General features: G+C 70.0%; 60 protein-coding genes and 1 tRNA gene (2 of these 61 running past the window's edge). 24 read left to right on the forward strand and 37 right to left on the reverse strand.

Annotated elements, in window-relative coordinates; genetic code table 11:
- Positions 1-74, forward strand: the 3' end of a protein-coding gene (locus FBY40_RS12325; RefSeq protein WP_235014853.1) for a hypothetical protein. It extends 289 nt beyond the left edge of the window; only the last 74 of its 363 coding nucleotides appear in the window; its start codon lies off the left edge, out of view; the stop codon is at positions 72-74.
- Here FBY40_RS12325 and FBY40_RS12330 read toward each other — a convergent pair.
- Both FBY40_RS12330 and FBY40_RS12335 read right to left on the reverse strand, forming a co-directional pair.
- Entirely contained in the window at positions 71-400 is a 330-nt protein-coding gene (locus tag FBY40_RS12330) for a hypothetical protein (protein ID WP_141939080.1), read from the reverse strand. The genes FBY40_RS12325 and FBY40_RS12330 overlap by 4 nt on opposite strands.
- 92 nt (positions 401-492) lie before the next feature.
- Positions 493-720 carry a hypothetical protein gene (locus FBY40_RS12335; protein ID WP_141939082.1) on the reverse strand — a complete coding sequence of 76 codons (228 nt, stop codon included), beginning with the start codon at positions 718-720 and terminating at the stop codon, positions 493-495.
- Positions 721-818: 98 nt separating this feature from the next.
- On the opposite strand from FBY40_RS12335, the gene FBY40_RS12340 reads away from it, so the two are divergent.
- Positions 819-1,211 carry a PPOX class F420-dependent oxidoreductase gene (locus tag FBY40_RS12340; protein ID WP_141939084.1) on the forward strand — a complete coding sequence of 131 codons (393 nt, stop codon included), beginning with the start codon at positions 819-821 and terminating at the stop codon, positions 1,209-1,211.
- An 11-nt stretch (positions 1,212-1,222) separates the two neighbouring features.
- Here FBY40_RS12340 and FBY40_RS12345 read toward each other — a convergent pair whose 3' ends face one another.
- From FBY40_RS12345 to FBY40_RS12355, 3 genes are all read right to left on the reverse strand, one after another.
- A complete protein-coding gene (locus tag FBY40_RS12345) occupies positions 1,223-1,786 on the reverse strand; it encodes an alpha/beta fold hydrolase (protein WP_141939086.1) in 564 nt (187 codons plus the stop codon).
- 73 nt (positions 1,787-1,859) lie between these two features.
- On the reverse strand, positions 1,860-2,570 hold the full coding sequence (locus FBY40_RS12350) for a hypothetical protein (protein WP_141939088.1): 711 nt from the start codon (positions 2,568-2,570) through the stop codon (positions 1,860-1,862).
- A complete protein-coding gene (locus FBY40_RS12355) occupies positions 2,570-3,082 on the reverse strand; it encodes a sigma-70 family RNA polymerase sigma factor (protein WP_141939090.1) in 513 nt (170 codons plus the stop codon). The genes FBY40_RS12350 and FBY40_RS12355 overlap by 1 nt, the downstream gene beginning before the upstream one ends.
- 225 nt (positions 3,083-3,307) lie before the next feature.
- On the opposite strand from FBY40_RS12355, the gene FBY40_RS12360 reads away from it, so the two are divergent.
- Genes FBY40_RS12360 through FBY40_RS12375 form a run of 4 tightly spaced genes read left to right on the forward strand, consistent with a single transcriptional unit; the run spans position 3,308 to position 5,630 of the window.
- Positions 3,308-4,021 carry a CHRD domain-containing protein gene (locus FBY40_RS12360; RefSeq protein ID WP_141939092.1) on the forward strand — a complete coding sequence of 238 codons (714 nt, stop codon included), beginning with the start codon at positions 3,308-3,310 and terminating at the stop codon, positions 4,019-4,021.
- The gene (locus FBY40_RS12365; protein ID WP_235014854.1) at positions 4,018-4,662 is read left to right on the forward strand and encodes a class F sortase; all 645 of its coding nucleotides are present in this window, start codon (positions 4,018-4,020) and stop codon (positions 4,660-4,662) included. Before FBY40_RS12360 ends, FBY40_RS12365 begins: the two co-directional genes overlap by 4 nt.
- A gap of 48 nt (positions 4,663-4,710) precedes the next feature.
- Positions 4,711-5,301 (forward strand): dienelactone hydrolase family protein, encoded by a 591-nt coding sequence (locus FBY40_RS12370; protein WP_141939093.1) that lies wholly within the window; start codon positions 4,711-4,713, stop codon positions 5,299-5,301.
- Between the two features lie 44 nt (positions 5,302-5,345).
- The gene (locus FBY40_RS12375; protein WP_160141395.1) at positions 5,346-5,630 is read left to right on the forward strand and encodes a hypothetical protein; all 285 of its coding nucleotides are present in this window, start codon (positions 5,346-5,348) and stop codon (positions 5,628-5,630) included.
- Between the two features lie 14 nt (positions 5,631-5,644).
- Here the strand turns inward: FBY40_RS12375 and ychF are convergent, their stop codons facing one another.
- Together ychF and FBY40_RS12385 are read right to left on the reverse strand one after the other, a co-directional pair.
- Complete coding sequence (gene ychF, locus FBY40_RS12380; protein WP_141939096.1) at positions 5,645-6,718, reverse strand: redox-regulated ATPase YchF; 1,074 nt, start codon at positions 6,716-6,718, stop codon at positions 5,645-5,647.
- Positions 6,719-6,760: 42 nt separating this feature from the next.
- The gene (locus tag FBY40_RS12385) at positions 6,761-7,507 is read right to left on the reverse strand and encodes a methyltransferase domain-containing protein (protein ID WP_141939097.1); all 747 of its coding nucleotides are present in this window, start codon (positions 7,505-7,507) and stop codon (positions 6,761-6,763) included.
- Between the two features lie 82 nt (positions 7,508-7,589).
- Here FBY40_RS12385 and FBY40_RS12390 point away from each other — a divergent pair, with 82 nt between their 5' ends.
- Both FBY40_RS12390 and FBY40_RS12395 read left to right on the forward strand, forming a co-directional pair.
- Entirely contained in the window at positions 7,590-8,207 is a 618-nt protein-coding gene (locus tag FBY40_RS12390; RefSeq protein ID WP_141939099.1) for an exonuclease domain-containing protein, read from the forward strand.
- Positions 8,208-8,251: 44 nt separating this feature from the next.
- A complete protein-coding gene (locus tag FBY40_RS12395) occupies positions 8,252-9,556 on the forward strand; it encodes a DNA recombination protein RmuC (RefSeq protein ID WP_141939100.1) in 1,305 nt (434 codons plus the stop codon).
- A gap of 10 nt (positions 9,557-9,566) precedes the next feature.
- Here the strand turns inward: FBY40_RS12395 and FBY40_RS12400 are convergent, their stop codons facing one another.
- A complete protein-coding gene (locus FBY40_RS12400; protein ID WP_124293593.1) occupies positions 9,567-9,770 on the reverse strand; it encodes a UDP-N-acetylmuramyl pentapeptide phosphotransferase in 204 nt (67 codons plus the stop codon).
- A 156-nt stretch (positions 9,771-9,926) separates the two neighbouring features.
- Complete coding sequence (gene glpX / locus FBY40_RS12405) at positions 9,927-10,916, reverse strand: class II fructose-bisphosphatase (protein ID WP_141939101.1); 990 nt, start codon at positions 10,914-10,916, stop codon at positions 9,927-9,929.
- Between the two features lie 235 nt (positions 10,917-11,151).
- Between glpX and fbaA the strand changes: the two genes are divergently transcribed.
- Complete coding sequence (fbaA, locus tag FBY40_RS12410) at positions 11,152-12,183, forward strand: class II fructose-bisphosphate aldolase (RefSeq protein ID WP_141939103.1); 1,032 nt, start codon at positions 11,152-11,154, stop codon at positions 12,181-12,183.
- A 21-nt stretch (positions 12,184-12,204) separates the two neighbouring features.
- On the opposite strand, the gene FBY40_RS12415 is transcribed toward fbaA, so the two are convergent.
- Genes FBY40_RS12415 through FBY40_RS12430 form a run of 4 tightly spaced genes read right to left on the reverse strand, consistent with a single transcriptional unit; the run spans position 12,205 to position 15,149 of the window.
- A complete protein-coding gene (locus FBY40_RS12415) occupies positions 12,205-12,753 on the reverse strand; it encodes an MOSC domain-containing protein (protein ID WP_141939104.1) in 549 nt (182 codons plus the stop codon).
- A 28-nt stretch (positions 12,754-12,781) separates the two neighbouring features.
- Complete coding sequence (locus tag FBY40_RS12420) at positions 12,782-13,522, reverse strand: formylglycine-generating enzyme family protein (RefSeq protein WP_141939106.1); 741 nt, start codon at positions 13,520-13,522, stop codon at positions 12,782-12,784.
- Positions 13,519-14,091: a DUF6264 family protein gene (locus FBY40_RS12425; RefSeq protein WP_141939107.1), complete on the reverse strand. Its 573-nt coding sequence runs from the start codon at positions 14,089-14,091 to the stop codon at positions 13,519-13,521. The genes FBY40_RS12420 and FBY40_RS12425 overlap by 4 nt, the downstream gene beginning before the upstream one ends.
- Complete coding sequence (locus tag FBY40_RS12430) at positions 14,088-15,149, reverse strand: 4-hydroxy-3-methylbut-2-enyl diphosphate reductase (RefSeq protein ID WP_200829985.1); 1,062 nt, start codon at positions 15,147-15,149, stop codon at positions 14,088-14,090. The genes FBY40_RS12425 and FBY40_RS12430 overlap by 4 nt, the downstream gene beginning before the upstream one ends.
- Positions 15,150-15,207: 58 nt before the next feature.
- On the opposite strand from FBY40_RS12430, the gene xseA reads away from it, so the two are divergent.
- The 7 genes from xseA to FBY40_RS12465 all read left to right on the forward strand — a co-directional run bounded on the left by xseA (position 15,208) and on the right by FBY40_RS12465 (position 21,726).
- Positions 15,208-16,530, forward strand: coding sequence for an exodeoxyribonuclease VII large subunit (gene xseA / locus FBY40_RS12435; RefSeq protein ID WP_141939109.1), 1,323 nt, complete (start codon positions 15,208-15,210; stop codon positions 16,528-16,530).
- Positions 16,527-16,772 carry an exodeoxyribonuclease VII small subunit gene (locus FBY40_RS12440; RefSeq protein ID WP_442922866.1) on the forward strand — a complete coding sequence of 82 codons (246 nt, stop codon included), beginning with the start codon at positions 16,527-16,529 and terminating at the stop codon, positions 16,770-16,772. The genes xseA and FBY40_RS12440 overlap by 4 nt, the downstream gene beginning before the upstream one ends.
- On the forward strand, positions 16,772-17,416 hold the full coding sequence (locus FBY40_RS12445) for a DUF4245 family protein (RefSeq protein ID WP_141939112.1): 645 nt from the start codon (positions 16,772-16,774) through the stop codon (positions 17,414-17,416). Before FBY40_RS12440 ends, FBY40_RS12445 begins: the two co-directional genes overlap by 1 nt.
- Positions 17,417-17,448: 32 nt before the next feature.
- Complete coding sequence (locus FBY40_RS12450; protein ID WP_124294504.1) at positions 17,449-18,066, forward strand: carbonic anhydrase; 618 nt, start codon at positions 17,449-17,451, stop codon at positions 18,064-18,066.
- 74 nt (positions 18,067-18,140) lie between these two features.
- On the forward strand, positions 18,141-19,535 hold the full coding sequence (locus tag FBY40_RS12455) for a class II fumarate hydratase (RefSeq protein ID WP_141939113.1): 1,395 nt from the start codon (positions 18,141-18,143) through the stop codon (positions 19,533-19,535).
- A 65-nt stretch (positions 19,536-19,600) separates the two neighbouring features.
- Entirely contained in the window at positions 19,601-21,073 is a 1,473-nt protein-coding gene (locus tag FBY40_RS12460) for a sensor histidine kinase (RefSeq protein ID WP_200829986.1), read from the forward strand.
- On the forward strand, positions 21,070-21,726 hold the full coding sequence (locus FBY40_RS12465; RefSeq protein WP_124293603.1) for a response regulator transcription factor: 657 nt from the start codon (positions 21,070-21,072) through the stop codon (positions 21,724-21,726). Before FBY40_RS12460 ends, FBY40_RS12465 begins: the two co-directional genes overlap by 4 nt.
- A 180-nt stretch (positions 21,727-21,906) precedes the next feature.
- Here FBY40_RS12465 and FBY40_RS12470 read toward each other — a convergent pair whose 3' ends face one another.
- Both FBY40_RS12470 and FBY40_RS12475 read right to left on the reverse strand, forming a co-directional pair.
- On the reverse strand, positions 21,907-23,262 hold the full coding sequence (locus FBY40_RS12470; protein ID WP_141939115.1) for a PhoH family protein: 1,356 nt from the start codon (positions 23,260-23,262) through the stop codon (positions 21,907-21,909).
- 213 nt (positions 23,263-23,475) lie between these two features.
- Complete coding sequence (locus FBY40_RS12475) at positions 23,476-24,255, reverse strand: isoprenyl transferase (protein WP_141939116.1); 780 nt, start codon at positions 24,253-24,255, stop codon at positions 23,476-23,478.
- Positions 24,256-24,391: 136 nt separating this feature from the next.
- Here FBY40_RS12475 and trhA point away from each other — a divergent pair, with 136 nt between their 5' ends.
- Positions 24,392-25,081 carry a PAQR family membrane homeostasis protein TrhA gene (gene trhA / locus FBY40_RS12480; RefSeq protein ID WP_141940179.1) on the forward strand — a complete coding sequence of 230 codons (690 nt, stop codon included), beginning with the start codon at positions 24,392-24,394 and terminating at the stop codon, positions 25,079-25,081.
- Positions 25,082-25,086: 5 nt separating this feature from the next.
- Here the strand turns inward: trhA and FBY40_RS12485 are convergent, their stop codons facing one another.
- A complete protein-coding gene (locus FBY40_RS12485; protein WP_124293606.1) occupies positions 25,087-25,326 on the reverse strand; it encodes a hypothetical protein in 240 nt (79 codons plus the stop codon).
- A gap of 66 nt (positions 25,327-25,392) precedes the next feature.
- Here FBY40_RS12485 and FBY40_RS12490 point away from each other — a divergent pair, with 66 nt between their 5' ends.
- Both FBY40_RS12490 and greA read left to right on the forward strand, forming a co-directional pair.
- Positions 25,393-25,785 carry a DUF4307 domain-containing protein gene (locus FBY40_RS12490; RefSeq protein ID WP_141939118.1) on the forward strand — a complete coding sequence of 131 codons (393 nt, stop codon included), beginning with the start codon at positions 25,393-25,395 and terminating at the stop codon, positions 25,783-25,785.
- A gap of 81 nt (positions 25,786-25,866) precedes the next feature.
- Complete coding sequence (gene greA, locus FBY40_RS12495; RefSeq protein WP_141939119.1) at positions 25,867-26,358, forward strand: transcription elongation factor GreA; 492 nt, start codon at positions 25,867-25,869, stop codon at positions 26,356-26,358.
- 19 nt (positions 26,359-26,377) lie between these two features.
- On the opposite strand, the gene ilvA is transcribed toward greA, so the two are convergent.
- Both ilvA and FBY40_RS12505 read right to left on the reverse strand, forming a co-directional pair.
- Positions 26,378-27,628: a threonine ammonia-lyase gene (gene ilvA, locus FBY40_RS12500; protein ID WP_235014857.1), complete on the reverse strand. Its 1,251-nt coding sequence runs from the start codon at positions 27,626-27,628 to the stop codon at positions 26,378-26,380.
- Positions 27,625-28,812 carry an AI-2E family transporter gene (locus FBY40_RS12505; RefSeq protein WP_141939121.1) on the reverse strand — a complete coding sequence of 396 codons (1,188 nt, stop codon included), beginning with the start codon at positions 28,810-28,812 and terminating at the stop codon, positions 27,625-27,627. The genes ilvA and FBY40_RS12505 overlap by 4 nt, the downstream gene beginning before the upstream one ends.
- Positions 28,813-28,873: 61 nt before the next feature.
- On the opposite strand from FBY40_RS12505, the gene FBY40_RS12510 reads away from it, so the two are divergent.
- Positions 28,874-30,127: a winged helix-turn-helix domain-containing protein gene (locus FBY40_RS12510; RefSeq protein WP_235014859.1), complete on the forward strand. Its 1,254-nt coding sequence runs from the start codon at positions 28,874-28,876 to the stop codon at positions 30,125-30,127.
- A gap of 14 nt (positions 30,128-30,141) precedes the next feature.
- Positions 30,142-31,047, forward strand: coding sequence for a hypothetical protein (locus FBY40_RS12515; protein WP_141939125.1), 906 nt, complete (start codon positions 30,142-30,144; stop codon positions 31,045-31,047).
- On the opposite strand, the gene FBY40_RS12520 is transcribed toward FBY40_RS12515, so the two are convergent.
- The 13 genes from FBY40_RS12520 to FBY40_RS12580 form a co-directional block, all read right to left on the reverse strand.
- Positions 31,044-32,132: a DNA glycosylase AlkZ-like family protein gene (locus FBY40_RS12520; RefSeq protein ID WP_141939127.1), complete on the reverse strand. Its 1,089-nt coding sequence runs from the start codon at positions 32,130-32,132 to the stop codon at positions 31,044-31,046. The two genes, FBY40_RS12515 and FBY40_RS12520, sit on opposite strands and share 4 nt — an antisense overlap.
- The gene (locus tag FBY40_RS12525) at positions 32,129-32,698 is read right to left on the reverse strand and encodes a LemA family protein (RefSeq protein WP_124293613.1); all 570 of its coding nucleotides are present in this window, start codon (positions 32,696-32,698) and stop codon (positions 32,129-32,131) included. Before FBY40_RS12525 ends, FBY40_RS12520 begins: the two co-directional genes overlap by 4 nt.
- Positions 32,699-32,782: 84 nt before the next feature.
- Positions 32,783-33,751: an IS481 family transposase gene (locus FBY40_RS12530; RefSeq protein ID WP_141937126.1), complete on the reverse strand. Its 969-nt coding sequence runs from the start codon at positions 33,749-33,751 to the stop codon at positions 32,783-32,785.
- A gap of 94 nt (positions 33,752-33,845) precedes the next feature.
- Positions 33,846-35,153, reverse strand: a complete 1,308-nt coding sequence (locus tag FBY40_RS12535; protein WP_141939129.1) for a D-arabinono-1,4-lactone oxidase — start codon at positions 35,151-35,153, stop codon at positions 33,846-33,848.
- On the reverse strand, positions 35,150-36,391 hold the full coding sequence (locus FBY40_RS12540) for an alanine racemase (protein WP_235014861.1): 1,242 nt from the start codon (positions 36,389-36,391) through the stop codon (positions 35,150-35,152). The genes FBY40_RS12535 and FBY40_RS12540 overlap by 4 nt, the downstream gene beginning before the upstream one ends.
- 23 nt (positions 36,392-36,414) lie before the next feature.
- Positions 36,415-36,487: transfer RNA gene (locus tag FBY40_RS12545), tRNA-Leu, on the reverse strand.
- Between the two features lie 29 nt (positions 36,488-36,516).
- Complete coding sequence (locus FBY40_RS12550; RefSeq protein ID WP_141939131.1) at positions 36,517-37,941, reverse strand: NAD(P)/FAD-dependent oxidoreductase; 1,425 nt, start codon at positions 37,939-37,941, stop codon at positions 36,517-36,519.
- Positions 37,942-37,962: 21 nt separating this feature from the next.
- Entirely contained in the window at positions 37,963-39,246 is a 1,284-nt protein-coding gene (locus FBY40_RS12555) for a S8 family serine peptidase (RefSeq protein ID WP_141939132.1), read from the reverse strand.
- Positions 39,243-39,758, reverse strand: a complete 516-nt coding sequence (locus FBY40_RS12560) for a DUF501 domain-containing protein (protein WP_141939134.1) — start codon at positions 39,756-39,758, stop codon at positions 39,243-39,245. The genes FBY40_RS12555 and FBY40_RS12560 overlap by 4 nt, the downstream gene beginning before the upstream one ends.
- Positions 39,759-39,767: 9 nt before the next feature.
- On the reverse strand, positions 39,768-40,277 hold the full coding sequence (locus FBY40_RS12565; protein ID WP_235014865.1) for a septum formation initiator family protein: 510 nt from the start codon (positions 40,275-40,277) through the stop codon (positions 39,768-39,770).
- Between the two features lie 31 nt (positions 40,278-40,308).
- On the reverse strand, positions 40,309-41,589 hold the full coding sequence (gene eno / locus FBY40_RS12570; RefSeq protein ID WP_141939136.1) for a phosphopyruvate hydratase: 1,281 nt from the start codon (positions 41,587-41,589) through the stop codon (positions 40,309-40,311).
- Between the two features lie 88 nt (positions 41,590-41,677).
- Positions 41,678-42,346, reverse strand: a complete 669-nt coding sequence (locus tag FBY40_RS12575) for an O-methyltransferase (protein WP_141939138.1) — start codon at positions 42,344-42,346, stop codon at positions 41,678-41,680.
- Positions 42,347-42,378: 32 nt separating this feature from the next.
- Positions 42,379-43,197 (reverse strand): SGNH/GDSL hydrolase family protein, encoded by an 819-nt coding sequence (locus tag FBY40_RS12580; RefSeq protein WP_141939140.1) that lies wholly within the window; start codon positions 43,195-43,197, stop codon positions 42,379-42,381.
- 75 nt (positions 43,198-43,272) lie between these two features.
- On the opposite strand from FBY40_RS12580, the gene FBY40_RS12585 reads away from it, so the two are divergent.
- Entirely contained in the window at positions 43,273-44,535 is a 1,263-nt protein-coding gene (locus tag FBY40_RS12585) for an APC family permease (RefSeq protein WP_141939142.1), read from the forward strand.
- Here FBY40_RS12585 and hisS read toward each other — a convergent pair whose 3' ends face one another.
- The 3 genes from hisS to nhaA are packed head-to-tail and all read right to left on the reverse strand — an operon-like array spanning position 44,536 to position 47,746.
- The gene (gene hisS, locus FBY40_RS12590) at positions 44,536-45,816 is read right to left on the reverse strand and encodes a histidine--tRNA ligase (RefSeq protein ID WP_235015106.1); all 1,281 of its coding nucleotides are present in this window, start codon (positions 45,814-45,816) and stop codon (positions 44,536-44,538) included.
- A 51-nt stretch (positions 45,817-45,867) separates the two neighbouring features.
- Positions 45,868-46,533: a MazG family protein gene (locus tag FBY40_RS12595; protein ID WP_141939146.1), complete on the reverse strand. Its 666-nt coding sequence runs from the start codon at positions 46,531-46,533 to the stop codon at positions 45,868-45,870.
- Positions 46,534-46,549: 16 nt separating this feature from the next.
- Positions 46,550-47,746, reverse strand: a complete 1,197-nt coding sequence (gene nhaA / locus FBY40_RS12600; protein WP_141939148.1) for a Na+/H+ antiporter NhaA — start codon at positions 47,744-47,746, stop codon at positions 46,550-46,552.
- Positions 47,747-47,877: 131 nt separating this feature from the next.
- Between nhaA and FBY40_RS12605 the strand changes: the two genes are divergently transcribed.
- A complete protein-coding gene (locus FBY40_RS12605; protein WP_141939150.1) occupies positions 47,878-50,547 on the forward strand; it encodes a phosphoenolpyruvate carboxylase in 2,670 nt (889 codons plus the stop codon).
- Here the strand turns inward: FBY40_RS12605 and mfd are convergent.
- Positions 50,532-54,161 carry a transcription-repair coupling factor gene (gene mfd, locus FBY40_RS12610; protein WP_200829987.1) on the reverse strand — a complete coding sequence of 1,210 codons (3,630 nt, stop codon included), beginning with the start codon at positions 54,159-54,161 and terminating at the stop codon, positions 50,532-50,534. The genes FBY40_RS12605 and mfd overlap by 16 nt on opposite strands.
- Before the next feature lie 48 nt (positions 54,162-54,209).
- Here mfd and FBY40_RS12615 point away from each other — a divergent pair, with 48 nt between their 5' ends.
- Complete coding sequence (locus FBY40_RS12615; protein WP_141939152.1) at positions 54,210-54,713, forward strand: hypothetical protein; 504 nt, start codon at positions 54,210-54,212, stop codon at positions 54,711-54,713.
- Between the two features lie 10 nt (positions 54,714-54,723).
- Here the strand turns inward: FBY40_RS12615 and pth are convergent, their stop codons facing one another.
- Together pth and FBY40_RS12625 are read right to left on the reverse strand one after the other, a co-directional pair.
- Positions 54,724-55,308, reverse strand: coding sequence for an aminoacyl-tRNA hydrolase (gene pth / locus FBY40_RS12620; protein WP_141939154.1), 585 nt, complete (start codon positions 55,306-55,308; stop codon positions 54,724-54,726).
- A gap of 9 nt (positions 55,309-55,317) precedes the next feature.
- Positions 55,318-55,818, reverse strand: the 3' portion of a protein-coding gene (locus FBY40_RS12625; RefSeq protein ID WP_141939155.1) for a 50S ribosomal protein L25/general stress protein Ctc. 165 nt of this gene lie beyond the right edge of the window; the window shows 501 of its 666 coding nt (coding positions 166-666); the start codon falls outside the window, past its right edge — the gene reads right to left on this strand; the stop codon is at positions 55,318-55,320.

Here is a 55,818-nt window from a genome sequence, read left to right on the forward strand (position 1 = left end):
GGGAAGCCGCGGACCGCGCCGCGTGGTTCAACACGTACGGCTGGTTCGACGGCGCTGCGGCACCGTCGCCCTAGAACTCCTCGCCCCAGTTCAGCCCCTCACCCGAATCGGGGGCGACCCGCATCACGGGTCGCTGCTCCCTCGTCAGAGAGTGCAGCTGCGCCACCACGTCGGGAGCCGAGAGCTCGGCGCCCGACAGCGGGGCGTCCTTCACCACGATCTGGCTTGCCGGCCCCACCAGGAACGTCGCCCCGACCGTGGAGCCGTCGGGCTCACGGACCGGGATCTCGACGATGTGCGCGGCGTGGGCGGCGCCCAGGGATTCGCTGTATTCGAGGAGAGCCGTCGCGAGGTCATCCCCCGTCAGGAACTCACTCCCGGCGTAGACGATGACTTTCATGCCTCATGTCTACTCCGGCGACACGACCGAAGGGGGCCCCCTTGCCAACCCGGCGCCGGCGCGGTAGACGTGCCGGTCCAGGGTCCCGAGGCTCAGACGCCGGGGTCGATGTCCTGCTCGGGATCGACGCTCTGACCGGTCGGCGTGCGGAAGTGCGTGGGCAGCAGCGGCGGCTCTCCGCTCTCGGACGCACTGCCGTCGTCCGGCTCGATGAAGACATCCGGTTCCGACTCATCGCCGCGCGAGTGGTTCTCGCGCTGGAACGGACGATCATCGTCACGGCGCGGAGGGAGGGGCAGGAACGGATCAGCCATGGACATGAGCCGAGTGTGCCAGCCGGGCGTCGTCGCCGGGTGGGATCCCGCTGGGAATCGCTGATCCCGCCCTGACCCCCTGCGCAGGAGGTAGCGTGCCGAGAATGGCCTCCGATGAACTGATCGCCCTCGCGGCCGAGGAATTCGTCTCGCTCACGACCTTCCGACGCAACGGCGTCGGAGTGCCGACGACCGTCTGGGTCGCCCGCGACGGGGACCGGCTCGTGGTCACCACGGGAGCAGACAGCGGAAAAGTGAAGCGGATCCGCAACAACCCCGCCGTGACGCTGCGCCCGAGCGATCGCGCCGGCAGAGTCGCCGCCGGCGCGGCTGTCGTCTCCGCGACCGCGACGATCCAGCACGATCTGGAGGAGATCGAACGATGCACCGCGCTCTTCCACGCGAAGTACGGTCTTCAGGCGCGCATGATCCTCGGGCTCGGGCGGGTGCTCAGTCGTGATCGGACGAGACGCGTCATGCTGCACCTCGACGGCTGAATCACCGCGGATCAGTCCCAGTCGAGGTACTCCTCGATGAACAGCGCCGTCTCGATCGGATGCGACATCGGGAAGAGGTGATCGCCCGAGACCGTGCGCACGGTCGCGCGGTCGGCAGCCGACGCCTGGAGACGCTCCCCGTTCGTCGGCGGGGTCACCGCGTCATCCGTCCCCTGGATGATCAGGATCGGGATGCCCGGCGCGAGCGGAAGATCGGTGTCCTCCGCGCCGAGGAGCAGCAGACCGTCGACCCGCGTCGTGTGCTCGGCCGCGACCGCCCGCGCGACCGTGCCACCCGGGCCGTGTCCACCGACCCAGGTGTCGTCGAGGCCGACGTGGTCGAGGACGGCCATGACATCCGCGACACGCTCGGCGACGGTGGCATCGCTCCCGGCGGGCTCGTCGATGCGGATGACGCGGAACCCGGCCTCTTCGGCGAGATAGTGCGCGATGGCGCCCAGCGCGTCGCCTTCGAGGCTGTGCTCGGGGATGAGGACGAGCGAGACCGGTCCTTCGCCCTCGTCGATGAACGGGATGACGCGGGCGTCGCGCGTGACGTTCTGCAGGTCGGGCATCGGGATCCTCTCGAGTCGGTGCGGCGGGCGCTCGGCGCCGGGCAATGCCTCGAGGAGCCTACCCGGTGGCGCTTCAGGCCTCGGGCAGGTCCGCCTGCGCGAGGATCGATCGATCCTCCGAGCGGACCTCGAGACGCACCGCCTCGGTGCGCATCACCGCGGCGTTCAAGCGACACTCGATCGGCACCTCCGAGCCCAGCATCGCTCCCGCGGAGTACTCCACGCCGGACTCGTCGATCAGGACGACCTCGTAGGTCGCGCCGACGTCGAGCCCCGTGGCTTCGACGACCGTCTCGGTGCCCCACGTGTGGGCCACGAGGTCAGCCTCGATCCCGACACCGTCGGGCACACCGTTCAGATCGACCGGTTCGATCGCCCCGAGCGTGCCGGGCGGCCCCGAGGGCGTCGTGACGGCCGGGTCGGGCCAGGACACGCCGATGGCCACGCCGGCGGCCAGGCACGCAGCGGCCACGAGCGGAGCGATCCACCGGCGCGGACCACGTGCGGGCGTCGCTGGGGCCGTCCCCACCGTGGCGCGGGACACCGCCTCCGCGTCGACGGCCCGGAGGATGCGGTCGCCGAGCGCATCGGCATCGCGGGGCGGGATCCAGGTGACATCGCCCTCGCGGAGCCGACCGGACAGCGCCGCCAGCTCGCGGAACTCGTCCTCGACGTCGGGGCGGCGTCGACGCAGCGCCTCCCACTCCGCGGCTTCGCTCGCCGTCAGCTCGCCGGCCAGCGCTGCGGCCATCAGTTCGGCGATGCGGTCATCGGGGGTGCGCATCATTCCTCCTCCGTTCCCTGGAGATGTTTCCGCAGGGCCCTGAGCCCATGGAAGGCCCGCGTCCGCCACGTGGCGACGGGGATGCCGGTGGCGTCTGCGAGTTCCTGATAGCTGCGCCCCTCGACATGCACCGCGACGACGACCGTACGGTGGGCCTCACTGAGCGCCGCGAGGCCCTCGATGATACGGAGACGTTCCAGCGGGTCGATCGCGTCCACCATCCGTGTCTCCAGTTCGGCGTCATCGCCGATGCGCGGAAGCCGGGCGCGAGCACGGAGCGCATCCACGATGACGTTGCGCGCGATGGCGAACAGCCAGGTGCGTTCCGTCGCCCTGGCCGCGTCGAAACGGTCGCGGGAACGCCACGCGCGCAGGAAGGTCTCCTGCACGCAGTCCTCGGCGAGCGGACGGTCGCGAAGGGCGTTGACGGCGTACCCCAGGAGAGCGCTGCCGTTCTCTGCGAAGGCCCGTCGGACGTCGAAGTCCTCCGCTGGGCGCGGGTCCGAGGTCATCCTCTCCCCCTCGTCCCGTCGTGCGCTGATTCCCACCCCGTCTCCTCACAGGCTAGTGATCGCCGGGCGCCGGGACGGCCTCGCGATCACCAGGTGATACCGCCGGCAGCGTTCATCCGTTCATCGCACGAGGAATTTCCCTCGTCGATGAACGCACGAGCCTTCCGTCTCGTAGACCCCGACAACGGATGCGACCGGCGCGTCCAGATCGGAAGGTTCGAGGAAATGACGAAGAAGACATCCGCCCGCCTGGTGACGATCGGTGCCCTGGCCGGAGTGGCCGCCCTCACCGTCGCGATGCCCGCGCACGCCGAGACCGAGGTCGCGGAGCCGGACACATTCACCAGCGCATTCACGGTCATGGCGACCCCCGATCAGGTCATCAACAACGACGGCGTCGCCGCCCCTGGGCAGGAGGGCGCGACCGGGACGTTCACGTTCCGCATCAATTCCGAGCTGGAGATCATCTGCTACGACATCCGCCTGGAGGGTGTGAGCGGCGACTACCAGAGCCCGGCGAAGACGGCCACGCACATCCACGAGGCAGCGGCGGGTCAGCCCGGGCCGCCGCGGATCGCGTTCCCCAACCCCGAGCCGGTGGGTGACGGACCGCGCACGTCGTCCGGATGCCTGCAGGGACCCTTCACGACGGGCGTCGAGGCCGATGGCGCCGACACCGGCGACGGCTTCTCCCTTGCGGAGATCGAAGCGAACCCCGCCGGATTCACCGGCGACTCGCACACCGTCGATTACGCGGCGGGCGTCGTACGCGGGCAGCTCTCGGCCATCCCCGTCGGCGGAGTGGACACCGGCGCCGGCGGAACCGCCGACACCGGCATCTCACCCCTCGGCATCGGCGGGGCCGCGCTGGCCGTCGCCGGTCTCGGGGTCGGCGCTGCGGTCGTCGTGAACCGCCGCCGGCAGGCCGCCACTCGGTGATCCGACCGCGGTCGGCCGCGCAGCGTCCATTCTGGGGGGAATGGGCGCTGCGCGGCGCGCTCGCGGCCGTGCTTGTGCTGGCGATCGGCAGCGCCGCCGCGTGCGCGACGCAGCGTTCGGCGGACTCACCGCCGCCCGCCTCGCCGGCGGTGAGCCAGGCCGCGCCGACGCCTTCGTCCGAGCCGGAGGCGCAAGCCCTTCCCCCTGCGCGGGTCTCCGTGCCGTCGATCAGTCTCGACGAGCCGCTCATCGACCTCGGCCTGAATACCGACGGCTCGATGCAGGTACCGACCGACTTCGACGAGGTCGGATGGTTCACCGGTGGCGGTCGCCCGGGAGGAACCGGTCCGGTGGTGATCGCCGGGCACGTCGATTCGCCGACCGGGCCCGCCGTGTTCGTGCGTCTTCGCGATGTGCAGGTCGGTGATCTCGTGGAGGTTGTGGACACGGCCGGCACGGCGCACGCGTACGTGGTGACGGAGACGATGGACTATCCGAAGTCCGCTTTCCCGACCGCGGCGGTGTTCGGAGCCGTCGTCACCGACGAACTCCGCCTCATCACATGCGGCGGGGTGTTCGACCAGAACGCCGGATCGTACGTGGACAACAGGGTCGTGTACGCCCGGCGCGTGGTTCCCTGATCATCATCACGCCTTGATTGCGTCCGAGCAGGGTGCGAGTCTGAGGCGATGACCGACGTCGTCCTCTTCCCTTCCGTCCTCGGTGTGCGACCGGGGGTAAGCGATGCAGCCGATCTTCTCCGCGACGCCGGGCACGACGTCGTCATCGTGGACGTGTACGACGGTCGCGTGTTCGATGACTACGACGACGCCGGCAGATACGAGCAGTCGATCGGGTACCCCGCGCTGATGCGCCGAGCGTTGGATGCGACACGCGAGACACCGGACGGCTTCTTCGCCGCGGGGTTCTCGAACGGTGCCGCGTTAGCGGAGTATGTCGCGACCCAGCGTGCGGTGTCGGGCGTGTTGATGCTCTCCGGAGCCATCGATGTGTCGATGCTCGGCGCCGACTCGTGGCCGGTAGGGGTCAACGCGCAGATACATTCCGCGCGGGACGATCCCTTCCGGGATCAAGCGGGCATAGACACGGTCGTCGAACAGATACGCGCAGCGGGCGGCGAAGCCGAGATCTTCGACTACGAAGGCACAGGGCATTTGTTCACCGACGCTTCGCTTCCCCGAGAATACGACGGCCATGCGGCCGAGCTCTTGTGGTCGCGAGCGCTCGCATTCCTCACGTCAAGTACGCACGACCGGTGAGCTCGTCGCGGTCTTGCGCGCGGCTGATGTGCCTACCGTTGAGCATGGGAGATCTCGATGACACGCCCGACTGGATCATTGACCTGAGCCAGCCCCGACGCGAGCCACAGGCGGATCCGCGACTGCCGCTCGTCGCCGAGGTTGTTCGAGGAGCGCAGGCGCAGCTGTCGGCCATTGGGGCGGTCATGGGCTCCGTCGAGGAGGTCATACGAGAGTGCGCCGCTCAGGGCATGACTCGAGATGAGATCGCCGAGCAGTGCGGCCTCAGCGCCGTCACGGTGGACCGAGTGCTCGCGGGGGGAACACTTTTCGTCTTTCCGAAGTCGTGACCTCATTCGACCAATCAGTTGTTGAAGCGGAACTCCACCACGTCGCCGTCCTGCATGACGTAGTCCTTGCCCTCGAGACGCGCCTTGCCCTTTGCGCGGGCTTCGGCGACGGAGCCGAGGGCGACGAGGTCGTCGAAGGAGATCACTTCGGCCTTGATGAAGCCCTTCTCGAAGTCGGTGTGGATGACACCGGCCGCCTGCGGCGCCTTCCAGCCCTTGCCGATCGTCCAGGCACGAGCCTCTTTCGGCCCCGCGGTCAGGTAGGTCTGAAGGCCCAGGGTGGCGAAGCCGATGCGGGCGAGCTGGTCGAGGCCCGACTCGGTCTGACCCGTGGAAACCAGCAGTTCCGCGGCATCCTCGGGGTCGAGATCGATCAGCTCCGACTCGATCTTCGCGTCGAGGAACACCGCCTGCGCAGGAGCCACGAGGGCGGCGAGCTCGGCCTTACGCGCATCGTCGGTGAGGACGGCCTCGTCGACGTTGAAGACGAAGATGAAGGGCTTCGCCGTGAGGAGGCCCAGCTCCCGGATCGGCGACAGGTCGAGGCCCGCGGCCGACAGCAGCACACCCTTCTGCAGGGCGTCCTGAGCGGCGAGGGCGGTCTCGAGCACGACGGGGTCGAGCTTCTTGCCCTTGACCTCCTTCTCGTACCGGCCGATCGCCTTCTCCAGCGTCTGGAGGTCGGCCAGCTGGAGCTCGGCGTTGATCGTCTCCATGTCGCCGGCGGGGTTCACCGCTCCATCGACGTGGACCACGTCGTTGTCGGCGAAACCGCGCACCACCTGCGCGATGGCGTCGGCCTCGCGGATGTTGGCGAGGAACTGGTTGCCCAGCCCCTCCCCCTCGCTCGCGCCGCGGACGATGCCGGCGATGTCGACGAACGACACCGTCGCGGGCACCACGCGCTCACTATGGAAGACCTCGGCGAGGGCGTCAAGACGCGGATCGGGCAGATTCACCACGCCGACGTTCGGCTCGATCGTCGCGAATGGGTAGTTCGCCGCGAGCACCTGATTCTTGGTGAGGGCGTTGAAGAGCGTCGACTTGCCGACGTTGGGAAGACCGACGATTCCGATGGTGAGAGCCACGGGCATCCAGCCTACCGGCGGTGCGCCGCCTTCCCGACGCCGTCACCGATGCACGGCCGCGCGGAAGGCCTCGGTGCGGTAGGGAAGCTCGATGACGCCGTCGTCGGCGAGGTCGTCGAACAGCGCTCCGACCTCGTCGAGGATGCTCCGGCGGGCGGTCTCCTCGGCGGTGATGACGTAGCTGCGCGAGGCGGCCATGTCGAGGAACGCCTCTCGGGTGAGGGGTCGATGCCACTCCCAGACGCGCGTGTCGAAGCGCTCGAAGGGCGGATGCGGCTGGGGACCGCCCTCGGAGATGAGCTGTTCCGCCGAGGACCCGTGCATGATCCCGGTGAGGCGACGCACCCAGGCGACACGCTCGTCGCGGACGTTCCAGACGAGGCCCAGGACGCCGCGCTCCCGCAGAACCCGACCTGCTTCGGCAGCGCCTGCGACGGGATCGACCCAGTGCCATGCCTGACCGGCGACGACGGCGTCGACCGATGCGTCCGGGAGAGGCATCCGCTCGGCTGTTCCGACGAAGGCGGGGGTTCCGGGAACGCGTCGGCGCAGCTCCGCCAGCATGTCGGCATCGGGATCGACCGCGACGACCTCCGCTTCGAGCTCTCGGAAGACCCTCGTGAGCTTGCCCGTTCCCGCGCCCACGTCGGCGACGCGGGGTCGCCGACCGGCGACGACGATCGGCTCGAGGAGCCACGCGACCGCCTCGGCGGGATAGTCGGGGCGTCCGCTTTCGTAGCGGGCGGCCTCGCGCCCGAACGATGTCGACATCTCCTCACGGCGGGCCATGCCCTCAGCCTACGGCGGGGCGATCTTCAGAACCCCGGCGCGCCTCGGACACGGGTTGCCGGACGGCGGCGAGGGTGAAGACGTGCCACTGGACTTCACCGCGATCGACTTCGAAACGGCGAACTCCAGCAGTGCCTCGGCGTGTGCGGTCGGCTTGGCGCGGGTCCGCGGCGGGGAGGTCGTCGCCACAGCCGGTTGGCTCATCCGCCCGCCTGCCGGCCACGACCATTTCTTCGACATCAACATGCGCATCCACGGCATCCGCCCGGAGGACGTCGCCCACGCCCCCAGCTGGTCGCAGCAGCTCGGTGATCTCGCCGGATTCGCCGGCGGCGACGTGCTGGTCGCACACAACGCCGGCTTCGACATGGCCGTGCTGATACGCGCGTGCGAGGCGACCGGCGACGACTGCCCGCCCTACCGGTACGCCTGCAGCCTGCAGGTCGCCCGCAAGGTGTACCAGCTGCCGTCCTACCGACTGCCCTCTGTCGCCGCTGAGGCGGGATTCGCCGATTTCGCCCATCACAACGCCGTGGCCGACGCCCTCGCGTGCGCGCACGTCATGATCGACGCGGCGCGACGCGTCGCCGCCGACGACATCCACGACCTGGCCGCGTGGACCGGTGTCCGGATTTCGCAGATCGCCGTCGGCGACGCACCGGCGGCGCGGCGCCCGGTGGCGTTCGAGGCCGTCGCGTAGCGCGTCGCGCTCGCGATGTCCGACCCCTGCGGCAGGGTGTGGTCATGGACGCCCTCCTTCTCCCCCTGCTCGTGACGGCGAGCCTTCTCGCCGGACTCCTCGCCGGCTGGGCGCTTGCGGCGGTGCGTGCGCAGGCGCGGGCGGTCACCGTGCGTGAGCGATTGGCGGCGGCCGAGGCCTCCGAGGCGGCGTTGAGCGCACAGCTCGCCGAGCAGATGCGGCTGTATCGCGACTTCGTGGCGCAGTCCCGTGCCGAGCAGGCGACGCGCGAGGAACGGGAGCGCCGCGAACAGGCGGTGCTGCGTGCCCTTGCTCCGGTCGCCGAGACGCTGCAGACGATGCAGCATCGCGTCGGCGAGATCGAACGCGAGCGGCAGGAGCAGTTCGGCAGTCTCGCCGAGCAGCTCCGTCGCGCGCAGCAGTCCGACGAGGCGCTGCGCGCCACGACCGAATCGCTCGCGTCAGCCCTTCGGTCGGGCACCACGCGCGGCGTGTGGGGCGAAACCCAGCTGCGTCGGGTCGTCGAAGCGGCGGGGCTCACACGGCACGTCGACTTCGATCTGCAGAGCGCCGTGCGATCGGATGCCGGGGGCGGGCGTCCGGACATGGTGATCCGGCTGCCCGGCGACAAGGCGATCCCGGTGGACGCGAAGGTGCCGCTCGACGCCTACCTCGAGGCGTCCGCCATTCCCGACGGCGCCTCCGGAGAACCGGCGGTGCGCCGCCGCGCGCTGCGCGAGAAGCACGTCAAGGCCGTCCGCGCCCACGTGGATGCGCTGTCGAAGAAGGCCTACTGGGCGGGGCTCGGCTCGAGCCCCGAGTTCGTCATCTGCTTCATGCCGAGCGAATCGCTCCTCGCCGCGGCGCTGGAGGACGATCCTTCCCTCCTCGACTACGCCTTCGGCCGCCGCGTCGCGATCGCGTCGCCGGTCAACCTCTGGGCGGTGTTGAAGACGGTGGCCTACACGTGGACGCAGCAGGATGTGTCGGCCGATGCACGCGTGCTGTTCGACCTGGGAACCCAGCTCTACGACCGTCTCGGCACGCTGGCCGGCCACGCCGACGATCTCCGTCGGGCTCTCGAGCGCACCCTCGACGCCTACAACGGTCTTGTCGGGTCGCTTGAATCCCGCGTCCTCGTGACCGCGCGGAAATTCCCCGGCATCGACGAGACCAAGATCGATGCGCTCCGCGCACCCGCGGCGATCGATTCCGGCCCTCGCAGGTTCACCGCGCCCGAACTGCTGGACGGGCTCGACGCGTCGCCGGTGGCATCAGATGATCGGGCACCCGGCGTGACGGCCGATATCGGCGTGCTCCGGGACCGGCTCGGTCCGGAGCACCGCTGACGAAGTGCGCTCAGGCCCCGCCGGGGACGAAGCTCAGCAGGGTGATGACGGCCACGGAGACTCCGGCGAAGGCGCCGATCATCCACCACGGAGAAAGCTGATGGTCTTCATCCCGGCGCACCCGGAACAACACATCGGGGCGGCGGGCGGGGTCGACGGCGTCAGCGATGACCGCCTGTGCTCCCGTCTGCGGACCCACGGACTGTACCGACATGGAGTAACCCCCTGCTGTGGACGAACGACACGTGACTCCGTTGGCACTGCGATCAATTGTGCCAGAACCGTCCACAGATCCCCGTCACGACTGCGTCACGATCGGCGATTTGCTACAGTTCGCCTTCCGTCGCCTGCCGGTCCGCCCTCGTCGCGTTCACAGCCACTTCGACGTCAGGTGCTCCGATGTGATCCGGCGAAGCGTCCCCGAGGCACCGCGGAGCACGACGCTCTCCGTGTACACGTGGTCCCCTTCGCGGCGCACGCCGTCGACCAGCTGACCGTCGGTGACACCGGTGGCGACGAAGATGGTGTTGCTGCCCTTCACGAGGTCGTCCGCCTCGTAGACGTGGTCGTCCAGAAGCAGTCCGGCGTCGATGCCCTTCTGCTTCTCGTCGTCGTCACGCGGCCACAGCACGCCCTGGATGTGACCGCCGAGGGCCTTGATCGCGCATGCGGTCACGATGCCTTCGGGACTGCCCCCGATCCCCACGCACATGTCCGTGCGGGCGTTGTGACGCGCCGCATTTATCCCGCCGGCGACATCCCCGTCGCTCATCAGACGGGTGCCTGCCCCGGCCTCGCGGATGTCGGCGATCAGCTGCTCATGCCGGGGGCGATTCAGCACCGAAACGACGACCTCGTCGACGGGTTTGCCGAGCGCCTTGGCCAGTCGGCGGATGTTCTCACCGATGGGCAGACGGATGTCGACCACGCCGACGCCGGCGGGGCCGGTGACGAGCTTGTCCATGTAGAACACCGCCGAGGCGTCGAGCATCGATCCGCGGTCGGACACCGCGATCACCGAGAGGGCGTTGTTGCGGCCTGCGGCGGTGAGCGACGTGCCGTCGATCGGATCGACGGCGATGTCGCACTGGGGGCCGCGGCCGTTGCCCACGCGCTCGCCGTTGAACAGCATCGGAGCGTCATCCTTCTCGCCCTCGCCGATCACGATCGTGCCGTCGAAGTTCACGGTGGTCAGGAAGGCGCGCATGGCATCGACGGCGGCACCGTCGGCGGCTTCCTTCATCCCGCGGCCGATGAAGGGCACGGCGCGGATGGCGGCTGCCTCGGTCGCTCTCACCAACTCCAGAGCGAGGTTGCGGTCGGGGTGCAGGGGGCTCATATCGCCGGTGATGCTCACCATGGCCCCAGCCTAGCCAGCGCGCATGGCGCCCGACCGACCTTCGGCCCGACCACGGGCGAAGGAACCCCCGTTCTTTCTCCCTGGGTAAGTCCGCGCCGATGGCCGTTCGCTGCGGCGACGGGCACACGGGCGAGGCCTTCGCTAGAGTTTCGATCGACCCGCGTTGCGCGGAGCCCGCACGACCGTTCCCTCACAGGCCACTCGACGACAGGCCGCTCGACGACAAGGAGTCCTCATGCCCGTTGCCACCCCGGATCAGTACGCCGACATGCTCGACCGCGCGAAGGCCGGCGGGTTCGCGTACCCGGCGATCAACGTGTCGAGCTCGCAGACGATCAACGCCGTGCTCCAGGGACTGACCGAGGCCGGTTCCGACGGGATCATCCAGGTCACCACCGGCGGTGCGGACTACTTCGCCGGTCACACCGTCAAGGCTCGCGCGGCCGGCGCCCTCGCCTTCGCCAAGTTCGCCACCGAGGTCGCCAAGAACTACCCCATCACCGTCGCCCTGCACACCGACCACTGCCCCAAGGAGGCGCTGCCGAACTTCGTGCTGCCGCTCATCGAGGCATCGGAGGAAGAGGTCAGGGCGGGACGGAACCCCATCTTCCAGTCGCACATGTGGGACGGCTCGGCCGTGCCCCTGGATGAGAACATCGACATCGCGAAGGACCTTCTGCCGCGACTGAAGAACATCAACGCGATCCTCGAGATCGAAGTCGGCGTGGTCGGCGGCGAGGAGGACGGTGTCGCGCACGAGGGATCCAACGACGCGCTGTACACGACCGTCGGCGATGTGACCAGGGCCGTCGAGGCACTGGGGCTCGGTGAGAACGGCCGGTACATCTCCGCGCTCACCTTCGGCAACGTCCACGGTGTGTACAAGCCGGGCAATGTCAAGCTGCGCCCCGAGCTTCTCGGTGAGATCCAGGAGGGCATCGCCTCGCGCTTCGGCACCGGCCCGAAGCCTCTCGACCTGGTCTTCCACGGCGGCAGCGGGTCCAGCGACGAGGAGATCGCCCTGGCTGTGGCCAACGGCGTGGTGAAGATGAACATCGACACCGACACGCAGTACGCGTTCACCCGTTCGGTCGCGGGCTACATGCTCTCCAACTACGACGGCGTCCTCAAGGTCGACGGCGAAGTCGGCAACAAGAAGCAGTACGACCCGCGCGCCTGGGGCAAGATCGCCGAGTCGGCGATGGCCGCGCGTGTCGTCGAGGCGACGCACCAGCTGGGCTCGGCCGGGAAGTCGCTCGGCGTCTGAGGGCGCCTCTCGCCCGACTTCTCAGACGGCGCGGTAGATCTCGAGCACGGTGGGCGCCCCCTCGGGGCGTTCCACCACCTCGACGAGGTCTCCCGCGCTGACCGAGCCGGTCTTGCGAACGCGCAGGTAAGCACCCAGCCGGCCCTCGTCGGAGAAGCGCTTGACCCAGCCTCGCGCCTGGCTGCCCCCGACCCAGCGAGCGAAGGTGGCGCACGGCGTGCGGGGCATCGTCACCTCGAGCTCCAGCCGATCCCCGAGGCGCCAGACCTCACCCACGCGAGCGGCGTTGACGTCGATTCCGTCCACCCGGAGGTTCTCGCCGAACCATCCCGGCGGAAGATCGCGTCCGAGCTGGCGCGCCCAGAAGTCGGCGTCCTCCTGCGCGTACGCGTAGAGCGCCTTGTCCAGTCCGCCGTGGTGCCTGCGATTGGCCTGGACATCGCCGCGCACGCCGTAGCGGCCGACGGCCGCCGCGCCCTCGACCGGGCGTTTGTCGATGGCGGTCACGCCGTTGCTTCCGGCGTCGGGACGAAGCTGGTGGACCGCGCAGACGGCGAGGAGGCGAGGCATCCGATCAGCCTAGAGCGCCGAGCCGGGTTCAGCGCAGCGGCGTCCAGCCGAAGGGCACGGGACCATCGACGTCCGCCCGCCGGAGATCGGCGTCGGCCGACCATCCCTGGGCCTCACCATCGGCGTCGAACCCCCCGCGGGCGATGCGGAACCCGACATCGTCGTGCGACGACCTCGGTGGTCCCCCACGGCGGGTGGAGGCTCGCACACTCCACGCGTCGTCCGCGTATCCCCCACCTCGGAAGACGCGATAGTCGGCGTAGCGGGCCGGGTCCAGATAGTCCCAGCACCACTCCCAGACATTGCCGAGCGTGTCGAACAGCCCGAAGAGATTCGGATGCTTTCCGCCGACCGCCTGAGGACTCTCGACGCCGTCGGCGCTCGTCCAGGCGACATCGGCGAGCGGTCCGTAGTGGGGGCCGCTCGAGCCTGCTCGGCAGGCGAACTCCCACTCCGCCTCCGTAGGCAGTCGGTACCCATCGGCGTCGACGTGCCACGTGACCTCTTCACCGTCGTAGGTGTAGGCCGGATCCAGACCCTCCCACTCCGATGCCGCGTTGCAGAAGCGGATGGCGCGGAGCCAGCTGACCTCGGTCGCGGGCCGACGGGAATGACGCCCGCCTTCGAGCATCTGGGCCACCTGCTCCTCGGTGACGGGGTAGACGCCGATCTCGAACGCCGACAGCTCGACGCTCCGGCGTGCCTTCCGGCGCGCATCGTGCAGAACCACCGTCCCCGCGGGGATGGCGGCGAGGGCGAACTCGCTCACCGGGACAGCAGCGCCCCCATGAGCGCAGGATCGTTCAGGAGCGGCACCATCAGGAGGGCACCCGAGATGAGGTTGAACACCACGCCTCCCACGATCGGCACCCAGAACGTGATCTTCCCCCGCTGGAGCATGATCCACGACACCGCGGCGGTCAGCAGAAGACCCACGCCGAGCACCAGGGATGCCGCGACACCCCACGCGCGGCCGTCGAACGTCGGATCAGGGGCCTCGGTCACGCCCAGGAACTCGAAGAGCGTCTGGACGTAGCCGTTGTAGTCCACCAGACCGGGGATGGCCGTCGCGACGGAGAAGACGGCGTAGATCAAAAGGGCGATGGTGAGGACGCGGTCGAAGAAGCGGCGTCGCGAGGCGATGAGGTCGGGCCCGGCCTCCTTGGCCGGCGTCGACGTCGGTGTCGGCGTCGGCTCACGTGATGCCGCGGCCGCCGGTGCCGCTCCCGCCTCCAACGCGACGGTGACGTCAGGCTGCTGGATCCTCGCCCGCTGCTCTTCGGGAGTGGCGTACTCGCCGTACTGCGGCCGCGGCCGAGGATCGGACCCGTCGGTCACGCGCGACCCCGGCCACCCAGGGCGCGCTCGTCGCGACGACCCGCAGGGTCGATTCGCAGCTCCTTGGGGAGGGAGAACATCAGGTCCTCCTCGGCAGTACGCACCTCTTCGACGTCGCGGTACCCGGCCCCCGAGAGCTCGGCGAGCACCTCCTGGACGAGGACCTCGGGGACGGAGGCCCCGCTGGTCACACCCACGGTCTGCACGCCGTCCAGCCACTCCTGCTTCACCTCGTCGACGTAGTCGACCCGGTAGGCCGCCTTCGCGCCGTATTCGAGGGCGACCTCGACGAGGCGGACGCTGTTGGACGAATTCGCCGAGCCGACCACGATCACCAGGTCGGCGTCCTTGGCGACCTTCTTGATGGCGACCTGGCGGTTCTGCGTGGCGTAGCAGATGTCGTCCGACGGCGGGTCCTGCAGCTGCGGGAAGCGCGTGCGGAGGCGCCGGACGGTCTCCATCGTCTCGTCGACCGAGAGCGTCGTCTGCGAAAGCCACACGACCTTCGAAGGGTCCCTCACTTCGACCAGATCCGCTTCATCGGGGGAATTCACCACGGTCACGTGGTCGGGGGCCTCTCCGGCCGTGCCCTCGACCTCTTCGTGACCCTCGTGGCCGACGAGGAGGATCTCGAAGTCGTCGCGGGCGAACCGCACGGCCTCGCGGTGCACCTTCGTCACCAGCGGGCACGTCGCGTCGATGGCCTGCAACCCACGGTCGGCGGCGGCGGACACCACGGCCGGCGACACGCCATGGGCGCTGAAGACCACGTGGGCACCCTCGGGGACCTCGTCGACCTCCTCGACGAAGATCGCGCCCTTCTGCTCCAGTTCGGTCACGACGTGGATGTTGTGCACGATCTGCTTGCGCACGTACACCGGCGCCCCATAACGCTCGAGCGCCTTCTCGACCGCGATCACCGCCCGGTCGACGCCGGCGCAGTAGCCGCGCGGAGCGGCGAGGAGCACCTTCTTGGGTCCGGACACCGGGATATCCTGGAGCCGCCCGCGGCGCCCCGGTATGCGGGGAACGGGAAGGCTCACGGTCGGAGTGCTCATCCCCTCGATTCTACGGGGCAACCGGCCCTGACGACCCCGATCGACCGATGGAGTCCCCATGACGACTTTCCAGCCCGCCGCGGTCCCCGGCGAGGCGCCGCCCCCCGACTCGGTCCACCCCCGCGATTCCCGGTCGGAGACTCCGACCTCGGTGTCCCGGCTGAACGAGACGATCCGGGGGTTCATCGAGCGCTGGGGATCGGTGTGGGTCGAGGGCGAGGTCACCTCGTGGAACGTGCGCGGGGGCAACGTCTTCGGTCGAATGAAAGACCTTGCGACCGACTCGACGGTGTCCTTCCGCGTCTGGTCCTCGACGCTGCAGCGCCTTCCCCGCGATCTCAAGGTCGGCGATCACGTCGTCGCCTGCGTCAAGGCGGACTACTTCGTCCGCACGGGCGATTTCACCTTCGCGGTCTCGGCCATGCGACACGTGGGCCTGGGCGATCAGCTGGAGAGACTCGAGAGGCTGCGCCAGAAACTGCGCGCTGAAGGACTGTTCGATCCCTCGCGGAAGAAGTCGCTGCCGTTCCTGCCGCGCACCATCGGCCTGATCACCGGTGAGCGATCCGACGCTGAGAAGGACGTCCACCGCAATGCGGAGCTGCGCTGGCCGCAGGTGGTCTTCCGCACGGCCTATGCCGCCGTGCAGGGCGATCGCTGCGTGCCCGAGACGATCGGAGCCCTGAAGGCGCTGGACGCCGACCCCGAGGTCGACGTCATCATCATCGCCCGCGGTGGGGGCGATCCCCAGACGTTGCTGGGCTTCAGCGACGAGCGCCTGCTCCGGGCCGTCGCCGAGGCGCGGACCCCGGTGGTCAGCGCCATCGGCCACGAGAACGATCACCCGCTCCTCGACGACGTCGCCGACGTGCGCGCCTCCACCCCCACCGATGCCGCCAAGCGTGTGGTGCCGGATGTCGCGGAGCAGCGGGCGCTCATCGGCCAGCTGAGATCGCGGATGACCTCGCGCCTGACCCAGCGCGTGTCGCACGACATCGCCCAGCTGGAGCAGCTGCGCTCACGCCCGGTGCTGAGGGCGCCCGATCAGCTTGTGGATGCCAGAGCACAGCAGGTCTGGCTGGCCACCGCGCGCGGTCGTGACGTCGTCGATCGGGCTGTGCACGCCGCCGAGCGCGCGACCGCGGAACTGCGCGCCTCGCTGCGCGCGCTGTCTCCTGCCTCCACGCTGGCCCGCGGGTACGCGATCGCGCAGGGCGAGGACGGTCACGTCGTCCGCGACGCGACCGCCGCGCCGGCCGGCACCAGACTCGTCATCACGGTCGAGCGGGGGATCATCGCCGCACGGTCGGAGGGCGTCTCCGCTGTCACATTCGCCGGTGAGGGAGCGCGGGATGGGCGCGGCCGAGCGGAACTAGAATGACGGGTATGACCGGAGCGAGCGAGGACGTGGCCGACATCCAGGCGATGACGTTCGAACAGGCTCGCGATGAGCTCGTCCGCGTCGTCGCCGAGCTCGAGCAGGGCACGCCGACCCTCGAACACTCCCTCGCTCTGTGGGAACGGGGTGAGGCGCTCGCCGCGCGCTGCGAGGAGTGGCTGCTGGGAGCCAAGCGGCGCCTCGACGCCGCGCGTTCGGCCGTCACCGCCGGGCAGGGGGGCTGATGCCCCGCGACCCCAAGATCGTCGCCGAGCTGGGGCGTCCTGAGACCCCGGACGAGGCCGCGGACCGCAAGGCCGCTTCCTCGCGCGCTTACCGCGCCAGCCAGAACACCCGCAACCTGATCGCCGCACTCATCGCGACTCTCGCCGTGGTCCTGGTGATCATCCTCGCCGTACCCCGCGGCACTCCCCCCGAGCGCGAGCCGATCGATGTCGCCGCGGTCGCCGCACGCATCTCCGCCAACGAGAACCGGGCGCTGGTCGTCCCCGACGTTCCCGCCGAATGGCAGGTCAACGCTGCAACGGTGGAAGGAGACTCCGTCCGCGCCTGGACGATCGTCTACGTCCCCGCCGAGGACCGGGGCTTCGTACGGGTGGCTCAGGGCTTCGGGGCCGATGAGGGGTGGCCTTCGCGCACGCTCCGAGGCGCCGAGGTCACCGACACCGTCACGATCGGCGGGGTCGAGTGGGACCGCTACGAGATCCGCAACCCCTCCGCGGCCGGCAATGTCGCCGCCGCCCTGGGCACCACGTCGGGTGAGGACATCATCCTCATCTACGGCACCACCGATCAGGCGGCGCTGGAAGAGGCTGCGACCGCCGTCGCCGCCGATCTGCCGCTGCCCACCGAGGAGGAGGGCCCGTGAGCCAGACCAGTCCCCAGCAGGCCTGGAACGAGATGAAGCGCGGCAACGCACGCTTCGTCGGAGGCGAGCCGCGTCATCCCCGACAGGACGCCGAGCGCCGCCACGAGGTCGCCGCCGGCCAGCGCCCGCGCGCCGCGCTCTTCGGATGCGCGGACTCGCGCCTGGCCGCCGAGATCATCTTCGACAAAGGCCTGGGCGATCTGTTCGTCGTCCGCAACGCCGGGCAGGTGGTCTCGGACTCCGTGATCGGCAGCCTCGAGTACGCCGTCGCCGTACTCGGCGTGCCACTGATCATCGTCCTCGCCCATGACGAGTGCGGCGCGGTCCGCGCCGCCATCGACTCCGTCCGCCCGGATGCGCCCGCTCTGCCGCCGCACATCTGGCGATTGATCGCCCCGATCGTGCCGGCCGTGCAGCGCGTCGTGAGGGCCGACCCCTCCTCGAGCGACATCGACGGTGAGGCGGTGGGCCGCGAGCACCTGCGCGACACCGTCGGAGACATCCTGCAGACATCGGAGCTCATCAGCGACGCCGTCGCAGAGGGCCGCCTCGCGGTCATCGGGGCCAACTACCGCCTGGCCGAAGGCGTGGCCGTCCCCGAAGTCATCGTGGGCGCCGTCTCGGACGACCTCACCACCTCGGCCGCCTGACCCGGACGCCCGAGCTCCACACCGACCCCTTCGCCGCGCCCTGCGGCATCCGTCACACCTCGGAGGACAACGACGTGACCGACATCGAATACCGCATCGAACACGACACCATGGGCGAGGTGCGGGTGCCCAAGGACGCGCTCTACGCCGCCCAGACGCAGCGCGCCGTGGAGAACTTCCCGATCTCGGGCGATCCGCTGGATCCGTCGCAGGTCGTCGCACTGGCGCGCATCAAGAAGGCCGCGGCGCTGGCGAACAAGGAGCTCGGCACGCTCGACGGCGAGATCGCCGACGCCATCGCGCGCGCGGCCGACCGCGTCATCGCGGGAGAGCACGCCGACCAGTTCCCGATCGACGTCTACCAGACCGGCAGCGGCACCTCGTCGAACATGAACATGAACGAGGTCCTGGCCACCCTCGCCACGCGCGACCTCGGCCGCACGGTTCACCCCAACGACCATGTCAACGCCTCGCAGTCGTCCAACGACGTTTTCCCCACCTCGGTCCACATCGCCGTGACCCAGGAACTCATCGACGACCTGATCCCGGCGCTGGACCACCTCGCCGTCGCGCTCGAGGAGAAGGCGCAGGCCTGGGCCGAGGTGGTGAAGTCCGGTCGCACCCACCTGATGGATGCCACACCCGTCACCCTCGGGCAGGAGTTCGGCGGCTACGCCCGCCAGATGCGCCTGGGAATCGAGCGCGTGCAGTCCGTCCTCCCCCGCGTCGCCGAAGTCCCCCTGGGCGGCACGGCCACCGGCACCGGGATCAACACCCCCGTCGGCTTCCCCCAGCGCGTCCTCGAACTCATCGTCGCCGAGACCGACCTGCCGATCACCGAGGCGAAGGACCACTTCGAGGCGCAGGGTGCGCGCGACGGCCTCGTCGAGGCATCCGGTGCCCTCCGCACCGTCGCGGTGTCGCTGACGAAGATCAACAACGACATCCGCTGGATGGGCTCGGGACCGAACACCGGCCTCGCCGAGCTGCACATCCCCGACCTGCAGCCGGGATCGTCGATCATGCCGGGCAAGGTCAACCCGGTCGTCCCCGAAGCGAACCTCATGGTGTGCGCACGGGTCATCGGCAACGATGCCACCGTCGCCTGGGCGGGGGCCTCCGGAACCTTCGAGCTGAACGTGGCGATCCCCGTCATGGGGACTGCGGTGCTGGAGTCCATCCGCCTCCTCGCCAACGCCGTGCGTCTGCTCGCCGACAAGACCGTCCGGGGCCTGGAGGCCAACGTCGAGCGCGCCGCGGCCTACGCGGGCATGTCGCCGTCGATCGTCACGCCCCTGAACAAGCTGATCGGATACGAAGCGGCGGCCAAGATCGCCAAACACGCCGTCGCGCAGGGGATCACCGTGCGCGACGCGGTCATCGACCTCGGCTACGTCGAGCGCGGCGAGCTCACCGAGGCGCAGCTGGACGAGCGGCTGGATCTGCTGTCGATGACCCGGCCGGGGTGAACCTGTCTCGCCGCGCCTGACCGCCGATCCGCCCCCGCGGTCCGCGGGGGGCGATAATCAACAGCGTGGTCCGTATCCCGCGCCCGCTGTCGGCGAGAACGCGCATCCTCGCTGCCGTCCTCGCCGTCGCGTGCGTCGGGCTGACGCTGGTGGGGAGCGTGACGTTCCTCGTGCAGCGGGAGATGGTGCTGAGCGAGATCGATGACCGCCTGGACGGGCAGGCCGACAGCCTCCTCTCCGTCGCCGAATCCGAGGACGACGTCGCCCAGATCGACGACTTCGCCACGGTCGAGGAGTTCCTCCGCGCGGCGATGGGTCGCACCGTGCCCTCCCGGAATGAGGCAGCTCTCGCGATCCTCGACGGCACGACGCTGATCGGTCCGGGTGTCGCCTCGGGCATCGACATCTCGGGAGACGACGCCCTCATCGCGCGCATCCTCAGCGGGGTGGAGCAGGGCGTCCCCGTCACCCCGGCAACCGCGGTCACACCCGAGGGGACCCTCCGCTACATCGCCGTGCCGGTGTCGCTGCCGGCCGACCCTTCGCGAGGTGTCGTGGTGCGGGCCGTCGAGCTGGGCGCGGCGCTTCGTCCGGTCGCGTCCGCGCTCGTCACATACGGCGTGACCGCGGTCGCCGTGCTCGCGGCGATCGGCGTGGTCGGGTGGTTCGTCACCGGCCGGCTGCTCTCGCCTATTCGCCGCCTCCGCGAGACCGCCGACGCCATCACGCTCACCGACCTCTCCCCCCGTCTGCCGGCCGAGGGCACCGACGACATCTCCGACCTCAACCGCACCGTCAACTCCATGCTCGACCGCCTCGAGGGGTCGGTCGACGTGCAGCGCCAGCTGCTGGACGACGTGCGCCACGAGCTGAAGACTCCCATCACGATCGTCCGAGGACACCTGGAGATGATGGATCCGAGGGATGTCTCCGACGTCACCTCGACGCGGGAGATCAGCATCGCCGAGCTGGACCGGATGACCCGACTGGTCGAGGACATCGACCTCCTCGCAGCGGTCGAGGGCGACTCCTTCGCGATGGGCGAGGTCGACCTCGCCCTGCTCACCGCCCGGATCGGCGAACTCGTGGCGGTGATCCCGGGGCACCGATGGCGGATCGATGAGATCGCCGACGGCACGATCCCGGGCGACGCCGACCGGCTGCTCCAGGCGTGGCTCCAACTCGCCGACAACGCCGCGAAGTACACCCCCGCCGGTTCGGCGATCGAGCTGGGGAGCACGTGGGATGCCGCCGGCGCGCGGCTGTACGTGCGAGATCACGGCAGCGGCATCCCTCCCGCCTTCCGGCACCGGATCTTCCGCCGCTTCGATCGCGCCGACGGTGCCAGACTGGCAGGGGGGTCGGGTCTGGGACTTGCCATCGTCGACGCGATCGCCAAGGGACACGACGGCTACTGCGCGGTCACCGATACCCCCGGTGGCGGTGCCACCTTCACCATCCACGTTCCCCCGGCGACGGCGGAGCTTCCCGCTCCGGTGCGCGCGGGCGACGTGCTGCAGCGGGAGTCCACCACATGACGACGATCCTCATCGCCGAAGACGAGCCGCGCATCGCCGCCTTCGTCAGCCGGGGCCTGGAGAATGCCGGCTTCACGACGCTGCTCGTCGCCGACGGCGGCGAGGCGCTCACCGTCGCACTCCGCGACGGCGTGGATCTCGTGCTGCTGGATGTCGGCCTGCCGACGATGGACGGCTTCGAGGTGCTGCGCGAGCTGCGCGCGCGAGGATCGGCCGTCCCCGTGATCATGCTGACGGCCCGCACGAGCACCCGGGACACCGTCGAGGGACTCGACGCCGGAGCCAACGACTACGTCCGCAAGCCCTTCACGTTCGAGGAGCTTCTGGCGCGGGTACGCTCACGCCTGCGCGAGAACCCCGTGCCGGCAGGGATGACGCTGCGTCACGGTGATGTGATGCTCGATCTGCTGGGCCGCCGTGCCACGGTGGCCGGCGACGAGGTCGAACTCTCCGCGCGCGAGTTCGCGCTGGCCGAGCAGTTCCTGCGCAGCCCCGGCCGGGTCCTCAGTCGCGAGCAGCTGCTCAGCCGCGTGTGGTCGCTGGACTTCGACCCGGGATCGAACGTCGTCGACGTCTACGTCCGCTATCTGCGTGCGAAGCTCGGTGCTCATCACATCGTGACGGTGCGGGGCGCCGGCTACCGTTGGGAGTGAGACATGTGAGAGCCCCCGGCGTTGGGGGAACACCGGGGGCTAGATCCGGGTTGGGGGCCCGGTCACCGGCCGCGTGCGATTCTGGGGGATTCGCGGCCGTATCCCCATGGTGGCAGAACGGCCCCGTCCACCGGCACTCCGGCAGATGAGACTCTTCTCACGTTGGACCGGGGTGACCGCTCACGCCAGCTCGCCCGCCTCCAGGAGGTCCGTCACCAGCGCGGCGATGGCGGAGCGCTCGGAACGGGTGAGGGTGACGTGACCGAAGAGGTCGTGACCCTTCAGCGTCTCGATCACCGAGGCGATGCCGTCATGCCGGCCGACGCGGAGGTTGTCGCGCTGCCCGACATCGTGGGTGAGGACCACGCGTGAGTGCTGTCCGATGCGGCTGAGCACCGTCAGCAGCACATTCCGCTCCAGCGACTGGGCCTCATCGACGATCACGAAGGCGTCGTGCAGTGAGCGCCCCCGGATGTGGGTCAGCGGAAGCACCTCCAGGATGCCGCGCTCGATCACCTCTTCGATGACGTTGGACGACACCACCGAACCGAGGGTGTCGAACACCGCCTGACCCCAGGGGTTCATCTTCTCCGCCTGGTCGCCGGGGAGGTACCCCAGCTCCTGGCCGCCCACGGCGAACAGCGGACGGAACACGATGATCCGCTTCTGCTGCTGGCGCTCCAGCACCGCCTCGAGGCCCGCGCAGAGGGCGAGCGCGGACTTCCCCGTTCCCGCTCGACCTCCCAACGACACGATGCCCACCTCGGGGTCCAGCAGCAGATCGATCGCGATCCGCTGCTCGGCCGATCGCCCGTGCAGGCCGAAGGCGTCACGGTCACCGCGCACCAGCCGGAAGGCACCGTCGCCGGTCACCCGCCCGAGGGCGGAACCGCGCTCGGAGTGGATGATGAGACCGGTGTTGACCGGGAGACCGCGGACAGCGTCGGCGGTGGCGACCTCGCTTTCGTACAGGTCGCTCACTTCGTCGCCGGACAGGTCGATGTCGGCGATGCCCGTCCAGCCCGAATCCACGGCCTGTTCGGCGAGGTACTCCTCCGCCACGATGCCGAGGGAGGCGGCCTTCACCCGCATGGGAAGGTCTTTGGAGACGACGGTGACATCCTGACCATCCTGCGCCAGATGCATGGCGACGGCGAGGATCCGCGTGTCGTTGTCGCCCAGGCGCATACCGGAGGGCAGGACCGTCGGATCGGTGTTGTTCAGCTCCACCCGCAGCGTTCCGCCCGCTCCCACCGGAACCGGGAAGTCGAGACGACCGTGCTCGATGCGCAGCTCGTCGAGATGACGCAGCGCCTGCCGGGCGAAGTAGCCGATCTCCGGATCGTGGCGCTTCTTCTCCAGCTCGGTGATCACCACCACCGGGATGACGATGCTGTGCTCGGCGAACCGGAAGAACGCACGCGGATCACTCAGCAGAACCGACGTGTCCAGGACGTACGTGCGCAGATCCTGCGACGGGGTGTCCTCGTCGATGTACTGCTCGCGGCGCTGGTCGTGCGGTGCTCGTGTGGTCACAACCCACTCCTGCCCCGGGCGTGTCACCCGGCAGTCTCGAGTCGACCGTGGGTCACGAGTCGCGATCCGAAAGGCCGACCCGACCGGGCACCTTGCCCGGTGAGATGACGCTACGACCGTTCGGGGGTCCGCGGGTCGCAGACACGCTGTCGCCGGGTTACGAGCAGATGAAGTTCTGCGAACGCGCGGGCGATGCCGGGGAGGCGGCGCCGCTCAGCGCCCGAAGCGACGATCCCGGCGGGCGAAATCGCGCACGGCCCGCAGGAAATCGACCTCTCGGAGGTCGGGGCCGAGCGCCTCGACGAAATAGAACTCGCTGTGCGCGCTCTGCCATAGCAGGAAGTCGCTCAGCCGCTGCTCGCCCGAGGTGCGGATCACCAGGTCGGGGTCGGGCTGGCCGCCGGTGTAGAGGTGTTCGCCGATCTGCTCGGGGGTGAGGCTCGCCGCCAGCTCCTCCAGGGATCCGCCCTCGCGGTCGTGCGTGGCGATGATGGAGCGCACGGCGTCGACGATCTCGCTCCGCCCGCCGTAACCCACGGCGAGGTTCACGTGCAGACCCCCGTGACCACGCGTGCGCTCCTCGGCCAGGCCCAGGACATCGGCGAGCTCGGGCGGGAGGAGATCGGCACGCCCCACGTGCTGCACCCGCCAGTCGCGCTCGTGCGAGAGCTCGTGGGCGAGCTCGGCGATGATCTCCAGCAGATCGGTCAGTTCGCGCGAGTCGCGATGTCGGAGGTTGTCGGTGGAGAGCAGGTAGAGCGACACCACCTTGACGCCGATGTCATCGCACCAGCGCAGGAACTCCCGCATCTTCGCCGCTCCCGCGCGGTGACCGTGCGCGGCGGAATCGTACCCGAGCTGCCTCGCCCACCGACGGTTGCCGTCGATCATCATCGCGATGTGATGGGGGACGACATCGGGCGTGAGGCTGCGACGCAGCCGGGAGATGTACAGCCGGTAGAGCGGCCCCCGCCCCTCGTCCGTCGCACTCACACATCTACGCTACTCCCGACATCGCGCCGTCTGTGCGCGCCGCCAGGACACGTGCAGCCGACGGCATGCGCAGCGCCGTACCCTTGGGAGGATGACCCCCAGCCCGGACACCGACCTCTCCCCCGACGGACCGGACATGCCGCAGCTGCCCCTTCTCGACGCCGCTGCGGTCGACGCGAACACCGATGTGCGGCCGACCTGGCGCGGCTGGATCCACGCGGGGACCTTTCCGGTGGCGATCGCCGCCGGCATCCTCCTCATCGTCCTCGCCGACGGCACGGCGGCCAAGTGGTCATCCGCCGTCTTCATGGCCACCTCGCTGCTGCTGTTCGGCAACTCCGCGCTCTACCACCGATTCGATTGGTCACCGCGCACGAAGGTGCTCCTCAAGCGCATCGATCACGCGAACATCCTCCTGCTCATCGCGGGTACCTACACGCCGATCGCCGTCCTCGCCCTCCCGACCGATAAGGCCGTCCTGCTGCTGTCCCTGGTCTGGGGCGGGGCGATTCTGGGGATCCTGTTCCGCGTGTTCTGGATCCACGCCCCGCGCTGGCTGTACGTCGCTCTGTACCTGGTGCTCGGGTGGGCGGCGGTGATGTACTTCTTCGATCTCCTCGCCGCCAACGCGGCGATGATGGTGCTCGTCGTGGCGGGCGGCCTGCTGTACACCGCGGGGGCGGTCGTCTACGCGCTCAAGCGTCCCAACCCCTGGCCCGGGCACTTCGGATTCCACGAGATCTTTCACGTCTGCACGGTGCTGGCGTTCCTCTGCCACTGGACGGCGTGCCTGCTCATCGCCCTGGCGCCCGCGTATCACGCCTGAGGCGATCAGGACCCGCCGTCGCCGTCGCGCATCTGCTCCTCGGCATCGAGCTGCTCGTTGATCTCGCCGCGGATCCGCGCGCGGCGGATGCGACGCATCATGTCCCACACCAGGAACACCACCGCGAGGGCGATGAACGCGATCACGGCGAAACCCACGGGTCCGGGAGTGACGAGGTCGGGGTCCACCGTCGGAACCGGCGAGGGGGTGGCGGCCGCGACGAGCGTCACGAGAGCGTGCTGCATGGTGTCCTCTCCGGGCGTGGGAACGCTTAGCCTGGAATCACCAGCCTAGACGCCCCGAAGAAGGCCATGACGACTCACCAGATGCTCGACGAACGCTACGGCCGCACCCGCTCCCGCGCGCCGCGGTGGCTGATCGCCGCGGGCGTCGCCGCGGCTGCTGCGGTGGTCGTCGGAGCCGGATGGATGACGGTGGCCGGCGCTCTGGACGACGTCGACGTCCGCACCACCGGGTTCCAGCTCGTGGACGACACCTCGGTCCGCGTCGACTTCCAGGTCACGGCGCCGGCGGGACGAACCGTCGCATGCGCACTGGAGGCGCAGGACGCCGATCACGGCGTCGTCGGCTGGAAGGTCATCACCCTCAGCGAGACCGACGGCACCCCACGCGCGTTCCAGGAGAGCGTCCCCACCGTCGCCGAGGCGACGACCGGTTTGGTCAACTCTTGCTGGGTGACGTAATCTGTCGGGACAACTCATATGGACGCCCTGGCCCGCGCCGGGGCGTCTTTGCATACCAGCCGACGACCGAAGGAGACGAACGTGACTGGCGAAGCCCCGGTGACCTTCCTGACCCAGGACGCCTACGACCGTCTCGCCGCCGAGCTCGAGCACCTCTCGACCACCGGCCGCGAAGAGATCGCCAAGCGCATCGAAGCTGCGCGCGAAGAGGGCGACCTCAAGGAGAACGGCGGATACCACGCGGCCAAGGACGAGCAGGGCAAGCAGGAGGCCCGTATCCGCACGCTCCAGCAGCTGCTCAAGGACGCCAAGGTCGGCGATGCCCCGCAGAGCACCGGTGTGGTCGAATCCGGAACCGTCGTGACGGCGGTCGTCGCCGGCGGCGAGGAGGTCTTCCTCCTCGGCAACCGCGAGATCGCCGCGGGCTCCGAGCTCGACGTCTACAGCGAAGCCTCGCCGCTCGGCGCGGCGATCCTGGGTCTGAAGGAGGGCGAGAAGACCACCTACACCGCGCCCAACGGACGCGAGATCGCGGTGGAGATCCTCAAGGTCGAGACGTACTCGGGGCAGTGAGCCCCTCCGCCGTCCGGCCCTAGTCGACGGCGATCGTCGGGGCGAAGCCCGCGTCGGTGAGCATCTTCATCACGTGGGCGCGGTGATCTTCTCCCCGCGTCTCCACGCTCAGCTGGAGGATCACTTCGCTGATCTGCAGCCCCTGTCCGTGCCGCGTGTGCAGCACCTCGATGACGTTCGCGCCCGCCTGGGCGAGGACGTCGGAGACCCGCGCGAGCTGGCCGGGGCGGTCGGGAAGAGGGATGCGCAGGGTCATGTAGCGCCCCGAGGCGGCCAGCCCGTGGGCGACGACGCGCTGGAGCAGCAGCGGATCGATGTTGCCGCCCGAGAGGATGGCGATCGTCGGACCTGCGGAACGGATCTTCCCCGCCAGGATCGCGGCGACACCGGCCGCACCCCCGGGCTCGACGACCTGCTTGGCCCGCTCGAGCAGAACGAGGATGGCGCGCGCGATGTCGTCGTCGGTCACCGTGACGATCTCATCGACGAGTTCGCGGATCATCGCGAACGGGAGGTCGCCGGGGCGCGCCACGGCGATGCCGTCGGCGATCGTCGGCCGCGACGGCGCGATGACCGGATGCCCCGCGGCCAGCGACGGCGGATACCCTGCCGCGTTCTCGGCCTGCACCCCGATGATGCGGATGCGACGGCCCTCCGCGGCCGCGCGGGCCTTCATGGCGGCGGCGACGCCGGCGATGAGCCCCCCGCCGCCGACGCAGACCACCACGGTCTCGACGTCAGGCAGATCGTGGTGCAGTTCGAGCCCCAGCGTTCCCTGCCCGAGGATGATGTCGCGATGGTCGAACGGGTGGATGAGGACCGCGCCGGTCCGTTCCGCGAACTCCGCCGCCAACCGCAGCGGCGTCTCCACCGTCTCCCCTTCGAGGACGACGTCGGCACCGTAGCCCCGGGTGGCCAGGAGCTTCGGCACCGGAACGCCCAGCGGCATGAAGATGGTGGCCGGGATCCCGAGCTTCTGGGCGGCCAGGGCCACGCCCTGGGCGTGATTGCCGGCGGAGGCCGCCACGACGCCGCGGGCGCGCTCTTCCTCGGTCAGTCTCGAGAGGCGGTAGGTGGCGCCGCGGATCTTGAACGAGCCCGTGCGCTGCAGGTTCTCCAGCTTCAGGTACGTCGGAACGCCCAGGACGTCGGTGAGGTGCTGCGACTCCTCCAGCGGAGTGTGTGCGGCCACGCCGCGGAGGGCGGCTGCGGCGTCCTCGAACTCAGCGAGCGTCGGAATGCCGGAGGCGGCGATCGTCGGGATGCTCACGCGGGGGTTCTCCTTCGACGGGGGACGGTGCTCCAGATGAGGTCTTCCGGCGGCGGTCGTCCACCCGTCTCCCACCCGCGGGAGCCGAGGTAGAGCACGACCACATTGACGAAAGCGGCCAGCGGAACGGCGAAGAGCGCACCCGGGATGCCGGCGATCATCGCTCCGCCGGCGACGACGAGCACCACGGCGAGGGGATGGACTTTGACCGCCGCACCCATGAGAAGAGGCTGCAGCACGTGTCCTTCGAGCTGCTGCACGCCGAGGACGACGATGAGCATCCACAGGGCGATGAGCGGACCGTTGTAGACGAGGGCGACGAAAACGGCCACCGCTCCGGTCACGACCGCCCCGACGATCGGCACGAAGGCGCCGAGGAAGACCAGGACCGCGATCGGAACGGCGAGCGGCACACCCAGCAGCAGCGCGCCCAGGCCGATGCCGATCGCATCGATCGTCGCCACCAGCAGCTGCGTCCGGGCGTAGTTGACCAGCGTCACCCAGCCCGCACGAGCGGCTCCGTCCACCGGGACACGCGCGGCCTTGGGCAGGAGGCGGGTGGTCCAGCGCCAGATCCCGCCGCCGTCGGCGAGAAGCGTGAGCAGGATGAACAGCGCCAGGAGCGCCCCCGTCACGACATGACCGAGGGTCGTCCCGATCGCGAGGGCCCCCGACCACAGCAGCGAGGCCTGTTCCTGCACCAGGGCGCCGACCTGATTCAGCAGGTCGTCGATCTGCTGAGCGGACAGGTGGAGCGGACCGTCGATGAGGTACTGCCGGAAGGCGGCCACGGCGTCGACGGTCCGGGCCTGAACCCGTCCGAACTCGCGCGTGATCTGCCAGACCACGACCCACAGAAGTCCGGACACCACGGCGAGCGTGGTGACCACCGCGATCACGATCGCGAGCCATCGCGGGACGCGGTGGCGCAGCATCCAACTGAAGAATGGCCAGAGCAGGGCGGTGACGAGGATGGCGATGAGCAGGGGGACCACCAGCAGCTTCAGCTGGATGACGAGCCAGATCACCACGCCCGCCGCGGCGGCGATGACCAGGAGTCGCCACGAGTAGGCTGCGGCCAGTCGGAGGCCGCGTGGCAGCGATCCCGACAGTTCCGTCGACACCACACGTGTCCGGTCGCGCAGGGCGCTCCACAGCGACTCGCGCTCGTCTGATCCGGCCATTCGGCAAGTCTAGAACCGCTCCCCGCCTCGGATGTCGGGGCCCGGGTCTAGTGTGGCCGCCGTGACGCCTCGAGAACACCTCAGCGCCGCCGAAGCACGTCGGGTCGCGGTGGCCGCACAGGGTCTCCACCGCGCGCGCCCCGCCCGCGTCGGCACGCGCCAGCTGAACGACGCACTGCGCAGGATGTCGGTGCTCCAGATCGACTCCGTCAACGTCTTCGCCCGATCGCACTATCTCCCCCTGTTCTCCCGGCTCGGTCCGTACGACACGACGGACCTCGACCGCCTGCTGTTCGCCCGCCGTCCGCGCTACGTCGAGTACTGGGCGCACGTCGCAGCCTTCGTCGAGGCCGCCGACCGCCCGCTCTTCGCGTTCCGGATGGCGGAGCTTCGGCAGAAGTACGAGCACGCCCCCGATGGATGGGTCTCGCGGCACCGGGACGTCGTCGACTGGGTCCGCGGCGAGCTTGCTGAGCGCGGGCCCCTGCGTCCGGCCGAGATCGAGCGCGATGCGCGTCGCTCACCGCGCGGCGGCTGGTGGGAGTGGGACGTCGTGAAAGAGGCGCTGGAGTTTCTGTGGCTCTTCGGCGAGGTGGCCATCGCCGGGCGACGCGGCTTCGAGCGACGCTACGGCCTCGCCGTCGACGTCCTGGGTGCGGACCTCGCCGGCCGGGAGGTGCCGAGGCTCGACGCCATCCGAGAGCTGGTGCGTCGTGCCGCGCGGGCGTACGGCGTGGCGACCGCCGCGGACCTCGCCGACTACTGGCGCATCAGGGATCGCGGCGCGATCCTCGCCGCAGTCGCCGACCTCGTCGATCAGGGGGAACTCATCCCTGTGACGGTCGCGGGATGGACGACAGCGGGCCGCCCGACACCGGCGTGGCTCCACCGCGACGCCAGGGTCCCGCGACGGGTGGAGGCCGGCGCGATCCTCACCCCGTTCGACCCGATGGTGTGGTTCCGTGACCGCGCGGAGCGGCTGTTCGACTTCGCCTACCGCATCGAGATCTACACCCCGGCGGCTCGACGACGGTTCGGGTACTACTCGCTTCCGGTCCTCGTCGACGATGCGATCGTCGCGAGGGTCGATCTGAAGGCCGACCGCCCGACGCAGACGCTGCGGGTGCAGTCCGCGTGGTGGGAGCGCGAGCCCGCACCCGCCGTCGTGGAGCGCGTGGCGGAGGAGCTGGGCCAGGCGGCGATGTGGCAGGGGCTGGAGCACATCTCCGTCTCACGCTGGGGAGACGCCGTCGACCAGCTGGCTGCGGCACTCCCCCGCGCGTCCCGGCATGCAGCCGGCCCCGCGTCCGGATGACCTAGCGTGGGAGGATGACAGGACCGCGTCGTGCCCGCATGGTCACGATCGTGGTCGCAGCAGCGGTCGTGATCATCGTGGGCGTGGCCGGCGTCCTGACATGGGCGGGATCGCGAGACGATGGTCCCGAAGCGGTGGCGCGAACATGGCTGGCCGCGATCGCCGAGGGTGATGAGGATGCCGCGCGGGCGGCGATGAGCCGGGAAGTCGATGCCCTCGACGTCGGCGGCGCGGTCGAAAGACCGTCGGAGCCGTCCGTGCGCGAGGTGCGCATCGACGGCGACACGGCGGAGGCCGATGTCTCCTTCGTCCTGGCGGGCGACGTCCGTGAGGCACGCCTCCCTCTCACACAGACCTCGGACGGGTGGCTGGTCGGTGAGGACGCGCTCGGCCGCGTGGACATCAGCACCGACCTCGGAGACAGCGTCACGATCGGAGAGGCGGTGGTCCCCGCAGGGGAGGTCCGGCTCTTCCCCGGGACCTACGACCTCACCGCCGCTCCGCGCGACTACCTCGACGGATCGGCGTCCGTCTCGGTCATCCCGGGCGAAGAGCACACGGTCGCTGTGCAGGCGACCTATAACAGCGCAGCTCTCGACGCCGTCCGCGAGGCCGTCGCCGATCACCTGAACGCCTGCACTCAGCCGGCGTCCGCCGTGGCAGACGATTGCGGTCTTCGCGTGCCGTGGGCGGCCGACCTCGCGGTCCTCGAGCGCATCGCGTACCGCATCGAGCGACTGCCCGAGGTGCAGCTGACCGAGGAGGGCGGTTTCGCCGCCACCGGGGGCGTCGTTGTCGCCACGGCGAGCGGGACCGGCCGAGACGGCTCCCCTGCGTCGGCGACCTATCGCGATGACGCGTGGACCGTGCGAGGAACGATCACCGTCACCGGAGCCCAGATCCGGCTCGGCGTTCTCTAGGGTCGCGACACCTCGACGCCGAGCCATCGCGCCAGGTCGTCGATCTCGGCGTCGACCGCCTCGGATACCGGGGCGGTGAAGGGCTCGTCTTCGTGCACGGCGTTGATGCGCAGCATGCCAGCGCGGCGATCGAGGGCGGCGTCGAGCTTTCCGACGAGCCGATGCCCGGAGAGGATCGGAAGCGCGAAATAGCCCCAGCGCCTCGATGCGGCCGGCTTGTACATCTCCAGGACGTAGTCGAAACCGAAGAGCTCCCGCAGCCGCACGCGATCGAAGACGAGACGGTCGTGGGGTGAGAGGAGCGCCGTCCGCGGGGACTCGCCGCCGGCGTCGAGGAGCACCGGATCGACGCGCCAGCGCCCCTCAACGCCCTCGACGACCGCCTCGACCCCGACGTCACCGACATCGACCGGCTCCCCAGGCTGCGCCACGCCCTTTCGTCTCGCGATCCCCAGCGCCGACAGCCGCCGCTCGGCGCGCCCGCGTGCGGCCTCGTCGTCGGTCACCGGCGCCACCGCCGGATAGACGCGCTCGGCCAGGTCGAACCATCTGCCCTTGGCGTCACGGTGATCGACGGCCACCTCGGCGCACTCGGTGAGGATCTCCAGCATCTGCAGGACGTTGCGATCATTCGTCCATCCCGTCGATCGCCACGGCACCGCGGCGGTGTCATCGATGTCGACGGGACGCAGCGGCCCGTCATCCCGGAGTCGACCCAGGATGTCGCGACGGAAGCGATCATTCGCCGCGAGCCAGTCGCGGGCGGCGGCCGAACGCGGACCGCGGCGCATCTGCGGGAGGAACAGTGGGAGGTCGCTCATCGGCCGGAAGAACCCGCCCCATTCGAAGATCACGCGATCGTGATGGAACAGGCGGCGGAAATCGGCAGGCTCGTAGGGCCACCCGATACGGCTCCACAGGATCAGGTCGGCGCTCGGGGCGATCGCGGCCGTCGGGTCGATCGGCAGGACGGTGAGGGATTGGACGGTCTCGACGATGTCCCCGGGACGATGCGCGGTGAGCAGCTGCGCGCGCACGGCGATGCGTGCCGCCTCGCGGCGCGACAGGGTCGGAACCGGGGTCAAAACTGAACGCGCGGAGGCTCCGAGATCGCGGCGCCATCGACGACTTCGAAGAACTCACGCTCGTCGAACCCGAGATTGCGGGCGAACAGGTTGTTGGGGAACACCTTGATCTTGGTGTTCAGCTCGCGGACGCCGCCGTTGTAGAAGCGCCGCGATGCCTGGATCTTGTCCTCGGTGTCGACGATCGACTGCTGCAGCTGCAGGAAGTTCTGGCTCGCCTGCAGCTGCGGGTAGGCCTCAGCGACCGCGAAGAGCGAACGCAGCGCCTGCTGCATGTGACCTTCCGCCACGCCCGCCTCGGCGGGACCGCCCGCGGAGAGGGTCTCGGCGCGCGCCCGGGTCACGTTCTCGAACACCGCCTTCTCGTGTGCGGCGTACCCCTTCACCGCCTCGATGAGATTGGGCAGCAGATCGGCGCGGCGCTTCAGCTGGACGGTGATGTCGCTCCAGGCCTCATCGACGCGCACGTTCAGCTGAACCAGCGAGTTGTAGGTCGCCCACAGGTAGATCCCTGCGATGACGACCAGTGCGACGACGATCAGGACGGGGATGAGCCATTCCCACATACCGGGGTCTCCGTTCCAGGTCAGTGTTGACAATCCTAACGGTCTCCCGATCCGCTCCCCAGGCTGTGCGGCGACCTCACAGGCCTAGGTGTACTGACCTCGACCGTTGTTGATTCGGTCGATGGGGATGCCGCCGATGCCGAGGTGGTGCCTGTCTAGGTTGTAGTAGTCCAGCCAGGCGGGCAAGGCTGCCGCTCTGTGATCGTTTGAGGTGAAGGGGCGGGCGTAGGCCCATTCGGTGGCGAGGGTGCGGTTCAGGCGCTCGACTTTGCCGTTCGTCCAGGGGCAGTGGGGGCGGATGAATTTCTGCGTGATGCCGTGCGCGGCGAGGGTGTCTCGGAATGCGTTCGAGTTGCGGTATGCGAAGGCGTTGTCGGTGATCACACGCTCGACGGTGACGCCGAGTCGGGCGTAGAACGCGACAGCGCGTTCGAGGAAGCCCGCGGCGGTGGCACCCTTTTCGTCGTCGTGGACCTCGGCGTAGGCGAGGCGGGAGTGATCGTCGATGGCGGTGTGAACGTAGTCGTAGCCGATGCCGCGTCCGCGGACCTGCTCGCTGCGACCGTGGGCGCGCCATCCACCGCCGTCGGGGATGCGACCGAGCTTCTTCACGTCGAGGTGAACCAGAGAGCCAGGACGGGCGTGCTCGTAGCGTCGGGGGGAGCGTCGGACCGCTCGGATCACCGCCCCGGTTACCGGGTCGACCTCGCGCAGCAACGGCATTCCGTGTCGGCGTAACACTCGGCCGACGGTTGAGGGCTGCATCCCGAGCCGGCCCGCGATGAACACCGGCCCCCGCCTGGTCAACGCTCGCACGATCCGCACACGTGTTTCCACGCACGGCCCCGTGCGGGCGGGATGCGATCGGGCGACGCTGGAACGGTCGATCAGACCCGCCGGTCCCGATTCGCGGAACCTGCGCCACCACCGCCACGCCGTCGTCCGCGAGATCCCCATCTCCGCCGCGACATGCGCGACCGCACGCCCCGATTCGATGCGCTGGACCATGATCAACCTGCCAGCCGGAGTCAGCCGGGCATTAGCGTGAGACACGAGAGACCTCCGTGCGTTCGAGCTGAAGAACTAGACAGCTCCAACTCGACCCCGGAGGTCTCTCCTACGTCAACAACGATCCGGGTCAGTACACCTAGAGCCCCAGCACACGGTCCAGATACTCGTTGCGGAACAGGCCGTCCGGGTCGAAGGCACGACGCAGCTCGAGGAAGTCGTCGAATCGGGGATACCGCTCCCTCAGGGCGTCGGCACCGAGCGTATGGAGTTTGCCCCAGTGCGGACGCCCACCGTGCGCGAGCATGATCTCCTCGACGGCGGCGAAGTACGCCGTCGGGTCCTCCCGGAAGTAGCGGTGGACGGCGATGTAGCCCGTCGCTCTGCCGTATGCGGTCGACAGCCAGCGGTCGTCCCCGGAGGCGAAGCGCACCTCGAGGGGGAAGGAGATCCGCCACCTCTCGGCCGCGATGAGGGAACGCACCTCGGCGAATGCCCGTGCCACATTGTCGGCGGGAAGGGCGTACTCCATCTCGCGGAAGCGCACGCCCCGCCTCTGGGTGAAGACGCGGTGCGAGCGGTCGAGATACGTGCGGTCGCCGGTGACCCGTGTGGCCAGGCGGGAAAAGGACGGGATGACCGGCGGGAGAGCCGCGCCGACGGCGCACATGCCGCGATAGACCCCGTTCGCGAGCACCGTTTCGTCGACGAACCTGCCGACGCGCGGCAGCGGGCGTCGCGGTGTCGTCTCAGGAAGTCGCCGATTGGTCTTGGTCAGTGCCACCTCGGTGTGCGGGAACCAGTAGAACTCGAAGTGGTCTGCCGCCTGAGCTCGTTCCTGGAGTCCGGCGACGACATCGTCGAGCGGCTCGGGGCGTTCCACGGCCTCGAGATGGAAGGCGGGGACGCACTGCACCGTCACATCGACGAGGACGCCCAGCGCTCCGAGCCCGAGCGACACCGCGGCGAGCACGGGATCATCCTCCGCGATCCGCCGGGTCTCACCGGTACCGGTGACGATCGTGGCGCCGACGATCTGGGTCGCGAGCCCGCCGAACGCGATGCCGGTGCCGTGGGTGCCGGTCGAGATCGCGCCGGCGATGGTCTGCCGATCGATGTCGCCGAGGTTCTCCATGGCGAGGCCGTGACGGGCGAGAAGGCGCGGAACCTGGTGCAGGGACGTGCCCGCTCCCAGGGTCACCTGCCTGGTCTCGCGGTCGATCGAGACGATGCCCGACAGCGCGGACAGGTCCAGCAGGACGTCGGGTGCGACGGCGATGCCCGAGAAGCTGTGCCCAGAACCGACCGGCTTGATCCGCAGGCCTCGTCGGGCGGCCGCGCCGACCGCGCGCTCGACGGCCTCGGCTGTGGCCGGGAACTCGGCGCGCACCGGTTTCGCCTGCGCCGTGCGCCCCCAGTTGCGCCAGACCGCCCCCGGGCGGGTCACAGGAAGGCCTTCCCTTCGCCGCGGTACGTCGGCATCTCGGCCACGATCCCCCCGTCCGACACGAGGACGAACTTCTCCACCCGCTCGGCCAGTTCTCCGCTTTTGGCATGACGGAACCACACTCGATCACCGACGGCCAGGTGCGCGGCGGCCGGCCCGCGAAGAGGTGTCTGGACCTCCCCCGCACCCTCGTGAAGCAGGTGACGCAGGCCCGCCGGCCAGACAGGGCGCGGAAGTCGTGAGGGGGCGGCGGGACCGGAGGCGACCCACCCTCCGCCGAGGACCGTCGCGACGCCGGGTGCGGGTATGCGCACCACGTCGAGCGCGAAAGCTGCTGCCGGGGCGGGGTCGAAGGAGCGGTAACCGTCGAAGAGGTGACCCGCGAGGAGCCCGCTCCCCGCCGTCAGCTCGGTGACGGCCGGATCGGCGGCCGTCGACTCCAAGGATCCCGTCCCTCCCCCGTTGACGAAGTCGAGGTGCGCGACCTCACGGACCCGTTCGACGACCTCGGCACGGCGCTCGCGCAGCTCCGCCGCGGACCGGCGCTGCATCCAGCGGATGACTCCCTCGCCGGCACCGGCCGCATCCGGCTGGCCGGCGATCTGGGCCTCGTACATCATCAGTCCTGCCAGGCGGAAGCCCGGCCGCTCGGCGATGAGCCGGGCGAAGCCCACTGCTTCCTGCGCCGTGTGAAGGGGGGAGCGGTGCACACCGATGTGACCGAGCCCCGGGGCACGCCAGGAAGCGTCCACGTCGATCGCCACCCGCAGCTCGGGACGGGCGCGCGGCGGGGCGATCGCATCGATGAGGTCGAGCTGAGCGGGGTCGTCGACCATGAGGGTGATCCGCGCGGCGGCCTGATCGTCTGCCGCCAGGCGCGCGAGACCCTCCCGGTCGACCGTGGGATAGCCCAGCACGATGTCATCGTGGTCCGGACTCAGCCAGAGGGCTTCGGCCAGTGTGAAGGCCAGGACCCCGCGGTAACCGGGGAGCCGCAGAACCGCATCGAGCACCTCTCGCACGCGGATGGACTTGCTCGCCACCCGAATGGGAACGCCTCCTGCGCGCACCACCATGTCGAGGGCGTTGAACGACAGCGCCTGCCGATCGATCGCGGCGAGCGGTGCCGGCAGATGGGCGGTCGCCGCCGACATCTCCGTCCAGTACCGCGCCGGCGCACGCCAGCGCTCGCTCGACGGGTTCGCTGTGGCGTCGCGCGCCAGGAGATCGATCGTCACTGGCTCATCCTCGCGCAGATGCGTACCCCCGGTGGGACTCGAACCCACACTGAAGCGATTTTAAGTCGCCTGCCTCTGCCATTGGGCTACGGGGGCGCCGTCCTGCGACACCCGTCACCTTAGCGTCAGCGCCCGGCGGCGACCTTCGACTTCTCGGGAGCGTCGGCGTCGGCCCCGGCGTCACGAGGCGTCTGCGGCGGCGTCACCGCGGGCTGAGCAGGCCGCGGGCGCGCCGCGAACTCCTCGAACGCCGCACGCGGGGTCTGCACCGCTTCGAGATTGGCCATGTCGCGCCCGAGGACGACGTTGCCCAGCCAGCCGGCGACCACGCGGAGCTTGCGCTCCCAGGTCGGCATGGCCAGACCGTGGTATCCGCGGTGAGCGAGCCACGCGAGGAAACCCTTGATCGCGATGTTCCCCGATTGGAAGGCCCCGTTGTACAGACCCAGACCCGCGACCGCACCGAGGTTCTTGTGGAAGTAATCGACAGGGTCCTCGCCGCGCAGCACCGCGGTGATGTTCTTGGACAGGAGCTTCCCCTGTCGCACGGCGTGCTGGGCGTTCGGCACGCAGTAGCCGCCGACGCCGCCACCGGAGAGATCCGGCACAGCCGCGACGTCGCCCGCTGCCCACGCACCCTCGACGATCTCGTCGTTCGTTCCCACGCGGAGATCGGCGCGGGTGCGGATGCGTCCACGCTCCTCGACCGGGAGATCGCCCCCGCGGACGACCGTCGGGTTGGCCATGACACCGGCCGTCCAGACGATGAGGTCGGCAGGGATGACCTCTCCGGTGGACAGCTCGACGTCGCCGTCGACGGCGCTCGTGACCTGGGTGTCGAGGTGGACGAACGCGCCCCGCTTGGCCAGGTCCTTCAGAACCCACTCGCTGGTCTTCAACGAGACCTCGGGCATGATGCGCCCCATCGCCTCGATGAGGTGGAAGTGCGTCTCGTCGAAGGTGAGTTCGGGGTACTTCGCCACGAGCGACGAGGCGAAGGACCGCAGTTCGGCGAAGACCTCGATTCCGGCAAAGCCGCCGCCGACCACGACGACGGTGAGCAGTCGCTCGCGCTCGGGACCGGGCGGGAGCGCCGCCGCCTTGTCGAAGTTGGTCAGCAGGCGGTCGCGGATCGCGACGGCCTCCTCGATCGTCTTCAGCCCGATCGCGTGATCGGCGATGCCCGGGATGGGGAAGGTGCGCGAGACCGCGCCGGCGGTGACGACGATCTGGTCGTACTCCTGCTGGTACGGCTCCCCGGCGATCGGCGTGATCGTCGCCGTCTTGTGGGCGTGATCGATTGCGGTGACCTTCGCCGCGACGATCCGGGTGCGCTTCAGGTGTCGTCGCAGGGGGACCACCGAGTGCCGAGCCTCGATCGAACCGGCGGCCACCTCGGGCAGGAACGGCTGATACGTCATGTAGGCCAGCGGATCGACGATCGTCACCTCGGCCTCGCCGCGGCGCAGACGCTTTTCCAGCTTCCACGCCGTGTAGAAGCCTGCGTATCCGCCACCGACAATGAGGATCCTGTGCGCGGTGTGGGTCACGATGTGGAGTACTCCCCTAGATCAACGGCTCGGCGCGCGGGACGCCAATCGGACGCGTCGGACAGCAGCGGTGACGCCGAGCGCCACCAGTATAGCCCCGACGGTCAGCGCCCCGAGCGGCAGGGTGCCGTACAGCAGGGTCTGCGCCGTCGGCAGGAACGGCGATCCCGGAGGGCCCGCGGCGTCGGCCGGAGGCAGCGGCGGCACCTCCACGGTGCTCGGGGTGGGCTGCGGCTCCGGAGCGCTCTCGGCTCGACGGTAGAGACGCACCCACTCGCGGAGGTCGCCGAGCGGATTCTGCGCCACATCGGGCACCGTCGCGCTCAGCGCCGCGGCGGCGTCGACGAGGCCGAACCCGTAGAGAGGATCGGGGACGGACACCCCCGGAACCGGTCGCGCGGTGGAGATGATGCGGTTGATCACGTTGGCCGCGTCGAGCTCGGGATATGCCGAGCGCACCAGTGCTGCGACCCCTGCCACGATGGGCGCCGCTCCACTGGTGCCGTTCCACGACACCACTCGGCCGTCGGCGGAGATGCCGAGGAGGTTCTCACTGGGGGCGGCGACGCCGATGGTGATCCCCTGCGTGGAGGCCTCGACGCTGGCACGGCCGTCGGGATCGACGCCCCCGACGGCGAGAACCCCCGGGATCGTCGCCGGGGCTCCCACGCGCGTCGTACCGGTGCCGCGGTTCCCGGCGGCCACGACCACCACCACGTCGTTGTCGAAGGCGTAGAGGAATGCCTCATCCCAACTGCGGTCCCAGTCGGGAGTGTTCGTAGTGAGGGAGAGATTGATGACGTCTGCGCCGTTGTCAACCGACCAGCGGACGGCTTCGGCGATCTGATCGACGAACGGCACGGGAGAGGAGTTCCCGACCCCGATCGACACCGACAGCAGTTCAGCCCCGGGTGCGACGCCGATCATGCCCGTGTCCGGGCCCGTCCCGCGCGCAGCGGCGAGCGAGGCGACCCAGCTGCCGTGATTGCCGTCGACCGCGCCGACCGGCAGCCGGCCGTCGGGCGCGCCGATGTCGGACACATCCGTGCCGCCGACGACCGCTCCGGCGAACTCGACCGGTCCGCGTCCGATGCCGGTATCGATGATGGCGATGCGGGATCCCTCACCACGAGTCGTGCGCCACGCGTCGCGGATGCCGTAGTCATCGAGCCAGTACTCCGCGGCCCGCACGGGATCAGCGGCGGCGTCGGGCGTGGGCGCGGCCGCGGCGGCGGGGGTCACCAGTCCCCCGACCAGCCCGGCGACGAGCACACCGATCATCCCTGCGCGGCCGCGGCGGATCATCCGCTCTCCTCCCGCGGACACGCGCACACCTCCGGCGACCAGGTCGCGAGAGCCAGTGCGGCATCGCCCACCGGATTCACACCGGGTCCGGCTGCCAGCGCGTGTGCCGCCAGCGCGTGCAGGCACTTCACCCTCGTGGGCATGCCACCGGCCGAGATCCCGGCGATCTCGGCGACCTCGCCGAACTGCGCGCGATCGGCGAGGTACTGCTCGTGCGCACGCCGGTAGGCCTCGGGGCCTTCGGGGTCGGCCTGCAGCTGAGCGAGCAGCTCGGGCATGACCTGGCCGGCCTCCAGCGCAGACATGGCGGCGGTCGCGGCGGGATGCGTGAGGTAGTAGAACGTGGGGAAGGGGGTCCCGTCGGGGAGCCTCGGTGCGGTGGCGACGACGGTGGGGTTGCCGCAGACACATCGCGCGGCGATGCCCAGCACACCGCGCGCCGGGCGTCCCAGCTGACGCTGGAGCACCGCCAGGTCGGTGTCGCCCACGGGCGGAAAGGGTGGCCTCGTCACCCCGACAGGCTACCCGGGGTCGGTGACGGTGGTCGCGAGGCCGGCCTCGGTGACCGAGCGCAGGAGCTGCGACATCCAGTCGGTTCGGGTGCGCTCGACCTCGTCGCTGACCGCACCCTGCTCCTGCGGGACATCTTCGGGCGGCAGATCGTTGTCGACCAGGTAGACCACCTCGCCGGGGCGCACGTAGTACAGGCGCTCGCGGGCCTCGGTCGTGATGTAGGCGGGATCGCTCCAGCGCTCGCGCTCGGACTCGAGTTCTTCGATCTGCTCTCGCGTGAGCTCCACCGACTGCTCCAGAGCGGCGATCTGCCGGCGCTGATCGAGGTACGTCCCCATCGTCGGCACGAGGACGAAGGCGGCGAGCACCACCAGGCCCAGCATGATCACCATGAACCCCGAGAGCCGGATGCCGCCGAGCCAGCCGCGCACGTCGACGCGGCCGTCTGCGCGTCGGCGCCCCGTCCGCCGGCGTCTGGTCGCCGGGGACGCCGAAGGGGGAGCCGAACGTGCACTCACGGCTCCCCCTTCGTCGACGATCGGTCGCGCGTCAGCCCCGGTAGCGGGGGAAGGCGGAGCGGCCGGCGAACTCCGCGGCGTCGCCCAGCTCCTCCTCGATGCGCAGAAGCTGATTGTATTTCGCGACGCGCTCGCTGCGAGCGGGCGCGCCGGTCTTGATCTGACCGGCGTTCACGGCCACCGCCAGGTCGGCGATGGTGGTGTCCTCGGTCTCGCCCGAGCGGTGCGAGAGCATCGACGCGTAGCCCGACCGGGTGGCCAAGGCGATGGCGTCGAGCGTCTCGGACAGGGTGCCGATCTGGTTGACCTTCACCAGGAGCGCGTTCGCGACGCCGCGCGAGATGCCGTCGGCGAGGCGGGCGGGGTTGGTGACGAACAGGTCGTCGCCGACCAGCTGCACCTTCGAACCGATCGCGTCGGTGAGGCTCTTCCAGCCGTCCCAGTCGTCCTCGGCCAGAGCGTCCTCGATGGTGACGATCGGGTAGTTGGCCACGAGGTCGGTGAAGTACGAGATCAGCTCGTCGACGCTCCACGCCTTGCCCTCGACGGTGTAGACGCCGTCCGAGAAGAACTCGGTCGCTGCCACGTCCAGGCCCACGGCGATGTCGGCACCGGGGGTGAAGCCGGCCTTCTCGATGGCGCGGATGAGGAAGTCCAGGCCCTCGCGGTTGCTCGGCAGATCAGGTGCGAAGCCCCCCTCGTCGCCGAGACCGGTGGCGAAGCCGGCGCTCTTGAGCTCGCCCTTCAGCACGTGATAGACCTCCGTGCCCCAGCGCAGCGATTCGGCGTACGTGTCTGCGCCGATGGGCGCGAGGAAGAACTCCTGGAAGTCGATGCCGTTGTCGGCGTGCTCGCCACCGTTGATGACGTTGAACAGCGGCACGGGCAGCAGGTGGGCGTTGGGGCCGCCCAGGTAGCGGAACAGCGGCAGATCGGCGCTGTCGGCGGCGGCCTTGGCCACCGCAAGGCTGACGCCGAGGATGGCGTTGGCTCCCGTGCGGGACTTGTTCTCGGTGCCATCGGTCTCGATGAGGATCTCGTCGATGATGCGCTGCTCGCTCGCGTCGACGCCCTCGATCGCCGGGCCGAGCTCGTCGATGACGGCGGCGACGGCCTTCAGCACGCCCTTGCCCCCGTAGCGGCTCTTGTCGCCGTCGCGCAGCTCGTACGCCTCGAACGCTCCGGTGGACGCGCCGGAGGGCACGGCCGCGCGCTGCACGATGCCGTCATCGAGCAGCACCTCCACCTCGACGGTCGGGTTGCCGCGCGAATCCAGGATCTCGCGCGCGCCTACAGCCTCGATTGATGCCACGGGGTGTCTCCTTGCTCGTGGAGGGCGTCCTGCGCCCGATGGAACGGTGGAGCGTCGTCGGTCCGCCCCCGAGTCTAGTGACCCGGGTTCACACCACGACGGCGAGCGCCAAGCCGTCCCATCCCTTGGCGTCGAGGGTCTGCAGGGCGGTGGCGTCGAAGCGCGGGTCGCGGGCGAGCATCTCCAAGCCGCGGCGCACACCGTGCACCTGCGGGCTCTCACTGGCGGGGTTCGCCACCTCCCCCGAGCGCACGACGTTGTCGACGATCACGACGGTGCCGGGGCGCCCGAGCCGTGCCGCCCAGTCGAGGTAGACGGTGTTGGACTCTTTGTCGGCGTCGATGAAGACCAGGTCGAAGGGGCCGTCGCCGACCAGCGTCGGCAGGACGTCGGAACCGCGTCCCTCCACGATGCGCACCCGGTCCGAGACACCGGCGCGAGCGAGGTTGCCGCGCGCCACCGCCGCATTGCGGGGCTCGGCCTCGACGGTCGTGACCGAGCCGCCCTCCGGCAGGGCCCGGGCCATCCAGATCGCCGAGTAGCCGCCGAGCGTGCCGATCTCCAGCACCCGCCGGGCCCCGGCCACGCGGACCATGAGATGGAGGAACTTCCCGGTGAGCGGCGCCACCTCGATCGCGGGGAGTCCCGCGGCTCGCTGGTCGACCACCGCCTCGCGAAGGGCGGTGTCTTCGCCGACGAGGGCTTCGCTGAGATAGCGGTCGACGCGGGTCCACGCGTCGGGGGTGGGCAGGGTCATTCCCCCAGCCAACAAGCGCCGAGGCCCGCGCGTCAAGGACGAGCCCGCCATTCCGCCACCAGCGCGGGCACGAGCGCCTCGGCGGTGCGCCGGTAGCCGAGCGCGCTCGGGTGGAACCTGTCCGCGCTGAACATCGTCTCGGGTTCCCGGGCGAACAGGCGGCCGACCGCGGCATGCAGCGAGACCGGGCGCGCACCCTCCCGACGCGCGGCGCGGGCCTGCTCCGCGGCGAGCCGACGCGACAGGCGCGAGACGAGCGTGCGCAGCGGCTGGGGCACAGGGCGCAGCGCCCCGAGGTCGGGACAGGTCCCCACCACCACGCGTGCGCCACGCGCCCTCAGGGCGCGCACGGCGTCGACGAGATGGCCGAGGGAGACCTCGGTCGGGACGCGGTGGGTGACGTCGTTGCCGCCGACGATGATGATCGCCAGGTCGGGGCTCAGATCCGACGGCAGGCGTGCGATCTGGGCGGGAAGAGCGGATGACTCCGAACCGACCACCGCGACGGATCGGAGTCGCACCGGGCGCATCACCGCCGCACCCAGGCCTCTGGCCACCCGCGCGCCCAGAGTGTCCTTCGGTCGCTCGGCACCGAGCCCTGCGGCGATGGAGTCGCCGAGGACGACCAGATCGATCGGGTCGCCGTGCATGCGGCGCCGCCACACCCGATCGGCGTTCCGCGCCTCCTCGCCGAAGGGCTTGCCGATCCGATGCCTCGCGATGGCGGCCTGCCGCCGCAGCGCGGGGGGCGCCGCCAGGCCCACCGTCACCGCGAGGAGGACGGCGATCCCGCCGACGGTGAGGGGCGTGACGGCGTCGGCGCGGCGAGCGGGTCTTCGCGAGGGCGTCATGAGGTCATTGCACGGGCGCCTGGTGAACGAAGAGCGACGAGCGGGTGACGCCCCGGGCTTAGTAGGGTTCGGGACGTGTCCTCCCCCTCTCTCGCCCGACGGCTGGGGCTCGGCGACGCGGTGTTCATCGGGCTCGGCGCGATGCTCGGGGCGGGTGTCTTCTCCGCCTTCTCGCCCGCAGCCCAGGCAGCGGGCGCGGGCCTTCTCATCGGGCTCGTCCTGGCCGGCGTCGTGGCGTACGCCAATGCGACCTCGTCCGCCCAGCTCGCTGCGGCGTACCCGACCTCCGGCGGCGCATACGTCTACGGACGTGAGGAGCTGAACGACTGGTGGGGGTTCCTCGCCGGATGGGGCTTCGTCATCGGCAAGACGGCCAGCTGCGCGGCGATGGCCCTCACCTTCGCCGCCTACGTCGCCCCCGACGGCTGGGAGCGGCCCCTCGCCGTCGCCGCGGTGGTCGCGCTCGGCGCGGTGAACTGGTTCGGCATCACCCGGACGGCGCAGCTGACCCGCATCATCGTGGCCGTCGTCCTGCTCTGCCTCGCGGTCGCGGTGATCGCCGCCACCGCGGGAGCCGCGGGAGCTTCGGCCTCCGCCCCGATCACGGCGCAGGAGCTCTTCGTCGGCGGACCGTACGGGATCCTGCAGTCGGCGGGCCTGCTGTTCTTCGCCTTCGCCGGGTACGCCCGCATCGCCACCATGGGCGAAGAGGTCCGCGACCCCGCACGCGTCATCCCGCGCGCGATCTCCCTGGCCTTCCTGATCGTCGTGGTCATCTACGCCGTCGTCGCCGTCGCGGTCCTGGCCGCGCTCGGCCCCGAGGCGACCGCCGCGGCATCCGATCCCGTCGCGGCGGCGGCCGCGACCGCAGGCTGGACCTGGGTGGATCCGGTCGTGCGGATCGGCGCCGCGGCCGCCGCGCTCGGTGCTCTTCTCGCCCTCATCGCCGGGGTGGGGCGGACGACCCTCGCCATGGCGCGGGAGCGGGACCTGCCGTCTTTCCTCTCGGCCGTGCATCCCCGGTGGCACGTGCCGCACCGGGCCGAGCTGCTGATCGTGCTCGCCGTGGTGCTGCTGGTCTCGACCGGAGATCTGCGCGGCGCGATCGGCTTCTCCTCGTTCGGCGTCTTGACCTACTACCTCGTGGCGAACCTGGCCGCCCGCCGCCAGACCGGGGCCGCGCGCCGCTACCCGCGCTGGCTGCAGCTGATGGGGGTCGCGGGGTGCGTCATCCTCGCCCTGAGCCTTCCCTGGCAGAGCGTCGTCGGCGGCGCGGCCGTCCTGGCGATCGGTCTGATCTCCCGCGTCGTGCGCCTTCGCGTCGGTCGCACCGGGTGATCATCCCAGAGGCTTGATCTCGAGCTTTCCGGCGTCGCGATCGCCGGCGGCCACCGCGGCGAAAGCGGTGAATCCATCGGCGTGGGCACGTTCGAGGAGGGCCTTGAGGTTCTTCGTCCGCTGCTCGAGACGCACGCGCGCGCCGCGCTCGACGAGTGCGGACTTCACTGTCAGCAGATCTCCGACCGACGCCTCGCGATCGTGCACGAGCACGACCGCGTCGGCCATGGTCTCGTCTCCGGCGGGGACGAGGTCGACGAGCCGCTCGAATCCGAGCGAGAAGCCGACCGCGGGGACCTCCTGGCCGAGGAATCGCCCGATCATCCCGTCGTAGCGGCCCCCGCCGCCCAACGAGTACGACACGGCGGGGTGGGCCAGCTCGAAGATCGTGCCCGTGTAGTACCCCATTCCCCTGACCAGGAACGGATCGAACCGCAGCGGAACGTCGCCACTGCCCGCGCTCACCCCGCGCGCGGCCGCCACGGCCTCGCCGATGCCCACGAGGTGGGCCACGACCTCGTCGGGCATCCCGTCGGGCAAGGCCGCTCGGATCCCCGACGCGGTGAGGGCATGGTCGGAGCCGCCGTCGGACGCGGCCAGACGGGCGAGGTGAGCTGCCACCGCGGTCACCGCGGCCTCATCGGCCCCACGCGCGCGCAGTTCGTCCGTGACACCCTCGGGGCCGATCTTGTCGAGCTTGTCGAGGGTGATCAGCACCCCGGCGCGCGCGTCGGCGGGGAATCCGAAGGCCTCGAGCATCGCATCCAGCAGCCGACGGTCGTTGATGCGGACCTCACCGCCCGCCAGTCCCAGCGCATCGAGGGTGTCGAGGGTCGCGGTCACCAGCTCCGACTCGGCACGCGAGGTGGCGTCGCCGATGATGTCGATGTCGCACTGCAGGAACTGCCGGTAGCGGCCCTTCTGCGGACGCTCGGCACGCCAGACCGGAGCGATCTGCACGGCTCGGAAGACGCTCGGCAGTTCGGCGCGGTGACTGGCGTAGAAGCGCGCCAGAGGCACGGTGAGGTCGTAGCGCAGACCCAGATCGGTGAGGGATGCAGGGTCCTCGGCGGCCGCGCGGATGGCGTCGGCGTCGAGCCCGCGCTTGAGGACGTTGTAGGCGAGCTTCTCGTTGTCACCGCCGATTCCGGCGTGGAGGCGGTCGTAATCCTCCATCACCGGGGTTTCGATCTCGTCGAATCCGTGCACCCGGTAGCGATCGCGGATGGTGCGGAGCACGCGCTCGCGTCGGGCCTTGTCTGCGGGGAGGAAATCGCGCATGCCGCGCGGCGGGGTGACGGTGGGCACCGGACCATCCTTCCAGGTCGTCTCCTACGACGCGGCGCGCGCGGCGTCCTCGGCGGCGCGGATCCCATCGCCCAGGTTCCTCAGGGCGCTGCGGAGCGCCCGATCGGCGTCCCACCCCTGCTCCCGGGCACGCGCCGCCAGCGCGAGGAGGGCATCGCCGAGCTCCGCCTCGGTCGAGGGGACCGGGGCGGAGCTCGGACCGACCGCCGGAGGAGTCAGACCCGGAACCCGCGCGGCCTTCCCGAGCATCTTCTGCGCGAGGGCGAGCGCCGGCATCCGCTCCGACACCCCGTCCAGCACGCTCGTCCGCGTGCTCTTCTCCGCGGCCTTCGCGGCATTCCAGTGCACGAGCACCTCCGCCGGCGTCTCGGCGACGGCGTCTGCGAAGACGTGCGGGTGGCGGCGTTCCATCTTCTCGGCGAGTGCGGCGGCGACGTCGTCGATGTCGAACGGGTCGTTCTGATCCTCCGACGCGATCTCGGCGTGGAAGAGCACCTGCCAGAGAAGGTCTCCGAGCTCTTCGCGCAGCTCGGCACGCGACCCCGCTTCGACGGCGTCGATGAGCTCGGCCGACTCCTCGACGAGATAGGGCACGAGGTCGTCGTGGGTGATTTGACGCGACCAGGCGCATCGCTCACGCACCGCGTGCATCACCTCCGCCGCGCGGCGCAGTCCGTCTTCCTCGCTCATGCTCACCCCTTACGCGTCAGGCGATGTCTCCCGGCGTCCGAGCCGGCTCGGGGAGCTCCTCGTCGGCGGTCTCGGGAGAGACCCGACGATAGTGGCGGGCGCGCTGGGCGACCAGGATCGCCGCGAGGATGATCGAGACGGCCGACCCCGCCAGGACACCCAGCGTCGCCTCGTCGCGCACGAGCGGGCTGTCCGCGAAGGCGAGTTCGGACAGCAGCAGCGACACGGTGAAACCGATCCCGCCCAGCGCCCCGGCCGCCATGAGGTCGAGGAACGACAGCGGCGGGGTGGCGCCACGGTTCAGCAGCCTCATCGAGATCCAGCTGAAGACCGAGATGCCGATGATCTTGCCGACGGGAAGAGCGACGAGGATGCCCCAGAAGGCCGGCGAGAGCTCGGTCGGCGAGACGGCGGGGATGACGACGAGTGCGGCCGAGAAGGCGAACAGCGGCAGGACGAGTCCGTTCACCCACGGCTCGAGGGCGTGGCGCGTGCGAAGCGCCGGCTGCTGAGCCATCGCGATGCCGAGCGCCACGCCGGCGATCGTCGCATGGACGCCCGAGAGGTAGACCAGCACCCAGGTGGTCAGACCGATCACGATGAGGGCGATCGCGACCGGGACCCGGCCGCGGGTGTCGAGGCGCCGGCTGAGGAAGCCGAACGCGATCACCAGCAGGGCGGAGACGGCGAGGAAGCCGACGTTGACATCGGTGGTGAAGAGCACCGCGATGAAGATGATGCCCACGATGTCATCGAGGATCGCCAGGGCGAGAAGGAAGATCCGGATGCCGGAGGGCAGGCCCTTGCCGAAGACGGCGAGCACTCCCAGGGCGAAGGCGATGTCGGTCGCGGTGGGGATCGGCCACCCCTGGGCGGCATCCGAGCGTCCGGCGATGAGAAGGAAGATCGCGACCGGGATGATGACACCGCCCGCGGCGGCGATCGCGGGCTGAAGCGCCTTCTTCGCCGAATTCAACTCGCCGCTGGTGAGTTCGTACTGCAGCTCGACGGCGACGACGAAGAAGAAGACCGCCAACAGGCCGTCCTGGATCCAGTGGCCCACCGACATCTCGAACACGCCGGGGATGCCGAGGTAGGTCTCCTTCAGCGCTTGGGCGGCGGGGCCGAGCGGGGAGTTGGCCACGATGAGCGCCGCCGCAGCGGCGGCGAGGAGCACGATGGCGGGAAAGCGGGCAGAGCGCAGCAGGGACACAGGCGGTCCTTTCGTCGGTGTCTGGCGGGCACGCTGAGGCGTACGCCGACCAGGCTTCCCGGCACACCGCTTCCGATTCTACCGGGGTCTGCTGTGACATTCCCGTCACACAGCGGCGATACCGTGGGAGGATGCGCGAACTCACCCAGACCGAGGCCATCGACCTCGTCGGTCGTTATGAGGCGGGGCAGGGCATCCCCGAGACGATGCGGGCCAACGTCCGTCTGCTGGGCGCCCTCCTCGGCCAGGTCCTGCGCGAGAGCGGATCGCCCGGACTGTTCGACGACGTCGAACGCCTGCGGATCGCCACGATCCAGGCGTACACCGATGAGACCGACGAAGCCTTCGCGCGCGCCGCCCAGATCGCCGATTCGTTCTCGGTGACCCGTGCGGACGAAGTCGCCCGAGCGTTCACCTGCTACTTCCATCTGGCCAACCTCGTCGAGGAGCACCAGCGCGTGCGGGTCCTGCGCGACCGCGACCGCACCCCCGACGCCGACAGCGACTCGATCCCGGCCGCGTTCCGCCGGCTGGCCGACGAAGTGGGCGAGGATGCCGCGACGAGCCGTCTGCAGTCGCTGCGCTTCCACCCCGTGTTCACCGCGCACCCCACCGAGGCGCGCCGACGCGCGGTGTCGACCAGCATCCGCCGGCTCGCCGCCCTCCTCACCGAGCACGAGAGCGCACCCGAGGGCGGGAGCGCGCAGCGGCGGGCTCGTCGGCGGATGCTGGAGGAGATCGACACCCTCTGGCGGACCGCGCCGCTTCGTCATGAGAAGCCCACGCCCACTGATGAGGTCCGCGCGGTCATGGCCGTCTTCGACGAGACCCTCTACACCGCGATCCCCCACGTGTACCGCCGCGTCGACGACGCGCTCCAGGCCGAACGCGCCGGCAGCGCCGCGCCGCTGGTGCGACCCTTCGTGCGCATCGGATCCTGGGTCGGCGGCGACCGGGACGGGAATCCCTTCGTCACCGCGTCGGTGACGCGCAAAGCGGCCGCCATCGCCAGCGAGCACGTGCTGCGCGGGCTCGAGCGGTCGGCGGACCGCATCGGCCGCACCCTCACCCTCGACGCCGCGACCACTCCCCCGAGCCCCGAGGCCGTCGCGCTGTGGCAGCGGCTGCGCACCGAGGACGAGGATGCCGCCGCCGAGATCGCGGCCCGGTCGCCCCAGGAACCGCATCGACAGATCCTGCTGATGATCGCCCTCAAGATCGAGGCCACGCGGCTTCGCAACGCCGACCTCGCCTACAGCGATCCCGAAGAGCTGCACCGCCACCTCCGCGTGGTGCAGGACTCCCTCCTCGCCGCGCAGGCGCCACGGCAGGCCTACGGGCATCTGCAGCAGCTGATCTGGCAGGTGCAGACCTACGGCTTCCACCTCAGCGAACTGGAGGTGCGCCAGCACTCCGCGGTGCACGCCGCCGTGCTGGCCGAGCTCGACGCCGGTGGGCCGCGATCGGAACGCGCCGAGGAGGTGCTCGATGTCTTCCGGGCGGTGCTCTTCCTGCAGGATCGCTACGGCCCACGCGCCGCGGGACGCTACATCGTGTCGTTCACCCAGTCCGCCGACGACCTCGCCGCCGTCCATCGACTCGCCCGTCATGCCGCGGGGCCGGACGGTCGCGTTCCCGTCCTCGACGTCATTCCGCTTTTCGAGACCTTCGCCGACCTGCAAGCCGCCCCCCGGATCCTCGCCGAGATCGTCCTGCATCCTGAGTTCCAGGCGCGATTGGAGGCGACGGGCAGGCGCATGGAGGTCATGCTCGGCTACTCCGACTCGTCCAAGGACGTCGGACCCGTCGCTGCGACCCTCGCCCTCTACCAGGCGCAGGCGCAGATCGCGTCGTGGGCCCAGGAGAACGGCATCGAACTGACGCTCTTCCACGGCCGTGGCGGCGCCCTCGGACGCGGCGGCGGGCCGGCGAACTCCGCCATCCTCGCGCAGCCTCCGGGGTCGGTGGACGGACGGTTCAAGCTCACCGAGCAGGGCGAGGTCATCTTCGCTCGCTACGGCGACCCGGCCATCGCGATGCGTCACATCGACCAGGTGGTCGCAGCGATGCTGCTGGCCTCCTCCCCCTCCATCGAGACGCGCAACCGCACCGCCGCAGATCGGTTCGCCGATGTCGCCGCGCGCATGGACGAGGCCTCCCGCGCCCGCTTCTTCGAGCTGGTCAAGGCCCCCGGGTTCGCCCCGTGGTTCGCGCAGGTCACCCCGATGGAGGAGATCGGACTGCTCGCGCTCGGGTCGCGCCCGGCCCGACGCGGCCTGTCCGTGGAGTCGCTCGCCGACCTCCGCGCCATCCCGTGGGTGTTCGCGTGGACGCAGGCGCGCATCAACCTGGCGGGCTGGTTCGGACTCGGCACGGCCCTGCAGGCCGTCGGCGACGAGGAGGTTCTCAGAAGCGCGTATCAGGAGTGGCCGCTCTTCCGAACCCTCATCGACAACGTCGCGATGAGCCTGGCCAAGGCCGACGCGCGCATCGCGCGACGCTACCTCGACCTCGGCGACCGCGACGATCTCGCCGACCTGGTGATGAGCGAGATGGAGCTCACCCGCGCCTGGGTCGTCAAGGTGACCGGGGGCGCGGAGCTCCTGGGCAACAAGCCGGTGCTCCAGCGCGCGGTGAAGATGCGCAGCCCCTATGTCGATGCTCTGTCGCTGCTCCAGCTGCGGGCGCTGCGCTCGCTCCGCGAGGACGCCGCGGCCGGCTCCCCCGCCGATCCCGAACAGCAGCGCCTCCTGCTGCTGTCTGTCAGCGGCGTCGCCGCGGGCCTTCAGAACACCGGCTGATCCGCGGCAGCAGCGGATTCCGCGACCGGCTCGGGCCACAGCTGCGTGAGCAGCTGGTCGACCCACGCCAGCAGCTCGGCATCGCCCAGCGGGCCGTCCCCGGCGCGCGGGAGGGGCACCACCAGTGCTTCCCCGCCGGCGAGGAGCTTCGCCTTGGGGTGCAGGCGCTGCAACCGCACGCGCATCGAGTCCGGCAGATTCGCCGGCGCGATGCGCAGGTTCGGTCCCATCGCCACGACGTCGGTGAGGCCCGCGCGCGCGGCCCGGCGTCGTAGGCGCGCGACGGCGACGAGGCCGTCGACCTCGGCGGGCGGCTCGCCGTAGCGGTCGCGAAGTTCGTCGATGACCGCGTCGATCGGATCGCGCCCATCGGCCTCGCGCGAGACGGCGGTCGGCGCGGCAGCTGCGGAGAGCTTCTGATAGGCCTCCAGCCGCAGCCGCTCGCTGTCGATGTAGTCCTCGGGAAGGCGCGCCTGCACAGGCAGTTCGAGCCGCAGCTCGGTGGGACCCTCGGTGTCCTCGCCGCGGAAGGTCGCCACCGCCTCGCCGATCATTCGCAGGTAGAGATCGAAGCCGACGCCGGCGATGTGACCGGCCTGTTCGGCACCGAGGAGGTTCCCCGCCCCGCGCAGCTCGAGGTCCTTCAACGCCACCTGCATGCCGCTGCCGAGGTCGTTGTTGACGGCGATGGTCTCGAGGCGGTCGGCAGCGGTTTCGGACAGCGGCTTGATCTCGTCGTAGAGGAAATAGGCGTAGGCGCGCTCACGGGCTCGGCCCACCCGCCCGCGGAGCTGATGCAGCTGCGACAACCCGTACTTGTCGGCGCGGTCGATGATGATCGTGTTGGCGTTGGCGATGTCGAGCCCGGTCTCGATGATGGTCGTGCACACCAGCACATCCGCCCTGCGCTCCCAGAAGTCGTCGACGACCTGCTCGAGCTGATGCTCCCCCATCTGCCCGTGCGCGACCGCCACGCGGGCCTCGGGAACGAGCTCGGCGATGTGGGCGGCCACCCGCTGGATCGATGACACCCGGTTGTGCACGTAGAACACCTGGCCCTCCCGGAGGAGCTCGCGCCGGATCGCCGCGGTGATCTGCTTGTCGTTGCGGGCTCCGACGTAGGTCAGGATCGGATGCCGGTCCTCCGGCGGTGTCGCGAGGGTCGACATCTCGCGGATGCCGGTCACGGCCATCTCGAGCGTGCGCGGGATCGGGGTGGCGCTCATCGCGAGGATGTCGACATTGGTCTTCAGCCTCTTCAGCGCGTCCTTGTGCTCGACGCCGAACCGCTGCTCCTCATCGATGATCATGAGGCCGAGGTCTTTGAAGATCACCCGCTCGGTGAGGATGCGGTGGGTGCCGATGACCATGTCGATGGTTCCGTCGGCCAGGCCCGCCACGATCTCCTTCGCCTGCTTGTCGGTCTGGAACCGCGACAGCGCACGCACCTTTACCGGGAATCCGGCGAAGCGCTCGGTGAAGGTCTCGAGGTGCTGTTTGACCAGGAGCGTGGTCGGCACCAGCATCGCGACCTGCTTGCCGTCCTGAATCGCTTTGAAGGCCGCCCGCACCGCCACCTCGGTCTTGCCGAAGCCCACATCGCCCGACAGCAGCCTGTCCATGGGGATGGGCTTTTCCATGTCGGCCTTGATCTCGTCGATCGTCTGCAGCTGGTCCGGCGTCTCAGCGAACGGGAAGGCTTCCTCGAGCTCGCGCTGCCAGGGCGTGTCGGGCCCGAAGGCATGACCTCGCGCCGCCATCCGCGCGGAATAGAGCTTGACCAGCTCCACGGCGATGTCGCGCACGGCCTTGCGCGCCCGCCCTTTGGCCTGCGCCCAGTCGCTGCCGCCCATCTTCGACAGGGTGGGCGCCTCCCCGCCGACGTACTTCGACAGCAGGTCGAGCTGATCGGTGGGAACGAAGAGCTTGTCACCGGGGTAGCCGCGCTTGGAGGGCGCGTACTCGAGCACGAGGTACTCCCGAACGCTCTTGACGGCGTTGCGGCCGCCGCTGGACACCTCTCGCTGGGTGAGCTCGACGAAGCGGCCGATGCCATGGGTGGCGTGGACGACGTAGTCGCCGGCCTTCAGTTGGAGCGGGTCGACGACGTTGCGTCGGCGCGACGCGAGCTTCTTGACCACCCGCGAATCCCCGCCGATGGTGCGGCCGTAGAACTCCGACTCGGTGATCACCGAGAGCTGCGCCTCGGCGATCTCGAACCCGCGCTCGAGCGAACAGGCGACCACCTGGGCGACCCCCGGCTCGGGTGCATCGTCGATGGTCTCCACGCGCCGGGCGGCCAGGCCCCTCTCGGCCAGCACATCCCTGGCGCGCTCGACGAGCCCGCCGCCGGAGGCCATGACGACGACCCGCCACCCGGCGCGGAGCCTGTCGGCGACGTGGCTGACCGCACCGTCGACGTTGCCCTGGAAGGAGGGGACGGATGCCGCGGCGACGCGGGTCACGGAGGTCTCACCCGGCTCCAGCAGCCCCTCGGCCGAGGCGTCGGCAGCTCCGGAATCGAAGGAGCTCAGACTCCACCACACGCCCCCGCGCTCGGCGGCGACCTCGCGCAGCCGCGGGAGCGGGACGAAGTCTCCGGCACCGAGGTCGATGGGCGACTCGGCTCCGGAGGTCGCCGCATTCCACGCGGCATCGAGGAACTCGCGGTTGGTGTCGCTGAGAGTGGTGGCGCGTGTCACGGCGCGCTCGGGGTCCACCAGACCGATCGCGGTGCCGCGCGGGAAATAGTCCACGAGGGTGACCAGCTGATCGACCACGGCAGGCATCAGTGATTCCATCCCCTCGACGGGGATGCCTTCGGCCATCTTCTCGAGCATGCCGCGCAGACCCGGGAACTCGTCCTTCAGCTGACGTGCGCGGTCGCGGACGGCCTCGGTGAGGAGCAGCTCGCGACTGGCCAGCAGGCTCACTGCCCTGACCTCGCCCGGCAGGGAGCGCTGATCAGCGACGGAGAACGCACGGATCTGGTCGACCTCGTCGCCGAAGAACTCCACGCGATAGGGGTGCTCGGCTGTCGGGGGGAAGACATCGAGGATGCCGCCGCGCAGGGCGAATTCGCCGCGCCGCGAGACCATGTCGACGCGGTGATAGGCGCGCTCGACCAGCATCGCCGCCACCTGGCCGAGGTCGTGGCCGCGCTCGCCGACCGCGAGTTCGATCGGGGTCGCCTGGTCCAGTCCTGCGGCCAGCGGCTGCACCGCTCCGCGTACGGAAGCCGTGACGACGAGCGTGTCGTCCGCACGCAGCCGGGCGAGGCGGCCGATGACATCGAGGCGTCGCCCCACGATCTCGGGCGTCGGGCTCAGCCGCTCGTGCGGCAGCGTCTCCCACGCGGGGAAGTGACGCACCTCGGCATCGGGGAGAAGCGCCTGGAGGGCGGGCCCCAAGGTCTCGGCCCGACGACCGGTGGGTGCGATCGCCAGCAGCACAGCGGGCTTGCCCGCTGCGCGACGTCGCTCGAGGAGAGCGGCGAGCAGCGGCGCGTCGACTCCTTCGACCACCGAGTACTCGGCGTCGGTCACGCCGGCGGCCACCGCCTCCCGGAAGGAGTCAGCCTGCTCGAGGGCGCGCACGATCCCGGGAATTGTCACCGGAGAAGTCTACGGTCGCCCGCCGACATCGGCTCCTAGGATGTCAGCGTGAGCACACCCTCCGCGCCCGGTACACCGATGCCACCCGGCTACGCACCGCCCACGGGATACCTTCCACCGACGGGTTTCGCAGAAGGATCGGGGTGGGCTCCCTCCCCGCCGACACCCGTGCGAGGCGCCGCTCTCGGGCTGACGGCCTTCCTCCTGTCGCTGGGCGCGGCGGTCCTCGCCCCCGTGGCGGGCGCCATCGGCGGCTATTTCGTCGGCGCCGGAACCGGGGAGCGCCTCATGGCCGGCACCCTCGGCACGAACTTCGACTGGTCGCTGTTGAGCCCCGTGCGCGACTGGGTCCTGCTCGCCGAGATCGGTTTCTGGGCCGGCACCGTCCTCGGAATCTGGGCGATCGTGCAGGGCATCATGGCCATCGCCCGACGTGCCGGGCGCGGCTGGGGCATCGCTGCCGTCGTCGTGGCGGCGCTCGGCCCGATCATCTTCGGGTTGACGCTCCAGGCGCTGATCGTGGCCGGACTCACGGCGGCCGCGTCGGGCTGACGTCGGCGCGTCAGGCGCGGGGGGCGTGGAAGCGCTGCTGGGCCGCGACCAGCCCGTGTTCGATGACGTCTTCGACCGCATCGGCGGCATCGGAGACAAGCATCGTGAGGGCGTCGCGATCCCCGGCGGGGAAGGGCTGAAGAACCCAGTCCGCCGCATCCTGCCGTCCCGGTGGACGGCCGATACCCACCCGCACCCGCGCGAAGTCGGCGGATCCGAGCGCCGCGGCGACGTCGCGCACGCCGTTGTGCCCGCCATGTCCGCCGCCGGTCTTCAACCGCACGGTGTCGAACGGGATGTCGAGCTCGTCGTGGACGACCACGATGCGCTCCGGCTCGGTCCGGTAGAAGCGAGCCAGCTGCGAGACCGGGCCACCCGAGACGTTCATGAACGAGGTGGGCTTGGCGAGGATGAGCTTCGGCCCGCCCGGACGCAGCCAGGTCTCCGCGACGCGGGCATGAGTGCGATGGGCGCGGAAAGAGGCGTCACGCCGGTCGGCCAGCTCGTCGAGGACGAGCTGGCCGACGTTGTGACGTGTGCGTTCGTAGCGGGGCCCCGGGTTGCCGAGCCCCACCACGAGCCACGTGTCCGGCATGGCCGGTGATTACTCGCTGTCGGAGGCCTCGTCGCCCGATGCCTCGCCTTCGCCCTGCTCCGACTCCTCGGACTGCTCGGCGGCGACCTCGGCGTCGGCCTCGGCGATCTCCTCTTCGGCGATCAGGGTGGACACCGGCACGGCGATCGCCACGACGAGCACATCAGCGTCGGTCAGCAGCGTCGCCCCGCGCGGCAGGGTCAGGTCGGCCGCGGTGATGTGGGTGCCGTCCTCGAGACCCTCGACATCGACCTCGATGGTCTCGGGGATGTGGGTGGCCTCGACCTCGAGCGACACGGTGGCCGAGTCGAGATTCGCCATGGTGCCGGCGAAGGGCTCACCGGTGATGACGACGGGGACGTCGACCTGGACCTTCTCGCCCTTCTTGACCACGAGCAGGTCGATGTGCTCGATGATCTGGTGCACCGGGTCCTTCTGCACGTCCTTGACGAGGGCGAGCTGCGACACGCCGTCGACCTTGAGGTCGAGGACGGCGTTGGCGCGGCGGAT

This window comes from Microbacterium sp. SLBN-154 (assembly GCF_006715565.1).
Taxonomy (GTDB): Bacteria; Actinomycetota; Actinomycetes; order Actinomycetales; family Microbacteriaceae; genus Microbacterium.

Excerpts from the sequence above, each read along its gene's own strand:
- FBY40_RS12330 (WP_141939080.1), bottom strand. The coding sequence starts at position 400 with ATGAAAGTCATCGTCTACGCCGGGAGTGAGTTCCTGACGGGGGATGAC.
- FBY40_RS12335 (WP_141939082.1), bottom strand. The coding sequence starts at position 720 with ATGTCCATGGCTGATCCGTTCCTGCCCCTCCCTCCGCGCCGTGACGAT.
- FBY40_RS12340 (WP_141939084.1), top strand. The coding sequence starts at position 819 with ATGGCCTCCGATGAACTGATCGCCCTCGCGGCCGAGGAATTCGTCTCG.
- FBY40_RS12345 (WP_141939086.1), bottom strand. The coding sequence starts at position 1,786 with ATGCCCGACCTGCAGAACGTCACGCGCGACGCCCGCGTCATCCCGTTC.
- FBY40_RS12350 (WP_141939088.1), bottom strand. The coding sequence starts at position 2,570 with ATGCGCACCCCCGATGACCGCATCGCCGAACTGATGGCCGCAGCGCTG.
- FBY40_RS12355 (WP_141939090.1), bottom strand. The coding sequence starts at position 3,082 with ATGACCTCGGACCCGCGCCCAGCGGAGGACTTCGACGTCCGACGGGCC.
- FBY40_RS12360 (WP_141939092.1), top strand. The coding sequence starts at position 3,308 with ATGACGAAGAAGACATCCGCCCGCCTGGTGACGATCGGTGCCCTGGCC.
- FBY40_RS12370 (WP_141939093.1), top strand. The coding sequence starts at position 4,711 with ATGACCGACGTCGTCCTCTTCCCTTCCGTCCTCGGTGTGCGACCGGGG.
- FBY40_RS12375 (WP_160141395.1), top strand. The coding sequence starts at position 5,346 with ATGGGAGATCTCGATGACACGCCCGACTGGATCATTGACCTGAGCCAG.
- FBY40_RS12385 (WP_141939097.1), bottom strand. The coding sequence starts at position 7,507 with ATGGCCCGCCGTGAGGAGATGTCGACATCGTTCGGGCGCGAGGCCGCC.
- FBY40_RS12395 (WP_141939100.1), top strand. The coding sequence starts at position 8,252 with ATGGACGCCCTCCTTCTCCCCCTGCTCGTGACGGCGAGCCTTCTCGCC.
- FBY40_RS12400 (WP_124293593.1), bottom strand. The coding sequence starts at position 9,770 with ATGTCGGTACAGTCCGTGGGTCCGCAGACGGGAGCACAGGCGGTCATC.
- glpX (WP_141939101.1), bottom strand. The coding sequence starts at position 10,916 with ATGGTGAGCATCACCGGCGATATGAGCCCCCTGCACCCCGACCGCAAC.
- fbaA (WP_141939103.1), top strand. The coding sequence starts at position 11,152 with ATGCCCGTTGCCACCCCGGATCAGTACGCCGACATGCTCGACCGCGCG.
- FBY40_RS12415 (WP_141939104.1), bottom strand. The coding sequence starts at position 12,753 with ATGCCTCGCCTCCTCGCCGTCTGCGCGGTCCACCAGCTTCGTCCCGAC.
- FBY40_RS12430 (WP_200829985.1), bottom strand. The coding sequence starts at position 15,149 with ATGAGCACTCCGACCGTGAGCCTTCCCGTTCCCCGCATACCGGGGCGC.
- xseA (WP_141939109.1), top strand. The coding sequence starts at position 15,208 with ATGACGACTTTCCAGCCCGCCGCGGTCCCCGGCGAGGCGCCGCCCCCC.
- FBY40_RS12440 (WP_442922866.1), top strand. The coding sequence starts at position 16,527 with ATGACGGGTATGACCGGAGCGAGCGAGGACGTGGCCGACATCCAGGCG.
- FBY40_RS12445 (WP_141939112.1), top strand. The coding sequence starts at position 16,772 with ATGCCCCGCGACCCCAAGATCGTCGCCGAGCTGGGGCGTCCTGAGACC.
- FBY40_RS12450 (WP_124294504.1), top strand. The coding sequence starts at position 17,449 with ATGAAGCGCGGCAACGCACGCTTCGTCGGAGGCGAGCCGCGTCATCCC.
- FBY40_RS12465 (WP_124293603.1), top strand. The coding sequence starts at position 21,070 with ATGACGACGATCCTCATCGCCGAAGACGAGCCGCGCATCGCCGCCTTC.
- trhA (WP_141940179.1), top strand. The coding sequence starts at position 24,392 with ATGCCGCAGCTGCCCCTTCTCGACGCCGCTGCGGTCGACGCGAACACC.
- FBY40_RS12485 (WP_124293606.1), bottom strand. The coding sequence starts at position 25,326 with ATGCAGCACGCTCTCGTGACGCTCGTCGCGGCCGCCACCCCCTCGCCG.
- FBY40_RS12490 (WP_141939118.1), top strand. The coding sequence starts at position 25,393 with ATGACGACTCACCAGATGCTCGACGAACGCTACGGCCGCACCCGCTCC.
- FBY40_RS12505 (WP_141939121.1), bottom strand. The coding sequence starts at position 28,812 with ATGGCCGGATCAGACGAGCGCGAGTCGCTGTGGAGCGCCCTGCGCGAC.
- FBY40_RS12515 (WP_141939125.1), top strand. The coding sequence starts at position 30,142 with ATGACAGGACCGCGTCGTGCCCGCATGGTCACGATCGTGGTCGCAGCA.
- FBY40_RS12525 (WP_124293613.1), bottom strand. The coding sequence starts at position 32,698 with ATGTGGGAATGGCTCATCCCCGTCCTGATCGTCGTCGCACTGGTCGTC.
- FBY40_RS12555 (WP_141939132.1), bottom strand. The coding sequence starts at position 39,246 with ATGATCCGCCGCGGCCGCGCAGGGATGATCGGTGTGCTCGTCGCCGGG.
- FBY40_RS12575 (WP_141939138.1), bottom strand. The coding sequence starts at position 42,346 with ATGACCCTGCCCACCCCCGACGCGTGGACCCGCGTCGACCGCTATCTC.
- FBY40_RS12580 (WP_141939140.1), bottom strand. The coding sequence starts at position 43,197 with ATGACGCCCTCGCGAAGACCCGCTCGCCGCGCCGACGCCGTCACGCCC.
- hisS (WP_235015106.1), bottom strand. The coding sequence starts at position 45,816 with ATGCGCGATTTCCTCCCCGCAGACAAGGCCCGACGCGAGCGCGTGCTC.
- FBY40_RS12595 (WP_141939146.1), bottom strand. The coding sequence starts at position 46,533 with ATGAGCGAGGAAGACGGACTGCGCCGCGCGGCGGAGGTGATGCACGCG.
- FBY40_RS12605 (WP_141939150.1), top strand. The coding sequence starts at position 47,878 with ATGCGCGAACTCACCCAGACCGAGGCCATCGACCTCGTCGGTCGTTAT.
- pth (WP_141939154.1), bottom strand. The coding sequence starts at position 55,308 with ATGCCGGACACGTGGCTCGTGGTGGGGCTCGGCAACCCGGGGCCCCGC.